The sequence below is a fragment of the Nocardioides pacificus genome (genome assembly GCF_054775955.1).
Window position 1 is genome coordinate 1,383,212 of record NZ_BAAHCI010000005.1, and the last position, 56,495, is coordinate 1,439,706.

Sequence of the window (56,495 nt, forward strand, 5' to 3'; positions counted from 1 at the left end):
CCGCGCCCGTCGATGTCCTTACCGTAGACCGCCGACAGGGGCAGGTTCAAACATCTGTTCGAAGGGCGTGTCGGCGCGCCCCTCTTGATTCGTTCGAACACATGCTCTAACTTCGAGCATGTGTTCGATCGAACGTCTGATCGAGTGACTCCCCAGGTCCGGAGGGACTGTCGGTGGTCACTTGTAGACACAGGTCGACACGGCAGCACCGTCGGGCAACCCGTCCGATACGACCGCCGTCTTCCCCTGGAGGTCCCCATGAGCAGCATCGCCGTCCACACCGTTCGACAGCTTCCCGTTCCCCGGCAGTCCGTTCGTCGGCAGTCCGTTCGCCAGCGACCCGCGCCTCAGATGCGGCTGACTCGCCGTGGTCGCGCGGTCGTGGTGGGAGGGGCGGTCTCGCTGATGCTTGCGGTCGGCGTGGTGTTGGGCGATGGCTCCGTGGCGACCGAGAAGGCCGGCGCGGCGCCCGAGACCCGCGTGGTGGCGGTCGCTCCGGGGGACACCCTGTGGGGCATCGCGAGCGAGATTGCGGCCCCGGGCGACACGCGCGACGTGGTCGACGAGATCCAGCGTCTCAACGCCCTCGACTCGGCTGCGGTCATGGCGGGCCAGCGCCTGCGGGTCCCCGTGCTCGACTGATAGAGCCTCGACCGACCGTGCCCACCCAGGGTCGTCCGTCAGCGGGCGGCGCGCCGACCGCCGGTCGGACGAGGACGCTCGTCAGGCGGGCGGGTGATGCCAAGCTCGCGCAGGACGCGGCTCCCGAGCAGCAGCGCGGTGAACAGGCAGACGATGGCGCCGAACGAGGCGAGGATCAGGAAGCCCCAGGCGCCTGCGTCCCCGCCGCGTGCCGTGCTCCCGAAGTCGATCGCCGCGCTGACGAGATAGCCCCAGGCGATGATCGTGAGGGTGATGCCCAGGGCCAGCAGCATCAGCAGTCCACGCTTCTTGCGCGGCTCGGCTGCGGCCCGACGGGCGCCCGCCCGCTTGCCCTTCGTCCCCGTGCTCACGCTCACCATTCTCCTCGTATGTCCCGCGGTGAGCCTATCCGTCGCGTCGAACGAGCGGGCGACGAGTGGTCGGGCGGTCTACTCCATCACGATGTTGTAGCTCACCAGGCCGTCAGCCTCGTCGTCGATCGCCTGGATGACGGCGGTGTCCGCTCCCTTGACCAGGACGTGCGCCGATGCGCCGGCCGTGCTGTTGTCCTTCCAGCCCTTGTCGACGAGCTTGGCGACGGCCTCGTCGACGGCAGCCTCCACCTCCGAGTCGGGGGACACCAAGATGTTGAAGCTCGTGCCGGTGTCGGTCTCCTCGCTGGCTGTGGAGACGAGCTCGCCGGCGATCACAGGGGCGTCGGCCTCCGGGTAGCCGTCGGGCAGAGCGTCAGGGTCCGGCACCTCGCCGGTCCCGGTGGGGGACTCGAGGACGGGGCCGGCGTCCTGATCGGGCTCGTCGTCGGAGCTGCAGCCCACGAGGCTCAGTCCGGGCAGGAGAAGCAGGGCGAGGGTCAGTGCGCCGGTGCGCGACGTACGACGGCTCATGGAGTCACCTTCGGTTCGAGTCAGCGTGAGTCACCAGTCAAGCAGGTCGGGCAATGTCGCTACCAACCCGCTGACCTGCACTTTTCCGGAGGGGGTGGCGGCCGGCCAGAACTGGTCCGTACGACACGCCGGGCGCGCTTGCCTTAACTCCGGCCCGGGCGTACGGTTCCACTACATCTAGTAGTTACACCGTTGTGGTTATCCACATCTAGTTCACAATCGACTAGGGGATAGCCCACAGGTAGCCGCTTGTTATCCACAGAAGACGCAGCGTTCTCCACAGCCACGACCGCCCCGCGAGGGTCTCTGTGGCATGCCCGGAGGACGCCGTACGACGCCCGAGAGGAGCACCGCGATGCACTGTCCCTACTGCCGGAACACCGACACCAAGGTGCTCGACTCGCGCGTCGCCGACGACGGCGGCTCGATTCGCCGTCGCCGCACCTGCTCGGCCTGCAAGAAGCGGTTCACGACCGTGGAGCAGATGCAGCTGACCGTGCTCAAGCGGTCGGGTGCCACCGAGCCGTTCACCCGGGAGAAGGCGATCTCCGGTGTCCGCAAGGCCTGCAAGGGCCGACCGGTCACCGCGGACCAGCTCGACTGCCTGGGGCAGACGGTGGAGGACACACTGCGCAGTGAAGGCTGGGCGGAGGTCCCGGCGCACGAGGTCGGGCTCGCGATCCTCGGCCCCCTGCGTCAGCTGGACGAGGTCGCCTATCTCCGCTTCGCGAGCGTCTACCGGGCCTTCGAGTCCGCGGATGACTTCGAGGCCGAGATCGCGATGCTGCGAGCCGAGCGCGAGCCGCTGGCCGACCCGAGTGTCGGTGGCGTGCGCGACCCTCAGCCGACGGGCTGACCACAGACCGCCCGGCACGTAGTGGGGAAGCTGCGTGCCGGGCGCACCACGTTGAGACAGCTAGATCCCGCACCGGAGATGACCAGGCCCGGTGCGGGCGACAATGAAGTCACCAGGCGAAACAAGGAGAGGCCCATGACGGAGACTGTCAGCGGATCCAGGCGCAAGGCCGGAGCAGCACTGAAGATCGAGCGAGTCTTCAGCACCAAGGGCGTGCACCCCTACGACGAGATCACCTGGGAGCGCCGCGACGTCGTCCAGACCAACTGGAAGACCGGCGAGGCCGTCTTCGAGCAGCGTGGCGTCGAGTTCCCTGACTTCTGGAGCGTCAACGCCTCCACGATCGTCACGACGAAGTACTTCCGCGGCGCCGTCGGCACCGACGCCCGCGAGACCGGTCTGAAGCAGCTCGTCGACCGGGTCGTGAAGACCTACACCAAGGCCGGCATCGAGCACGGCTACTTCGCCTCGGCGGCCGACGCCGAGATCTTCGAGCACGAGCTGACCTGGCTGCTCGTGCACCAGTACTTCTCGTTCAACTCTCCCGTCTGGTTCAACGTCGGCACCGCCTCGCCCCAGCAGGTCAGCGCGTGCTTCATCCTGTCGGTCGACGACTCGATGGACTCGATCCTGAACTGGTACAAGGAGGAGGGCTTCATCTTCAAGGGCGGCTCCGGCGCCGGCCTCAACCTCTCCCGCATCCGCTCGTCGAAGGAGCTGCTCTCCTCCGGCGGTACCGCGAGTGGCCCGGTCTCCTTCATGCGGGGGGCCGACGCCTCCGCGGGCACCATCAAGTCCGGCGGCGCGACCCGTCGTGCGGCCAAGATGGTCGTGCTCGACGTGGACCACCCCGACATCGTGGAGTTCGTCGAGACCAAGGCGCGCGAGGAGGACAAGATCCGCGCGCTGCGCGACGCCGGGTTCGACATGGACCTGGGTGGCAAGGACATCACCTCGGTGCAGTACCAGAACGCCAACAACTCGGTGCGCGTCAGCGACGAGTTCATGCGTGCGGTCGAGGACGGCACGGAGTTCGGTCTGCGCGCCCGCGGCACCGGCGAGGTCATCGAGACCGTCGACGCCCGCGAGCTCTTCGGCAAGATCTCGAAGGCCGCCTGGGAGTGCGCCGACCCGGGTCTGCAGTACGACGACACGATCAACGACTGGCACACCAACCCCGAGACCGGCCGGATCACCGCGTCCAACCCGTGCTCGGAGTACATGTCGCTCGACAACTCCTCGTGCAACCTCGCCTCGCTCAACCTGCTGAAGTTCCTCAAGGACGACGACACCTTCGACGGTGAGCTGTTCGGCAAGGCCGTCGAGCTGATCATCACGGCGATGGACATCTCGATCTGCTTCGCGGACTTCCCGACCGAGTCGATCGGCGCGACCACCCGCGACTACCGCCAGCTCGGCATCGGCTACGCCAACCTCGGCGCGCTGCTGATGGCGATGGGTCTGGGCTACGACTCCGACGGTGGCCGTGCGATGGCCGCCGCGATCACGTCGCTGATGACCGGCACGTCCTACAAGCGCTCGGCCGAGCTCGCCGCGATCGTCGGTCCCTACACCGGCTACGCACGCAACGCCGACGCCCACAAGCGCGTGATGCGCAAGCATCAGGCGGCCAACGACACCCTGCGTCCGCTGCACCTCGCCGACGAGCAGGTCCACCGGCTCGCGACGAAGGCCTGGGACGCCGTCGTCAAGACCGGCGAGAAGAACGGCTTCCGCAACGCGCAGGCCTCGGTGCTCGCGCCGACCGGCACCATCGGCTTCATGATGGACTGCGACACCACCGGCATCGAGCCCGACTTCTCCCTGGTGAAGTTCAAGAAGCTCGTCGGCGGCGGCTCGATGCAGATCGTCAACCAGACGGTCCCGCGGGCGCTTCGCAAGATGGGCTACCAGCCCGAGCAGGTCGAGGCGATCGTCGCCTACATCGCCGAGCACGGCCACGTCATCGACGCGCCGAGCCTGAAGACCGAGCACTACGAGGTCTTCGACTGCGCGATGGGCGCGCGTGCCCTCAAGCCGATGGGCCACGTCCGGATGATGGCGGCCTGCCAGCCGTTCCTCTCCGGTGCCATCTCCAAGACGGTCAACCTGCCCGAGTCGGCCACCGTCGAGGAGGTCGAGGACATCTACCTGCAGTCTTGGAAGCTGGGGCTGAAGGCGACCGCGATCTACCGCGACAACGCCAAGGTCGGCCAGCCGCTCTCCGGCGGCAAGGGTGACAACAAGGGCGAGGACTCCAACAAGTCCACGACCGTCGAGACCAAGGTCGTGGAGAAGGTCGTCTACGCCCCGACCCGCAAGCGCCTGCCCAAGTCGCGCGCCTCGCGCACGACGTCGTTCACCGTCGGTGGCGCCGAGGGCTACATGACCTCGGGTGCCCACGACGACGGCGAGCTCGGCGAGGTCTTCCTCAAGCTCGGCAAGCAGGGCTCGACCCTGGCCGGCGTGATGGACGCCTTCTCGATCGCGGTGAGCATCGGCCTGCAGTACGGCGTGCCGCTGGAGACCTACGTCTCCAAGTTCACCAACCTGCGCTTCGAGCCCGCCGGCCTGACCGACGACCCGGACGTGCGGATGGCGCAGTCGATCATGGACTACATCTTCCGTCGCCTGGCGCTGGACTACATGACGTTCGACGACCGCTCCGCACTCGGCATCTACTCCGCCGACGAGCGTCAGCGTCACCTCGAGACCGGCTCCTACGAGCCGCTCGTCGAGACCGGGTCCGCTTCCGAGCTCGTGGACAGCCATGTCGACGCCCCGGCCGCGACCCCGGTCGAGACCAAGGACACCCACGGCGCCGAGCAGCGCGAGATCCCCGCGCAGCCGGCCAAGGAGGCTCACACCTCCGCCGAGCTGATGGAGAAGCTCACCGGCACCGCCATCGACAGCCCGCTGTGCTTCACCTGCGGGACCAAGATGCGTCCCGCCGGCTCGTGCTACGTGTGCGAGGGCTGCGGCAGCACCAGCGGCTGCAGCTGATCTGAGCCAGATGAGGGGCCGGTCACCGCACAGGTGACCGGCCCCTTCTCTGTGGTGGTGCCCGACGCCGCCGCCGGAAGGCGCCGGCCCCCGCGGAACTACATGCCATTTTGGGTATCTCGTGCGCGCACCACCTCACGCGCCTACACGAGGCGTCCGAACATCACTGCGTGCACCTCGATCTCACCGCTCATCCATCTGCACGGGCGACCACAAAGGCGCGCGCCCGGTATGTCCGGCGCGCCTGGGCCGCCGACTTCGAGGTCGGCGAGCGTGTCCGGCACTGGAGCGACGCGCCGCTGAGCCTGGGGTTGCGCGCACTCGCCCACTGGTCCTCGACCATCTGCGTCAGCACGAGCGAGCGAGTCGTGGCCCTCACCTTCGATGACGGGCCGGACTCCCGGCGCACCCCCGGCGTGCTGGATGCCCTGGCCAGGCACGGCGTGCCCGCCACCTTCTTCCTGCTGAGCTCGGCGGCGCAGCGGCATCCCGAGCTGGTGGTGCGCGCCGTCATCGAGGGGCACGAGGTGGCGCTGCACGGCGTGGACCACGACCGAGTCGTAGCGATGCCTCCAGGCGAGCTGGTCGATCGACTCCGCGACGGGCGAGCGCAGCTGCAGCGACTCAGCGGACAACCGGTCCGGCTGTACCGGCCGACCTATGGGGCCCTCGCCCGCGGCCAGGTCCCCGCGGTCAGGGCTGCGGGGCTGGAGCCGATCATTTGGTCGTCCTGGGTGAGGGACTGGGAGCCCGCCACCCCCGTCGAGGTGGCCGGCCGGGCACGCCGGGCCACGCACCCCGGCGCGATCCTCCTCCTGCACGACACCTTGGCGGACGTCGAGCCGGAGGCCATGTCGCGACAGCGTTTCGACAGCGCGACGACCGTGGAGCTGCTCCTGGAGCAGCTCACCCGGCAGGGATGGCGCTTCAGCACCGTCACCGACCTGCTCGCCAGCGCGCCGCCGGTGCGCTGCGCCTGGTTCGAGCGCCGGGCCACGCTGGCGGCGGACTCATGATGGTCTCGGTGGTCATCCCGACCCTCCAAGCCGGCGCGTTGCTGGAGGAGCAGCTGATCGCGCTGTCCGAGCAGACCTGGTCCGGGCCCCTGGAGGTCGTGGTCTGCGACAACGGCTCAACCGACGGAAGCACTGACCGCGTCGAGTCTCACCCGCGCACCCGTCTCCTCGATGCCAGTGCTCGGCGCGGTGCCGCGGCCGCCCGCAACCTCGGGGTTGCGCACGCCAGGGGAGACGTCGTGCTGTTCTGTGACGCCGACGACCTCGTCGCGCCGGACTGGGTCGCCACCATGGTCGCGGCACTCGCCGAGCACCCTGTCGTGGTGGGCCGCGCGGAGCTGCACCGCCTGAACAGCGCTCGGGTACGCGCCACGCGCTCGCTTCCCGAGGGGTTGCAGGCAGGCGGCGACCTTCCGGCGTACGCCGGTGCGGGGAACCTGGGCATCCGCCGGGAGGTGTTCCTGGCCGTCGGCGGCTTCGACGAGAGCCTGGCGCACCTCGAGGACGTCGACTTCAGCTGGCGGGTGCAGCACACCGGCCACGCCCTGTACTACGAGCCCGCCGCCGTCGTCCACGTGCGGCTGCGCGCCACCTTCGCCACTCAGTTTCGGCAGGGGCGCGACTATGGGCGGGCGTGGGCGTTGCTGGAGCGTCGCTGGAGACCACGGGTGAGCGTGAGCCATCCGCCTGCTGACGAGACGGTCACGGCTGCACAGCATCCGGCGAGCCGGTGGCGCTCCGCGCTGGTCGCCCTCGAGCGGGTCATGCGTCACCCGGTCGGTGGTGTCGGCCATGCCACCTGGACGCTCGGGTGGCACCTCGGCCACCGTGACGCCTCGGTCTTAGGGGCCGACAGTGCTGTCGCCGGCTGGTTGACCGGCGACAGCATCGACTTCCCTCCCGTGGGCTCGCCCGAGTGGCGCTAGCTAGCTCGGCGGGGCCTGGCCGCACCGTGCCGTGAACAATAGGTACTCCCACTCCATGACCCCGTCGCCGAGGTCGTGACGCTGCGCCAGCTCCACCAGCTCCCGGTCGAGCGTCTCCACCTTCGCCGGCTCGTCGGCGATCGCCCGGTAGACGGCGATGGTGGGGCCGTAGCAGGCCTTGAAGAAGTCGCGGAACTCCTCCGCGCCGTCGAAGCAGTCCACCCGGAGCGTCTCGGTGCGGGCGCTCACGTCACTCACCCGATCTCGGAGGAGCGAGCGGACGTGCGCCTCGTCGCCCCAGAGCGGGGGCGGCTGGGCTCCGGGTGGTGGCGGGGGGGCGTAGGGCTTCATGGTCGCGAACATCTGCCCGATGAAGCCGGCGGGCGTCCAGCTGATCAGCCCGATCGTGCCGGCTGGTCGGCACACGCGGATGAGCTCGTCCGCGGTCGTCTGGTGGAAGGGCGCGAACATCGCGCCCACGCACGACATGACGACGTCGAACGCGCCGTCGCCGAAGGGCAGCGCCTCGGCGTCGGCCTCGCGCCAGTCCAGCCGCAGACCCAGTGTCTCGGCGTGGCGGCGGCCCGCATCAAGCAGCTCGGGCGTCAGGTCGGACGCGACGACCTCGGCGCCCGCCCGGGCAGCCGGGACGGCGGCGTTGCCGGAACCGGCGGCCACGTCCAGGACGCGCTGGCCGGCGGTGACGCCGCACGCCTCGACGAGCCGTGGGCCCAGTGCGGGGATCACGTCGGCGGCGACGGACGGATAGTCGCCGAGCGCCCACATCGCGCGGTGCTTGGCCTTGACATCGGGTGATGCGGTGCTTGTGGCTGATGGGGTGGTCTGGCTGGTCATGCTTCCCTCCCAGGGTCGGTCCTCCCTCGAGGGTGATCGCGCCAGGCCGGCTCATCCAGTGCCGGATCTGTACCGCGGGGAGTTCACGATTCGCAGTGGCGCGACGGGCGCCTCGCGCGCTCTACTGGAAGATCCGCAACGCAGGAGGAGCCATGTCGTCCTACGGCCAGTTCTGCCCGGTGGCGAAGGCCATGGAGCTGCTCGACGAACGTTGGACGCTGCTCGTCGTACGCGAGTTGCTCGCCGGCAGCACCCACTTCAACGACCTCCGCCGGGGCAACCCCAAGATGTCACCGGCGCTGTTGTCCAAACGGCTCCGCACGCTCGAGCGCGCCGGCGTCGTACGACGTGAGCTGCTGCACGGCCGCAGCAGCTATCTGCTGACGCCGGCCGGAGAGGAGCTGCGCCCGGTCGTCGAGGGGCTGGGTGCCTGGGGCGTGCGCTGGATCGGCCGGCTCGGGGATGAGGACCTCGACCCGCACCTGCTGATGTGGGACATCCGCCGCACGATGTCGCTCGAGGCGTGGCCCCGTGGCCGCACGGTCATCACCTTCACCTTCGATGACGTGGCGTCCTCGGCCTCCCGGTGGTGGCTGTGCGTCAGCGGTGACGACGCCGACGTCTGCGACGCCGACCCGGGCTTCGAGACGAGTGCGCGCATCACCACCTCGTTGCGCACGCTCACCGAGATCTGGCGCGGGGATCGGTCGTGGGACCGGGCGCTGCGCGCGGGCGAGGTCGAGGTCGCCGGGCCGCGCGCGCGGGAGGTGCCTCGCTGGGTGGGGCAGGCCAGGCTGGCTGCTGTGCCTCGACCCAGCTAGCGGACAACCCCGGCTGTGGTGCTCAGCCGCCGTGGTTCTCGGCGACGTCCCAGTAGAACGACGTCATGTCGGACGGCCTGGTGCTTGCGGTGTCGGCGCGATCCCACTGGATGGTCGCGTAGTTGAACTGCGTCTGGTCGAACAGGGTCGGGGAGCCCAGGACCAGCTCGGTGACTATGACCCTCTTGAGCACTGTCGTCGACCTGCACGCGGACGGCCTTTCGCAGCCTGCGAGCTCAACCCTGGAGAACTGCTTGCCCGTGGTCACAGCCTGAAGCAGGGCCAGGGTGGCCGGACCGGTGCGGGTCTCGGCCACGATGTCGGAGAAGTTCGCCTTGCCTGCGTCACCGCCACCTCCCCCGTGGGTGGTGCCCGACTGAGTGGAGCTCTGTCGCCAGCTGCGGGTGGAGATCACGCCGGCGGGTTCATCATCGGTCAGCGTGGTCGTGTAGGCGGTGTCCCCGCTCGAGGTGGCCACGGGCCAACCGCTCACGTCGTTCTCGCCGTCGTTCGCCGCGATGTCCCACTCGTAGCTAGCGGCCTGCGGGGTGCCGGGGAACAACGAGACCTTCTCCTCGGCGAAGTTCAGCGAGAGGGTCACGCTCGCCTGCGTCGGGTCCTGCTTCACGGCGATGCCGGTGACGAGCACCTCGGTCATCTGCAGCTCGAGGCTGCACTGCCTGGTGGTCTCGCCGGGCCTGCACATCTCCACGAAGGCCTCGGGCAGGTGTGATCCCTTCGCAAGGTTCGTCATCTGGCGCACCACCTGACGGCTCATCGGCATCGTCACCGTGACGTCTCCGAAGAGGACCTTGCCCGCTCCGCCGCCGCCGCCCATGTGGGTGGTGCCGGACTGGCTGATCCTCTGGGTGAAACCGGTGATGGCGATGGAGTCCCTGGCGGCCCGGTCGAACCGCATCCGGTAGGTGAGGTTGTGCGGGTTCGGGTCGGTGACGGCCTCGCCGCCCGCGCCGCCCGCAGGTCCCGGAGGGCCAGCCGGCCCCTGCGTGCCGGGTGCTCCGTCCTTGCCGTCCTTGCCCGGCGGCCCGGCCGGTCCCTCGGCTCCCGTCTCGCCCGCCGGTCCTGCCTCGCCTGCGGGTCCCGTCTCGCCCGCGGGGCCGGTCGCCCCGGTGAGGCCCTGCGCGCCGGTGGCGCCCTTGACGTTCCAGGTCAGCCGCTTCTCGTTGCGCGCGCACGACGTGGACGGCGTGACGACGCGTACGGCGCCGGTCCTCTTGTGCGAGCACGCGGTGATCTTCGTGGTGGGCTCGCTGGTGGCATGCACCAGATAGCTGCCGGAGACGACCAGCCCCAGCGCGAGCAGGGAGCTGGTGCCGAGGACCCGGGTACGTCGCAGCATGGGGTTCGCTTCCGATAGGGACGAGCAAGAGGGAGGCGGCGCGACCCGAGGGCCTGCTGGACGGTAGCCGCCGGGTGGCCTGGGCGTGGTGGCTTTGGCAGACCTTTGTCCGAGAGCCGTCGACCTCGCAGGACTCATCCCCGCGGAGCGGGCCTTGGCGGGTCGGTGCCGGTGATCCCGTTCACCGCCGCGGCGAGAGCGTGTCGTGCGAGCGGGCTCGCGATGCGCCCCCGCGACAGCAGCAGCCTGCTCGGCAGGTCGACCACGCACATCGTGACCAGCCCGGTGGCGTCCGGGTCCGTGCGGCCCCACAGGGCACTGGACAGCGTCACGATCATCGCGCCCAGGTCGTGGCGCAGGCCGTCCAGCTCGGCCCGCGTCGCAGGGTCGAGCTCGTAGGCGAGCACCGTCGCGACGTCGACCGCCATCAGCAGGCGCGCCGCCTGCTCCTGGGTGTCGGCGTAGTCGGCGAGCGCCAGGGCCGCGGCGAGCACAGCCGGCCGGGCGCCGCCTGAGCGCAGCGCCTCGTCGACGGAGGCGCTCTGGAAGGTGAGGAAGGCGCGCGCCTCGCGTGCCCACGCCCGGGCGAGCAGTGTCTCGCGGGACCCGAACGCGTGGTAGATGGCGCCGCTGGAGACCCCGGAGCGTGCGCTCAGTGCGCGGATGGTGAGGCCCGGGGTGCCCTGCTCCACCCACAGGTCGCGCGCGTGGTCGAGCAGGTCCGCCAGATCGTGGTGGCGAGGTCGGCCCACTGCTCAGCCGTTGCCGGGGCCGTTGCCGGGGCCGTCGGGCGTGCCGTCGGAGCGCCGCAACGCCTCGACGGCACCGGCATACATGGTCGACTTGATCGTGGCGAGCGTCACCCGGTCCTTGCCGGCGAGGTGCCGCACCAGGGCGCCGGCAGCGGCCGGGAGGTCGGCCTCGGGCGCCGTCGCGTCCACGATGCCGGCGGCGAGCGCGTCCGGTCCGCCGTACCGGCGTCCGGTCGTCATCGACTCCAGCGCCGCCTGGGGCGTGAGCTTGGCCTGGATGAGAGCCGCCATCCCGGGGGTGAACGGGATGTGGATGTCGACCTCGGGGAAGCAGAGGTAGCCGCGGTCGCTACGCATCACGCGGAAGTCGTGCGCCATGGCGAGCATCGCCCCGCCCCCGAAGGCGTGTCCGTTCAGAGCTGCGACCGTGGGGACGGGCAGGGTGAGCACCGTGGCGAACAGCTCATGGATCTGGGCGACGTAGGGGCCCAGCTCGTCGGGGTGGGCTCCGAGCCACTCCAGGTCGAGGCCGTTGGAGAAGAACTTGCCGGTGCCGGTGGTCACCAGCACGGCTGGCTCCGAGGCAGCGGCCACCTCGGCGAGTCCCTCCATGACGGTGCCCAGCCAGGTGGGGGAGAAGCGGTTCTCGTCCCCGCCCAGATCCAGAGTCCAGATGACGCCGTCGTTGGTCAGAGTGGGCATGGGCTCGTCACTTCCACGTGGTCCCACTGGGTGAGGGACGGGAGGCGCAGATTAACAGAACGGGCGATCTGTAACTCCGGCCTCCCGCCCACTCGTGGTCAGCCGGCGCAGCAGGCGACCTCGGGCGCGACGGTCGCGCTCATGCCCTCGAGCTCCGCACCGGCGTCGGCGATCACGACGTAGTTCTCCCAGCGCTGCCCGTCCGGGCCCATCACCCAGTGCTTGCTCTGTCGGGCGTAGCAGCACTCGACGTCGCCCTCGACGTCCAGCGAGAGTCCGGCCGCCTCCAGGCGGTCTGCCTCGGCGACCACCTCCTCCATCGACTCGCGCTCCACGCCCACGTGGTTGAGCGTGCCTGTGGCCTCAGGGTTCTCGAACAGCACCAGCTTCAGGGGCGGGTTCGCGATGGCGAAGTTGGCGTAGCCGGGGCGGCGCTTGGCAGGGGCGGTGTCGAACATCGTGGAGTAGAACTCCACCGCTGCGTCGATGTCGGCGACGTTGAGGGCGAGCTGGATGCGGGACATGATTCCTCCTAGTATCGATGGATATCGATGACCCTACATCGACGTTCATCGATGTCAAGGGGCTAGGGTGGAGTCATGAGCCTCCCCGACGCTGTGCCGCGCGACGTCGACGTCGTGGTGGTCGGAGGGGGTCAGTCAGGGCTGGCGACCGGCTTCTACCTGCGTCGCGCCGGCCTGGTGCCGGGGCGGCAGTTCGTGATCCTCGACGCCGCGAAGCAGCCCGGCGGCGCCTGGCCGCGGATGTGGGAGGGGCTGCGGCTGTTCTCGCCCGCGTCGTTCTCCTCGCTGCCGGGCTGGATGATGCCGCCCTGGAACGACGCGGAGCGCGGCTATCCGCCGCGCGGTCACGTGGTCGACTACCTCACCCGCTACGAGCAGCGCTACGACCTGCCCGTGCTGCGCCCGCACCGGGTCGGCGCGGTGACGCGCGCGGACGACGACCCCGGCGGACGGCTGCTCGTGGACGCCGGCGACCTCGTCCTCGCTGCCCGGGCGGTGATCTCGGCGACCGGCACCTGGGACCGGCCGTTCTGGCCGCGCTATCCGGGCATGGAGGCCTTCGGCGGGCGCCAGCTCCATGCGGCCGACTACCGTGCCCCGGGCGAGCTCGCCGGCCAGCGGGTCGTCGTGGTGGGCGGCGGCAACTCCGCGGCCCAGATCCTCGCCGAGGTCTCCACCGTGGCGGACACCACCTGGGTGACGACCCGGCCACCGCGCTTCCTCGCCGACGACGTGGACGGACGCGTCCTGTTCGCCACCGCGCGGGCCCGGATCCAGGCTCTCGCGGAGGGACGCGAGCACGCCGGTGTCGGTGGGCTCGGTGACATTGTGATGGTCGACAGCGTCAAGGACGCCCGCGACCGCGGCGCGCTCGTGGCCCGGCCGATGTTCGCCTCGCTCACCGCGACCGGGGTGGCGTGGGTCGACGGCACCGAGCAGGCGGCGGACACGGTGATCTGGTGCACCGGCTTCCGTCCCGCGCTGCGTCATCTCCGCCCGCTGGGGCTGCGCACCGTGGACGGCCACGTCGCCGTCGGGGGAGACGCAGGCGCCCAGGCGCTCGCAGAGTCTCGCCTGTTCCTCGTGGGGTACGGCGACTGGACCGGGCCGGCGTCCGCGACGCTGGCCGGCGTCGGCCCGTCGGCGAAGGCCACGGCGGAGGCGGTCGCTGCTGGTCTGGTGTGACGCTCGCCTCTTGGGCGCCGCTGAGATGCCGACATCGACGTCTGAACCGGGTCCGGACCTTTCACTGGAAGGGTCATGCACCACCCTCAGCACACCCGCACTCGCCGCGCCGCGCTCGCCGTACTGGGCACGGCGCTGGCCACCGCCCTGAGCACCGCCCTGCCCCTGGTCCCCGGGGCCGTCCCGGCGGCACAGGCCGCGGGAGAGGTGCCCCGGATCATGCTCGTCGGCGACTCCCAGACGATCGGCACCGCGGGCGACTTCACGTGGCGCTATCGCCTCGATCGGCATCTGCGATCGGTGGGGCAGCAGTTCGACTTCGTCGGCCCGCGCGAGGACATGGTCGACCACGTGACCGGGGTGCTCTCAGGAAGCACCGACTATGCCGACCCCGCCTTCGACCGCGACCACTTCGCCGCGTGGGGCAAGATGCTCCACACCATGCGCGACGACGTGGTCGGAGCTGCGCAGACCTACACCCCGGACGTCTACGTGGTCCTCGGCGGCACCAACGACCTGCTGTGGGGCGTCAACACCCCGGAGGGCACGGCCGAGGTCCTGGGGGACCTCGTCACTCGGGCCCGCACCGTGACGCCGGACGCGGCCTTCGTCCTCACGGAGCCGCCGCGCGGAGACCGGCCGGAAGAGGCCCGCTTCGCGACTCTGCTTCCGGCACTCGCGGCGCGGCTGAGCACCGAGGCCTCACCGGTCGTGGTGGCGCACGCGCAGGCCGGGTACACCGACGCGGACACCTGGGACGGCGGGCACCCCCACGCCGGAGGCGAGGTGAAGATCGCGGCTGCGGTCGCGGACGCGCTCGCTCTCGTCGGCATCGGGACGGACTATCCGCGGCCGCTCCCCGTGGTCCCGCTCGGGCCGACGAGGCCGGCAGTGGTCCGGGCCAGCCTGTCGGGAACCACGGCGCTGCTGACGGTCGACAGCGCTCCCGGGACGACCGCCGAGCATGTCTGGCACCGTGACGTGAGCGTGCGTGGACCGTGGGCGCTGAGTCCGAACCCCGTGTCCGGGTCGACCTGGTCGGCCAGCGGATTGCGGCTCGGACACACCTATGCGTTCCGGACGCAGGCGGCCAAGGGGCGCCTGACGGCGACGAGCTTCTCCGCCCCCGTGCACGTGGCCCTGGCTCCCCGACGTGCGGCCAGCTCCCGCGCTGTGCTCCGCCGGCGCGGGCTGGCCGTCGTGCGGTGGACCTCGGCGCCCGGGGCCGCGTCGTACGTCGTGCAGCGGCGGCTGGGTGGCGGCCCCTGGCGCACGGTCTCGCGCAGTGCCGGCACCGTGGCACGGATCAGCGGAAACCGACCGGCCGCGAGGTATGCCTTCCGGGTGCTGCCCATCGGGGTCAACGGCGTGCGAGGCCCGGCGACGGTGGTGAGCCCGCGCCGTCTGTGAGTCGCCCGTCTGTGAGTTGCCCCGTCTCTCTGAATCGCACCGTCACCGGCGACGTACACCGACCCGCTGCTGGATCTCCTCGATGATCTGCTCGGGCGGGACGGTGAACGCCGTGATCGGGATGACCAGGTCCGCGCCGGTGCCCTTGCGGTCCACGAGGACGCCGGCCGGTCCACGCTCCTGGATGCCGGCGCCGTGGATCTTCGTCCAGGCGATGGTCTCGTCGGTGTGATAGCCGCGATAGGTCAGCGCCTCGGGACCGAGCGTGAGGCGCCACCGGTGCAGCCGTCCCGTGAGGAGCCGGACGAGGTCGGGCAGGGAGGCCAGCGCGCCGACGACCGTGACCAGGGTGAAGCCCGGTGACTCGATCGCGTCGAAGTCCGTCACCGCCACCCACACCCACAGGCCGGCGACCCCGAGCAGGGCGGCCCACGCACCCACGAGAGCCCAGGCGATGAGCGCAGGCGACTCGATCACGACGGTGCCGTCGTGGCGCGGACGCAGGTCCTGACGGCGGACGGGGCCCACCAGGGACCGGGCCGCCGCGATCAGCGTCAGTCCCGTGGCCACGGCGAGCAGGGAGATCGACCACCCCATCGGGCCGTCGGCCAGAGCACCGCCCACCCCGAATCCGAGTGTCGCGAGGGTCAGCACCGACAGCACGCAGGCCGTCCACCAGCGGGGGACCAGCCGACGTCGACTCACTCTCGAGTCCTCCCGGGGGCTCACCACGGGGTTACCGCGTCCCAGGTGTCGCCGACCACGTCGCTCGCCTTGTCCCACGTGTCGGTGGCGAAGTCCTTCACGTCGTCCACGCGGTCGCCACCCCAGTCGGTGATGTCGTCCCAGTTGTCGTAGATCTTGCCGACCCCCCAGGCCGCACCGGCGGCCAGTGCACCGGCGCCGACCACCGTCAGCCACGCGGGAGCGGTGACGACCCCGGCGGCGACGAGGGCGGCCGCCCCCACTCCCACCGCGATGCTGGTCCCGGTGGTCAGCGCGGCGCGCGTCCAGTCGCCGGTCTCGATCCCGTCCTTGATGCCGAACCCGATGTCGATCCCGATGCCCACCGGGCCGCCGAGGAACCGCCCGAAGCGTCCCAGACGCCGAGCCTTGGTCGCGAGGTCGTCGACGTGAGCCCTGCCCGCGGGTGTGTCGGCCTGGCCGCGCACGCCAGGCTTGCGTGCCGCGCGGCTGCGGCGCCGGAACTCACGACGCTCGGCGGCGTACTGGCTCGCCTTCTTCATCAGTGCGAGGCCGGTCAGTCCGGCGCCGACGCCGGCGGCGAAGTTGGGGATGACCGCCTCGAGCTCGGTGAGGACCTTGTCGACGGTGTCCTTCTCCTGGGCGTCCTTGAGGTCCGCGCTCAGGTGGGTCTCGATCCAGTCCGCGAAGTCGGTGGACGCCGTCGTGGCCTCCTCGACCAGGGTGTTGTAGAGCGTGATCTTGTCGACGGCCGTCTGCCGGGCCGCCTCCTCGGGGGAGTCCTTCACCACCGGGCCCGCGGGCACGGCCGGCGGCGCCTGGATGACGGTGCCGGCGACGGTGAGACCGCCGTTCTCAGCGCGGGTGCGAAGGCCCGTCATCGTGCGCTTCATCTGCCGCAGCCGGGCGGCGTAGTCCTCGATCGCCGTGGCTGCCCTGCCGATGCGCTGCACGTGCTGATCGGTGGCGCGTACGACGGGACGGGTGAAGGCCTGGTAGCCGTCGGCTGCCGAGCCCTCCCAGCCGCCCCGGGCCACTGTGCGAGCCGCGGACTGACGATCGCCCGCGACGTCGGTGTTCTTCTTGAGCGTGTCGCGCAGCCAGTCCGCGGCGGCGTTGACGGCCGCGACGTCGCCCTCGACCTTGGTCTCGATCACCGCAGGTTGCCGTTCATCTCGGCGAACTGGGCGGCGATCTCCTGCTCGGTGAGCCCGACGTCGTCGGCGCAGTCGCGCACCTGGCTCGCCACCGCCTGGCTGATCACGGCGATCTCGCCGGCCGTGGTGCTGACCGCCTCGAGGATCTGCAGCACATAGGCGGTGCCGGCCCCGGCGTCGAGGCCCGACGGCGCAGTGGCGGCGGAGTCGTCGATGGCCTCTGCGGCGGCCTCGTGCTTGGAGGCGATTCGATGAGCCTCCCCGGCGTCCAGACGCAGGGTCATGCCCGGCCTCCTGCCGCACCCGTCCCCGGCGCACCCGATGCAGGCCCACCCGACACAGGCCCCGCCTGGCGCATCTGGGCGCGCATCTCCTCGGGGATCGGCACGTCCAACAGCTTCACGTCGAACGGCTTGACCGCATGCAGCTCGCCGAGCTTGCGGGTCTCGAACAGCAGCCAAGGCTGCTCGTCCCCGCAGCAGTCGATGAAGCGGTCGAGTGCGGTGTAGCCCAACAGCGCCACCCGCCCGTCGGCCAGCTTGATCATCCGGAAGTCAGCGACCTCGCCGCTCTCGTCCATGGTCACGGGCAGGTAGACGACCGGGGGAGCGGGCACGCCCCCGACGCCCGCCTGGGCGCCGTCGCTGATCGAGGTCTCGCTCATGACCGGCGAGGCTACCCAGGGTGGGTGGAGGTCAATCCTGTGCGAGAAGTGGTGACTGAAGTGCGGTGGTGAGGCGTCGGAACAGCGGCAGGGGGGTTGGATCGGGCTCAGGACCGAACGGGGGAGGACCCGGTGGGCAAGTTCCAGCCCTACTCGCGGCGTGAGCTGCGACGCCTGCGGGCGAGCTGGCTGCGTCGCAATGCGAGACTGATCGCGGTCGTCATGGGCGGCTGGAGCGTGATGCTTGTCCTGGTCACCCTCGTGCTCGGTACGACGCTGACCGGCGCGTTCAAATGGTATGTCCTGGGCGCCCTCCATGCCGGTCTTGTGGCGATCGCCTGGCACGCTCTCAACTCCTCCTTCCTCGCTCTCGACCGCGAGGCTCTGTGGCACGTGCGCGGCGCCTGGGGTGAGGAGAACACACGAAGCGAGCTGCAACGCGCGCGGAGGCGGCGGTTGATCTGGGGCTGGGTGGACAGCATCAACCTCCGCGCCGGAGACCTGGACCATGTCGTCGTGACTCGGCGTGGGGGACTGGTCGCCGTGGACTCGAAGTGGCGCAACACCGTCACCGCCGACGAGACCGCCGCGATGGCCCGCTCCGCGAAGAAGGTGCAGATCCGGGCTGAGGGGGTGGCTCGCAGCGTGCTGCAGGGCGAGCCCCGGAGTCGGCACCGGGCGCGGAAGAACGCCCTCACGGTCACCCCTGTCGTCGTCCTGTGGGGTGCGGCCCAGCGGACCCTCCCTGCGGGCGGCGCCACGGTCGACGGCGTGCGTTTCGTGGCGGGGCGCCAGCTCGTCCCGTGGCTGCGGAGCCTGGACGGTGAAGCAGTGCAGAAGGACGCCGCGGGAGACGTTCTCGAGCGCCTCAAGGGCTATCGGGCCTCCGCGTGGCAAGACGCGTGAGTCTCGCCCCGGTGCTCAGTCGCCCGCCGACCCCTCGCGCCGCTCGTGCAGCCGCTGCTGCGCCTCGGAGAGGAACGCCAGACACGGCGCCTCGGCGTCCGGGTGCTTCTCGGTGAGGTGGAAGGTCCAGCGGTCCATCGCCGCCATGAACCCGTTGTCCTCCCCGGGACGGTAGGCCGACCACTTCCGCTCGTCCTTGGCGACGCACTGGGTGCAGGTGATCTTGTAGACGAACTGCTCCTGCGCGCCTAGCTCGATCCGCACCCTCGCCAGGGGGCCGGCCTGCTCGGCGGCCTTCCGCTCACGAGCAGATCGGCTCGCCACCATGTCGCACCTCTTGAGTCTGTGTTCGATTGAGTCCGGGCCCGGCTGACCTTGTGGGCCCGGCTGACCTTGTGACCGGGGAAGTCGCGATCCTACTCCGGTACGACGGGCACGGACGCGGGCGGGAACCACCCTCGCCGCACGCGCGTCGTACCGGCATGTCCCGAGTCCTGATCGCCCTCGCGATCCCGCTGTCGCTGGTCCTGGCTGCGTGTGGCGAGGCCACGGCGCCGGGCGATCCAGGCGCCCCGGGGGAGTGGCAGACCCAACGTCTGTCCGCCGAGGTCGGAGCCGACCAGGCGCCCCTGCTGGGGACCTCCGGCGACGACGCGCTCGTGCTCACCGTCGCCGAGGACGGCACGCTGCTGTCCCACCTCTCGACCGGCGGAGCGCGGTTCGAGGCCGGGGAGCCGCTGTCGACGGACGCCGGGTGGCTCCAGCTCGGTGACGTGGTCGCGCTGCCCGACGGCGACTGGCTGGCGCTCGGCTCGGGCGGCGAGACGGAGACCGACGGCGACACCGAGCTGCTCCACGACCCGCTCGCCTTCCGCAGCGCCGACGGACTGGTCTGGGAGCAGGTCGAGGTGACCGGCTTCGACCAGCACGTGGACATCAACGACGTCGAGGTGGCCGGCGAGACCGTCGTCGTGGCGGGCGCCTACCGGACGGCTGAGGACCCGAGCAGCGGGGGCTTCGAGGCGCACGTGTGGACCAGCGCCGACGGCGCCTCGTTCACCCAGGTGGACCTGCCGGACGTCACGGCGCCACGGGGCTATCGCAACGAGTCCCACGTCGCACATCTCGCCGTCGCAGGTGACCGGCTGCTGGTCGGCGGGCGCCTCGACGACTCCGCCGCCCTGTGGACCTCCACCGACGACGGCGGGACCTGGCAGCGGGTCGCCGACCCGGTGCTGGACGACACCTACGACCTGAGCGGGCTGGTGGCGGTGGGAGACGTCGTCGTCGCGTCCGTCGCCGAAGGCTCGGTGACCGCCCTGCGCTCCAGCGATGCCGGCGCCACCTGGGAGCCGGTCGAGGCGCTCCCCACGGCGAGCGAGGAGGTGGGCTGGGCGCCGGCCTGGGCCGATCAGGAGCGCTTCTGGACGCTCACCGGCATCGACGACATGAGCTGGAGCCGCCCCGAGGTCTGCTACGCGGACCTCGACCAGTGTGGCCGGAGCCCCGGTCCGCGCCCGGTCACGAGCACCGACGGCGCGGCCTGGTCGGGCGTGGAGCTGCCCGGGGAGCCCGAGACGATCACCGGTACGGCGAACGGGCGCGTGCTCGCGTTGACCGTGGACGGGGAGGGCGTCGCCGTGCACACCCTCGAGCCCGGCGTCTCTCCTCCGGCGGCTCCCGAGGAGACCGAGCCGAGGACCGTCGACCTGGTGACCCTGGAGGAGGGTGAGCGGGGCGAGGTCGGCGTGCGCTACCACGCCCCGATGTATGTCCACTGCGGCATGGACTGGTTCTGGTTCGGCGACGGCACCTGGCGGCGTACCGACGACGGCCCGGACGTGGAGACCGGCGCCGGCGACGATCCTCCCGAGGGATGGGCGGTGGTGGGCCAGGTCCTCTACGGCCACGCGACGCTCACCGACGCCGATCACCTGGACTACTCCTTCGGCGACCAGGTCGTGGCTACCTACCGCCGAGCCGAGGGCGCCCCCGGCTGCGACTGACCTCGCCGAGCATCTGCACAGAACCTTCACGAGTCGTCCCCGAAACCCGACCGGCTCGACTCCTAGGCTCGCAGCATGCCAGGAACCGCACCCCCCTCCGCTCCCACGATGCCCCGGATCCTCGTGGTCGAGGACGAGCCGGTCATCAACCAGGCCGTCACCGACCGGCTGCGCGGCTCGGGGTACGACGTCGTGCAGGCGTGGGACGGGCCGGGAGCGGTCGCGACGTTCACCGACACCCCTCCCGGCCGAGGGGTCGACCTCGTCGTCCTCGACGTGATGCTGCCTGGCTTCGACGGCCACGAGGTCTGCCGGCGCGTCCAGGCGCTGCGCCCGGTGCCGGTGTTGATGCTGACCGCTCGTGACGACGAGGCCGACATCCTCGTGGGGCTCGGCGTCGGCGCCGACGACTACCTCACCAAGCCCTTCCGGATGCGCGAGCTCGTGGCCCGGGTGGCGGCCCTGCTGCGGCGCGTCGAGCGGGCGGCCGAGCTCGCCACCGCCCACGCCACGCGGGCGGCCACCGACCTCGGGGACCTGCGGATCGACGCCGCCGCCCGCCGGGTGTCGGTCGCGGGCGCCGAGGTGCACCTGACGCCGACGGAGTTCGACCTGCTGCTCTGCCTGGCCGCCAGCCCCGGCACCGTCCTCACCCGCGAGAGCCTGTACGCCGAGGTGTGGGGCTGGCAGGGGGCGTCCGGGACCCGCACCGTGGACAGCCACGTGAAGGCCCTGCGCGCCAAGATCGGCCCCGAGCGGGTTCGGACGGTGCACGGTGTCGGCTATGCGCTCGAGCCACACGCGGCGGGAGCCCCGTCGTGAGCAGCCCGCTGCTCGACCAGGTCACCTCCGTGAAGGTCAAGCTCGGTCTGCTCGTCGCCGTCAGCGTCACCGTCGCCTCGGTCATCGCGGCGACCGGCGCCGCCGGCGGGCTGCCCGTCTGGCTCAGCGTCCCGGTCACGGTGGCGCTCGCGCTCGGTGTCACCCAGCTGCTCGCCGTCGGGATGACCTCCCCGCTGCGGGAGATGACGCTGGCCGCACGCCGGATGGCGCGCGGCGACTACTCCACCCGGGTCACCGCCACCTCGAGCGACGAGGTCGGCGAGCTGGCCCGCGCCTTCAACCGGATGGCCGAGGACCTCTCAGCGGTCGACCGTCAGCGCCGGGAGCTGGTCGCCAACGTCAGCCACGAGCTGCGGACGCCGCTCGCCGCCCTCTGCGCCGTGCTCGAGAACCTCGTCGACGGCGTCGCGGAGCCCGACCCTGCCACCCTGCGCACGGCGCTCGACCAGGCCGAGCGCCTCTCCGCGCTGGCCGCGGACCTGCTCGACCTCGCTCGCGTCGACGCCGGCGAGGCGCCGCTGGCGACCACCCGGGTGCCCCTCGCCGAGCTGCTGGAGCGCGGCGTCGCCGAGGCGCGGGTGGTCGGGCGCGGTGTGCGCTACGCCGTACGCGTCTCGCCTCCCGAGCTGGCCGCCAGCGCCGACCCGGCCCGGCTGCACCAGCTGGTCGCGAACCTCCTCGACAACGCCTCGCGGCACAGCCCCGCCGGCGGAGTGGTCCGGATCAGCGCCGAGGGTACGGCGACCGGCTGGCGCCTCGAGGTGGCCGACGAGGGACCGGGCATCCCGGCCGCGGACCGTGAGCGCGTCTTCGAGCGGTTCGGCACCCTCGCCAGCGCTGACGGGGGAGGAGGCACGGGCCTCGGCCTGGCCATCGCCCGCTGGGTCAGCGACCTGCACGGCGGCTCCATCCACGTCGTCGACCCCGAGCACGGCACCGGCGCCCGGGTGCGCGTGGATCTGCCGCGGGAGCCCACCCCACGAGTCCAGGAGGCACCCATGCCGTCGACCACGGCCCCCACCACACCCACCCCCGCTCGGCCGGGCACGCCGGCCGCCCCTGCCGCGCCCGAGCCGGCGCTGGACGCGATCTTCGGCTCGTTCTGGCCGGAGAGCGGCCGGCCCGCCCACCTGCGCGCGGTGCTCGCGAGCCTCGCGGTCGGCGTGCTCGCCGGCCTGGTGCTGCCCGACCGGGACCTCGGTCTCGCGCTCTTCCTGGTCCTGCTGGCCGCGGGCGGCGTGACGCTGGCGCTGAGCGTCAACCGGCGCTCGCCGTTCACGCTGACCTGCGCCGGTCTCTGCGTCCTGCTCGCCGGGACCGTCGTCGTCCGCGACGCGGACTGGATCGTGGTGCTCTGCCTGCTGGCCGGTGCCGCGCTGTGCATGGCCGGGCTTGCCAACGGCCGCACCCTCCCGGGCTTCGTGCTCGCCGGCATCGCCTGGCCGCTCGCCGGGCTGCGCGGACTGCCGTGGCTCGGTCGCTCCCTGCTGGTCGTGCGGGGGATGGGCAGCAGCGCCGCTGCTTTGCGCACGATCGTGTGGTCGGTGCTGGGGGTGCTGGTCTTCGGCCTGCTGTTCGCCTCCGCCGACGCCGTCTTCGCCGGCTGGGTGGGAGCGCTGGTCCCCGACCTGCGGGTCGACACCTTCGTCGCCCGGGTGTTCACGACCGTCGCGGTCGGCGGCGTGGTGCTGGCCGCGGCGTACCTCGCCCTCAACCCGCCCCGCGTCGACCTCCCCGAGCGCCCCCTGCGCCCGGTCGCCCAGCGCTACGAGTGGCTGACCCCGGTCCTGCTGGTCGACGCGGTGTTCGTGCTCTTCCTCCTCGCCCAGGCCACCGTCGTCTTCGGCGGGCACGACTACCTCGAGCGCAGCACCGGGCTCACCTACGCGGAGTACGTCCACCAGGGCTTCGGTCAGCTCACGGTGGCCACCGCCCTCACGCTGGTCGTGGTCTGGGTGGCCGCTCGCAAGGCGCCGCGCGCGACGCCGGCCGACCTGGCCTGGCTGCGCGGCTCGCTGGGGCTGCTCTGTGCGCTGACCCTCGTCGTCGTCGCGTCCGCGCTCTACCGGATGCACGTCTATCAGGAGGCCTACGGCTTCACCCGGCTGCGGCTGCTCGTCGACGTCTTCGAGGGATGGCTCGGCCTGCTCGTGCTCGGCGTGATGGTGGCCGGGGTGCGGCTGCGGGCCGCCTGGCTGCCGCGCGCCGCCCTGCTCAGCGGCGCGGGTCTGCTGCTCGCGCTCGCCGCGATCAACCCGGACGCGTGGATCGCCGAGCACAACCTCGAGCGGTACGACGCGACCGGCAAGGTCGACTGGGACTACCTGAGCGGTCTCTCCTCCGACGCGACCCCCGTCCTCGCCGATCTCCCGGACGAGCTGGCCGGCTGCGTGCTCGCGGGTCACGAGCCGAGCGGCGACGACTGGCTGGAGTGGAACCTCGGCCGGCACCGCGCCGATCCGCTTCTGGGTGACCTCGCGGGTGGTGCGCGCGGCGGCTGCGGCCCGACGTACGACTAATCCACGTCCGCCAGCCACTCGTGGCACAGCCACCAGGCGTCCACCGCGGCGAAGGTGTCGAGCGGGTCCAGCCCGGTCACCTGAGTGAAGCGCTGCACCCGGTTGCGCACGGTGTTGGCGTGGACGAAGAGCTCGCGGGCCGCGCGGGCCGTGTCGCGGTCGCACTCCAGCCACCGGAGCACCGCTCGCGCGACCGGTACGACGTGCTCGCCGAGGCCGGCGCGGGCATCGCGATGGCGGGCGACGAGCCCGGTGGCGAGGTCGCGCCGGGAGAGCACGGCCGCGACGGTGGCGACGTCGCTGACGTGCACCAGCCCGCGTCGCCCGACGGCCTCGGCGGCCGCGACGGCGGCGACCGCGAACCGGTGGGCCGCCCCCGCCTCCTCCGCACCGACCGGCCCCGCGAGCCCGACGACGGTGGCGAGCCCGACCACGGTGGCGTGCTCCTTCCCGGCGAGGGGCCGTCGCGCGGGCCGCCCCGCGGTGACGGCCACGACCGCGTCGCCCACTGGGGCCACGCAGGCGGGGGAGTGCTCGCGCGCCAGCCGCTCGAGCGCCGCGGTGGCGTCCTCGTCGCTGCCGCGAGCCGCCATCACCCAGAGGGCCGACCCGCCGGGAAGCCCGACCTCGGCCGCCGCCAGCACGGCGGCCGACCCACCCTCGAGCAGGCGCCGGATCACCTCGGCGTCGCGGACCCGACGCGCGCCACCCTCGCCACGCGGGTCGCGTGCTCGGCGCTCCTGGGCGTCGCGCGCCGTCCGGTGGGCGCGGATCAGCCGGCTGCGCACCGCCTCGGCCCAGTCGTCGTACAGCTCGCGGGCGTCCAGGAGGCGTGCCGCGTCCAGGCCCTGGACCGCGGCGAGCTCGCGGGCGCGCGCCCAGATCGCCCGCTCCGCGACGTGGATCGCGCCCAGCACGCCCTCGATCGGGATGCCCTGGTCGGCCCGCGTCACCGCGAGCTCCTCGACGAAGGCGAGCTCGGCCTCGGTGGGGCCGCGGCGGCCGGCGAGCGCCCGGGTGGCCGCGGTCAGGAGGGCCCGGGTGTGGCCGGCGATGTCGGAGGTCGGCAGCGACGAGACCTCCTGCACCACCGTCCGCACGCCGGCCACCACCGACGCCATCAGGTCGTCCTCGGCGAGGACCTGCTCGATCAGGTCGACGACGCCGGCCCAGTCGGGGGAGGGGGAGGTCTGCATGGGGCGCATCCTGGCAGGTGGCTTGTGGTGCGCCACAACTGCTGGCCCGCGAGCGGTGGCCTGCGCCATGTTCCGGGCGGCGCCTACGCCCTACCGTTGTGCGGCCGGACAAGCTGTCAACAAACAGGTTGTCAGCAAACAGAGACCAACCCACGAGGAGAACAGATGAGCTCGCCCGCTCGCGTGGCCGTGATCGGCGCCGGTGCCGCCGGCCTGGCCGCCACCAAGGCCCTGCTCGACGTCGGAGCCGACGTCGTGGCCTACGAGAAGGGCGATCGCCCCGGCGGGCTCTGGGTGCGCGACAACAGCAGCGGACTCTCGCCGGCCTACGCCTCGCTGCACCTCAACACCAGCAAGGGCCGCACCGAGTTCGCCGACTTCCCCATGCCCGCGGAGTGGACCGACTACCCGTCCGCCGACCTCGTCGCGGGCTACCTCGCGGACTACGCGCAGACCTTCGGGCTGCTGGACCACGTCCGCTTCCACAGCACGGTGACGTCGGTCGACCGCGTGGACGACGGCTGGCTGGTCGGAGTCGAGGGCGAGGCACCCGAGCCTTTCGACGCGGTCGTCGTCGCCAACGGCCACAACTGGGACCCGCGCTGGCCCTCACCGGACTACCCGGGCACGTTCGCCGGCGCCCAGATGCACGCCCACGACTACCGCGACGCCGACGTGTTCCGCGACAAGCGGGTGCTGGTGGTGGGCATGGGCAACTCCGCGATGGACATCGCCGTCGACGCGTCGTACGTCGGGGGCGGACCGGTCCTGCTGTCCGCGCGCCACGGCGTGCACATCGTCCCGAAGTACCTCTTCGGCCGCCCCGCCGACGCCACCGGCGCCGCGCTGGCCGCCCTGCCGTGGCGGGTGCGCCAGGTCGTCGCCGAGACGATGCTGCGTCTGGCCGTCGGCACCCCGCAGAGCTATGGCCTCCCGGCTCCCGCCGGCGGGCTCTTCCAGAACCACCCCACGATCAGCGACACGATCCTGCACCGGCTCACCCACGGCGAGGTCGAGGCCCGCCCCGGCATCGAGCACCTCGACGGGGACCGGGTCGTCTTCACCGACGGGCGCAGCGACGAGGTCGACGTGATCGTGTGGGCCACCGGCTACCGCGTCACGATCCCGTTCCTGTCCACTCGCTGGCTCGGGGACGACCCCGAGGCGATGCTGCTGCACGAGCGGGTCTTCCACCTCGACGATCCCACCCTGGGGTTCGTGGGGCTGATGCAGTCGACCGGTGCCGCGCTCCCGGTCGTCGAGGCGCAGGCCAGGCTCTTCGCCGCCCACATCGGCGGTGACTACGCCCTGCCCGAGCACGCGGCTCGCCGGCGCGGCGCCGAGCGGGCGCTCGCCGCCGCCCGCAGCCGCTGGGGCGACAAGCGCCCGGCGATGCGCATCGACTTCGATCAGTACGTCGCGCAGGTCCCGCGCGAGATCGACGCCGGACGGGCCCGTCTCGCCGACGGTCTGCCAGGATTCGCCGGCCCAGCCACCCCCTCCGCCATCCCCTCCCTCCCCACGAACGAGCAGGTAGACGCATGAGCCGCCGCGACGCCACCGGACTGCGCGTCCTCGTCACCGGTGCCTCGGGCACCTTCGGCCGCGCGATCAGCGCCGAGCTGACGGCGCTCGGAGCCACGGTCGTCGGCCTCGACGTCGCGCCCCGCGCCGACGACCCGGTGCCGGTGCTGGCCTGCGACCTCACCGACGACGACGCCGTCCCCGTGGCGGTCGCCGAGGTGATCGCGCAGCTCGGCGGGCTCGACATCCTGATCAACAACGCCGGCATCGGCGGCCCCGCCCCGGCCGAGCTGGCCCCCGGCGCCGAGGTGCGCCGCCAGCTCGACATCAACCTGCTCGGCACCTGGCGGGTCACCGCCGCCTGCGTCGAGGCGCTGGTGGCCTCGCGAGGGCGGGTGGTGATGCTGACGTCGCGGATGGCCGTGATGCAGCTGCCCCTCGCCGCGGCGTACGGCGCGTCGAAGCGCGCGCTGGTGGCCTATGCCGACGCGCTGCGTCTCGAGCTCGGGACCCACGTCGGCGTCACCTGCGTCTATCCGTCTGCGGTGCGCAGCCCGATCCACGACTCGACGGCGTCGGCTGGGCTGTCGCTGGAGGGGATGAGCTCCTACGAGCCCCTCGAGGGCGTCGTGGACGCCGTGCTGGAGGCCGCGCTCTCGCGCCGTGCGCACCGCGACCTGCCGACCACCCGGCGCGGCGCTGTGGAGTTCTTCCTCGCCCGGCACCTGCCTGCGCTCACCGACCGCATCGTCGCCCGCACCTTCGCGAAGCGGGTCGCCTCGGGTGCCTTCGCGGGCGCCGAGCTCGCCGCCCGCGCGGTCGCCCGGCACAGGGCCCAGGAGAGGGGCCGAGGGTGAGCGTCACCCGCGAGGAGGTCGTCCAAGACGAGGGCTGGGGCAATCGCGCCCGCACCTCGCACCTGCTCGCCTACGGGTCCGGGTCGCTGGGGATGGGCGTGTGGGTCACCGTCCCCGGGCTGCTGCTCCTCTACTTCCTGACCAACACGCTCGGCGTCTCGCCGCTGATCGCCGGGCTCACGCTGCTGGTGCCCAAGATCATCGACGCGGTCGTCCACCCCGTGCTCGGGACGTGGTCGGACCGGGGCGCCCGCTTGGTCGGGCACCGGCGCCAGATGCTGGGCGTGGGGCTCTTCCTCGCCTTCGCGATGGCCGCGATGTTCACGGTCCCGGACGGGATCCAGGGTGGCTGGGCGGCGCTGTGGGTCGGCGGGTTCTACATCGTCGGCAACCTGCTCTTCGCCTGCTTCCAGGTGCCCTACCTGACCACGCCGTCCGACCTGCGCGTCGGCTACCACGAGCGGACCCGGATCTTCATGGTCCGGATGCTGCTGCTCACCGTCGGCCTGCTGGCCGCCGGAGTGCTGGCTCCGGCGCTCGTCGAGGACGGCGAGCGCGGCAGCTATGCCCGGATGGCGCTGCTGCTCGGCGGGGTGATGGTCGTCAGTGGATTCGTGGCCATCCGGGGAGTTCGTCGGCTCACCGAGACCTGTGGCTTCCGGATGCCCGACGAGCGGGCACACTCCACGCGTGCTGACCTCGCCCTCGCCTGGAGAGACCGGGACTTCCGGCTGCTCGTGCTGTCCTATCTCTTCACCGGCACCACGACCCACCTCGTCCTCGCGGCCGTGCCCTTCTATGCGGAGTACGTCCTCGACGACGGCGGTCTCACCGCGGTCCTCATGGGCGCCTTCCTCGGGCCGGCGGTCGTCGCCGGACCGGTCTGGATGGCGGCTTCGCGGGTGCTCGGCAAGCAGCGTGGCCTGCTCCTCGCCCAGGTGCTCTTCATCGTCGGCAGCGTCCTGCTGCTCTTCGGAGACGGCCTCGGCGTGCCCGCGACCGTCGCGATCGTCGTACTGCTCGGCATCTCGTTCGCCGGGCTGCAGCTGCTCGCCTTCTCGATGGTCCCCGACGCCGTCGCCGCGGCGGAGGAGCGCGGCTCGTCGCGCGCCGGTGCCTACACCGGCGTGTGGACCGCGACCGAGGCGGTCGGCACGGCGATCGGGCCCTACGTCTACTCCGCCGTCCTGGCGATCGGCGGCTTCGTGTCGGCGGTCGACGGCGACAGCGTCGCGCAGACCGACGGCGCCCTCGACGCCCTGCTCATCGGGTTCACCCTCGTGCCGGCGGTCCTGATGGCGGTCGCCGTGCTCTTCCAGCGGCTCTGCCGCCTGGACCACTCCGCGCCGCTGCGGTGAGCGAGGAGCTCCTCCTGGGCATCGCGCTGCTCGGGGTGCTCACCGGCGCGCTCGCCCAGGCGGCCACCGGCATGGGCTTCTCGCTCGTCGCTGCCCCGGTGCTCGTGCTCGCTCTCGGTCCCCGTGAGGGCGTCGTCGCCACGCTCGGCCTCGCCACGCTGGCGTCGCTGGTGCCGCTGGTGCGGGAAGTGCGCCACGTCCAGCCCGGAGCAGTGGCACGGCTGCTGGTGCCGACCCTGCTGTGCACTCCGCTCGTGGCATGGGCGATCCGGGGCGCCGACACGCGCTGGCTGGCCGTGGCCGGTGGGGTCGGCGTCATCGTGGCCGTGCTGCTGCTGGCGAGCGGACTGCGCTCGGTGTGGTTCCGCACCTCGCAGGCAGTCGTCCTCACCGGCGCGCTCAGCGCGCTGCTGAACGTAGTGGGCGGGGTCGGTGGGCCGCCCGTGGGCCTCTATGCGGCGAACGCCGACTGGGAGCCCCGCACGCTGCGGGCGAACCTGCACGGCTTCTTCGTCGTGCAGAACGCCGTGACCGCGTTGGTCCTGGGAGTGCGCCTGCCCAGCCTCCCGGAGCTGGCCGTGCTCGGTGTCGGCACGGCGGCGGGCCTGTGGCTCGCCGGGCGGATGGCGCCGGCCGCGGCGCGGGCGGGGGTGCTGGGGGTGTCACTGATCGGTGGCGTGGGGCTGCTGGCCGGCGCGGCGATGTCGGGCTGAAAGGGGTTATCCACAGCTGCACATCCGGGTCTGGTCTCGATGCCGTGAGAGGTCTTGGCTGGAGGCATGTCGAGATCACGTCGCGCCCGCCAGTCACCCCGCCAGTCGTCCCGCCCACGCCCCGAGCCGCGCATGCCGCTCGCGCCTGGTGATCCACTGGTCCGCCTCTTCCGCGCGATGGTCGCGGCCGACCGCGCCGAGGTGGCGGGCGACGCCGCCTTCGCCCTGCAGATCGTCCGCGCCCACCCGCTGGGCCCGGACGGGAGGGCGTTCTGGCGTCCGTGGCGGGTGCTCGCGCTCGAGCAGCTCGTCGAGCTGGGGCCGGCCCGACCTTGGTGGGTGACCTCCCGCTGGATGGCGGCGCAGGCCCTGCAGCACGTGGACGTCTCGACCCGTGAGCGCTGCAACAAGGCGCTCGATGTGGCGGTCGACCTGCTGGGCGGTACGGCCGGGCTCCCCGGCGTCGACCAGACCGACCGGAACTGCCAGGTGATGGACCACGACTGGGTCTACCGCCAGGTGCACCTCTTCGAGCTGGGCGGTCTCGCCGACTTCGTGCACCGTGTCGCCTCCCGTGAGCTGATCCGCGAGGCCGAGGACATGAAGGGATGGCTGCAGGCCCCGATGGGCGGCTATCGGCTGGTGGGGACGCAGCAGGGGAGCGTCACCTGGGAGGACCTCGCCGGCGACGACGTCGTCACGACGCTCGACACCGGTGCGGCAGCGCTGGTGCTTCCGGGGGAGACGGTGCTCGGCCGATTGGTGCCGGCCGGTGCCGACAGGATCTTCGAGAGCGTCCCGCTGCGCGTGGCCCCTGAGCTCGCGGCCGCTGTCGCTGCGTCTCCGGCCGGCTGGCTGACGCTGATGCGGCAGACGGACGAGAGGCCGGACACCTACCTGACTCCGGGGACAGGGCTCGCCTCCGACCTGCGGGTCGACGTCCTGGACGCGATGGGAGGCGGGCTCGGCGTGGTGCTGGAGACACTCGACCGCCTGGCCTGCGGGGACGACGCGACACCTCCTGGCGAGGTCGACCTCTGGACCGGCTGCGCCGCGGCGCTCGTCAGACCCGGCACGCTGAGCGCGCTCACCCGGCGGCTGGGCCCGCAGGACGTCCCGCTCGTCGAGCGGCTGGGCGAGCGGCTCCCGGAGCCGGCCGCCTCGTTGTGCGATCTGCTGCTGGGACGGCTCGCGGCAGCGGCGTGAACAGCGGGCTTCTCGGGGGCGAGGAGTGGCGCCATAATGGCGCCATGCCCAGTGTCCAGATCAAGGATGTGCCGGATGAGACGCACGCCGTGCTTCGACGGCGCGCGGCGGCAGCGCATCAGTCGCTTCAGGAATACCTGCGAGCTCGCCTCATCGCGGAGGCCGCTCAGCCGACGCTCGACGAGGTGCTCGATCGAGCAAGCGCACGATCGGGTGGGTCGGCTCCCTTGGCGGAGTCGGTGACGGCGCTCCGGGCCGAACGTGCTCGTCGTTGACGCGAGCGTCCTCGTTGCGGCACTGGCTGACGACGCTCGCGACGGCGACGCAGCGAGACTCAGGCTCCGGGGCGAGCGGCTGCTCGCCCCGGAGCTGATCGACCTCGAGGTCGCCTCGGTCCTTCGTGGACGTCTCGCAGGGGGGCACCTCGAGTCCGGGCGAGCGGAGCTCGCCCTCGCGGACCTGGCCGACCTTCCCCTTCAACGAGCTCCCCACCGACCACTGCTCGGGCGCTGCTGGGAGCTGCGGGCCAATCTGTCCGTCTATGACGCGGCCTACGTAGCCCTCGCAGAGGCGCTGGGGGCAGACCTCGTGACAGCGGATGCACGTCTGGCGCGCGCGCCGGGGGTGCGGTGCCGGATCGAGGTTTTGTGCTAGGTCGCCGGGTTGTCGGCGGTCCCTGCTGGACTGGTCTGGTGCCGGATCGGCGGCACAGGCCAGCGGGGGGTCTTGATCTCATCCACAGATCCCGCACGAGGGGTTCCACAATGATGCGGCCCTGACTACAATCGCTCGTATGTTTGAACTTTTCGGCTACGACCTCGAGGCAGGCTCCGGTGGCGACACTGCCGGCGTGGCCGGGTCGAGCGTGCCGGTCGAGTCGGGTGTTGATCCGGGTGTTGATCTGGGTGCGGTGTGGGTCGAGATGCTGGCCGGCATCGATGGCGATGACCTGTCTGATGGGGCGTTGGTCGATGAGCTGGCGGCGTTGGAGCGCCTCACGGGTGCCGCGGCTGCGGCGAAGGCGCGGTTGACCGCGCAGCTGCACGCGAGGCGGCTGGTGGGGGATGCCGAGCGTGGTGTCCCGACGCAGCGGTGCGGGCGGGGTGTGGCCCACGAGGTCGCGCTGGCCCGCCGGGAGTCCCCGCACGCGGGCCGCCAGCACGTGGGTCTGGCGGTGGCGTTGGTCAAGGACATGCCCGTGACGCTGGCGGCGTTGGCGGCCGGGGAGATCAGTGAGCAGCGGGCGATGGTGATGGTCCGCGAGAGCGCCGACCTCTCCGGCGAGGACCGCGCCTGTGTGGACGCGACGCTGGGGCCGGTGCTGGGGTCGATGGGCAACCGTGAGGTGATGCTCGCGGTGCGGCGGATGGTCTGTGACCTCGATCCTGAGGGTGAGGCGGATCGGGTGGAGCGGGCCAGGGCCCGGCGTCGGGTGACCAGTCGGGGTCTGGGGCACGGGATGATGCGGATCACCGCGGACGTGCCGTCGTGGGACGGGTACGTCGCGATGCAGGCCTTGCGTGAGCACGCGGACTTCCAGCGGGTCAGCGGTGTGGACACCCGCAGCCGGGACCAGGTGATGGCCGACGAGTTCCTGGCGCGCCTGGGGGAGCCCACCACCCCTCGGGCGCGGCGCATCGAGATCCAGCTGGTGATGAGTGCCGAGATGCTGCTGGGCGCGGACCGACGCACTCCGGCGCATCTGGTGGGCTATGGCCCGATCCCGGCCCGGGTCGTGGCCGACCTGCTGGCGGACCCCGAGGGCGAGGTCACGATCCGGCGGTTGTTCGCGAACCCGGCTGACAACGCGCTGGTCGCGATGGACTCGGCCGCCGAGCTGTTCTCCGGGCGGTTGCGGCGGATGGTGTTCGCCCGCGACGGCGAGACCTGCCGTACGCCCTATTGCGACGCGCCCGTGCGTCACGCCGACCACATCACCCCACGACATCAGGGCGGGGCGACGACTCTGGAGCAGGGCCAAGGGCTGTGCGCGGCGTGCAACTACGCCAAGGAGTCACCCGGGTGGCGACATCGCACCACCAGCCGACGCTATGAGCGCCACACCGTGGAGGTCACCACCCCCACCGGACACACCCACATCTCCCAAGCCCCACCGATCCCGGTGCCGGTGCCCGCAGCACCACCACCCAGCAGCACCCTCGAGCTCCACTTCGTCTCAGTGATCTACAAGCTCGACGTCGACCTCGGCGCCTAGGTTCGGTATTCCGCCCCGTGATATCCCCACATCCGAGCTCGATCGGGCACAAGATGAGGCTATGAAGCTTCGGGGTGTCCTGCCGCTGTCCGTGTGTGCGCTGCTGCTGGCCGGGACCCCGGTCGCGGTGGCCGGCCCGGGGGACGACCCCGTCGTCCGTCCAGGCACCACCCAGCGAGCCGCCCCGGCGCAGGCCGGGGACATCGGCGTGTGGGACGTCGTGCAGACCGGTGTCGGCGAGTTCGCCGTCTCCTGGACCTCGCCGCGCCCCTTGCCGATCACCTCGTCACGCCCGCAGATCGTGCAGCGTCTTACAGACAGGGGAGAGACCGACCTGGGCGCGACCGTCGTCGCCGAGAACGGCCGGACGGTGACCGTGACGGTGGCCGCCGACCGCGCGCCCGACACCTCGACCCTCGACGTCGTGCTGTCGGGGCGCACGCTGGACGGGACGAGCAGTGCGCCGCAGGAACCCGACCTCAGGGAGGTCGCACCGACCGCCCCGGAGCCGGCTCCGCTGCTCGACATCGACCCCGGTGTGCCGGGTGACCTGGCGGTGACCACGTCCGACTACACGCTCGACAGCTTCGCCTACCCGGGCATGAAGGGCGCCTTGGAGATGGTCGGACACGTGGTGCGGCCAGCGGACGGCCAGGGCGTCCAGGACGCGCCGCTCGTGCTGTTCCTGCACGGCCGGCACAACCCCTGCTACTCACCGAAGAACCCTGATCGCTACAGCAGCGCGTGGCCCTGCGACAACCGGACCCGACCGGTCCCCAGTCAGCTGGGCTACGACTACATCCAACGGGTGCTGGCGAGCCAGGGCTATGCGACGGTCTCGGTGGCGGCCAACGGGATCAACGCCCAGGACGGCGTGAAGATGGACGGCGGCGCCGCCGCCAGGGCCGAGCTGGTGCGCCGCCACCTCGATCAGTGGGCGACGTGGGCGGCCGACGACACCATGGACGTCGACCCGCGCAACGTGATCCTGGTCGGCCACAGCCGTGGAGGCGAGGGCGTCAACCGGGCCAGTCAGGACATCGCGCTCACGGCGCCCTACCGCGTCACCGGCCAGGTGCTCCTGGCGCCGACCAACTTCGCGCGTCAGACCGCGGCCTACGTCCCGACCGTGACCGTGCTGCCCTACTGCGACGGTGACGTCATCGACCTGCAGGGCCAGATCTTCACCGACATCGCCCGTGACCTGACCTCCGACGACACGTCGTTGCGCAGCACCGCCCTGGTGATGGGCGCCAACCACAACTTCTTCAACACCGAGTGGACCCCCCGGATCTCTGCGGCCCCCTCCTTCGACGACTGGGGCGGCCGCACGGGAGTCTGCGGCCGCACCAGCCCCACCCGCCTTCGGGCACCCGCCCAGCGCAAGGTCGGCAAGGCGTACGTCGCCGGCGCCGTCCAGCTGATGACCGGGCGCGACGCACGTGCCCTCGCCATGTTCGACGGGACCCACGCCCGGGTCGCCTCGGCGGGCGCCGCCGACGTCCGCACCCACGCGATCGGAGCCGGCCGGAGGATGGTGGCGCCGGGCGCCGACGCCACGCTCGCACCCAGCGAGGGGGCGCGGACCCAGCTCTGCAAGGGGCTGGCGGAGGGTCGTGGTGACGCCGCCTGCGGCCGGTTCTCCAACACGATCAACGCCCCGCACTGGGTGCCGGGCTACCCGCGCGGCATCCCCTGGACCCGTGCCTTCGAGATGGCCTGGACAGCGGCCGGACAGAGCGGCGGCCTGCTGCTCAGGCAGCCCCTCGACCTGAGCGATGCAGCCAGTCTGGACCTGCGCACGATCGTCGACCCGAGCCTGGGCAACGTCCGGCTCGGCGTCCGTGTCACCGACGCCGCCGGCGCCTCGGTCGTCGTGGCGCCCGAGCAGGACCGCCTCCTGGCGCTGCCGCGCGACCGCGGTGACGAGACGCTCGGCAAGCACATCGCCCAGACCGTGCGCGTCCCCGTCGCGGCCCTCACGGGCATCGACGTGGCCCAGGTGGCCCGCGTCGACCTCGTGGGCAACAGCCCGGACGGTCGGGTGTGGGTCCTCGACCTGGGTGCGGTGCCCGCCGGCCCGCTGGCGGCGGCACCGGACAAGCGGCTGGCCCAGGTCAACTTCGGCACGATCCGCCAGCAGGAGGGGGACTCCGGTGAGGCACAGGTCGTCGTGCCGTTCCGGGTCAGCGGCACGCTCACCGAGCCGGCCAGGTTCGTGGCGCTCGTGCAGGAGCAGGACAGCGAGAAGCCCCGGCGCGTGGTGGTCGACCTGGCCCCGGGAGCCACGACCGGTGGCGTCGAGCTGCGCGTGGTGCCCAACCTCATCGACGACCTCGACGTGCGCTGGACCTTCCTCCAGGCCTTCGCGCTCCGCGGTGCCATGCCCAGCCAAAGCATCGGGCGTGCGCTCATCCTCGACGACGACCCGACCCCGCGCGTGCGCGTGCGCACAGTCCCTCGCTCGGTCACCGAGGGCGGTCGGGCCATCTGGCGACTGACGCTGTCGGCGCCGACCGGGTACGACGTCTACCTCGACGCGCGCTTCGTCGCCGGGACCGGACCGGGTCCCCGCCTCAGCGTGGGGGACGTGCCACGGGGCTGGATGAAGGAGACGTTCGGCCTGCCGGACGTGCCTGCGGGCACGCCGTTGCTGGGACGTGACTTCCAGATCTACCGGTACCTCCCCGCCGGCACCCGCAACGTCGTGGTCAAGGTCCCGCTGCGACGCGACGGCGTACGCGAGCCCACGGAGCGGGTCACCCTGCGCTTCCGCTCGTCGCAGCCGCGCTTCGCCGAGGAGAGGACGGTCAGGGTGCGCGACGCCTCGAAGTAGACGTCGAGCCGTGAGCAACGTCACGGGGCCGTGAGTTGACGAACGGCCCGCAGTTGCTGGCACCATCGATGACCTGTCCGGGCCCCCGCCCGGTCAGAATCGCTCCGCACCCCGCCGGAGCCGCCTGGACCGCGCCGAGGCCCGTCACGTCGCCAGGTTGAACACGACCCAAGGAAGTGCAGAGACGGGCACGGGAGACCCAGGCAGTACGCCCCACGCGTGAGAGCGCGGGGCTCGGGGTGAAGTCGAGCAGCGCTCGACCGGGCACGGCGCCCGAATCCGACAGGACTCCTTCCGCAGGCGTTGCCGAGGATCATCTGTGAACCACGCCCTGAACGGCGCGCTGTCGCGCGCCCGCACCCTTCTCCTCACCGTCGTCGCCAGCTTCGTGCTGACCGGCGGGCTCGTCGTCGTGGGTGGTGCCGCACCCGCGGATGCCGCCGGCGCGAGCGTCCTCTCCACCGCGGACACGACCACCACGACCACCACGACCCAGGCCGAGCGCCGGGCCGAGCGCCGCGCTGAGCGACGGGCCGAGCGTCGTGCCGAGCGCCGGGCGGAGCGTCGGGCCGCACGCAAGGCCCTGGCCCGGCGTGGCGAGCGGGTCATCAAGGTGGCGCGCAACCAGTCGGGCGACCCCTACCAGTACGGCGCCACCGGCCCCAACGCCTTCGACTGCTCGGGTCTGACCCAGTTCGTCTACCGCAAGGCGACCGGCAAGAAGCTGCCGCGCACCTCCTCGGCGCAGGCCGGTCACTCCAAGCGCATCAAGCGTGCCAACGCGCGCCGCGGTGACCTGGTCTTCTTCCACGACGGTGGCGGTGTCTACCACGTTGCGATCTACGCCGGTCGCAACCAGGTCTGGCACTCGCCGAACTCCGGCTCGCGCGTGCACAAGGCCAAGATCTGGACGCGCAGCGTCTTCTTCGGCCGGATCCGCTGACCTTCGGGCCGAGGACGGGCGGCTGTGAGGGGCCGACTAAAGTGTTCGCGATGAGTGCGTCAGTCGAGGACTACTGCGATCTGTGTGACCTCCCGAGGTCACAGTGCCCCCACGGTCGCCCGCCCAAGCCGGTCGAGCCGGCCTCCGCGCCGGTCGCCAAGCCGGCCCCCCGCCGGACGGCCCGGACCACCAGCACCCGCACGCCCGGCGCCCCCGCCAAGCCGGTGCGCCGTCGCTGGACGCCGGCGGATGACCTCGAGCCCCACATCCTCGCCGTGCTGCGCGAGACCGGGGGCGAGCTGGACGCCGACGACGTGATGCGCGAGCTGGAGACCCGGCTCGAGGACCAGCTGCTCGCCGGTGACCGGGAGACGACGCCCGAGGGCGAGCTGCGGTGGCGCTACGCGGCCCGCAAGGCCCGTCAGTCGCTGGCGCGCCAGGGGCTGATGGCCACCGGGCGTCCCGGGGTCTGGCAGCTCACGCCCCAGGGGCTCCAGCAGGACTGACGGCGTCACCCGGCCGGATCGTGCCGGGCACGGTCACCTCGGCGTCGACGCCGAAGCACAGGTCGCCCGTGGCCGCGTCGCGCGGACGGTAGCTGGCCAGCGTCTTGAGCACGGCGGCGTCCTTCACGCCCGTCGCCGGCTCGTGGTCGATGACGGCGCAGCGCGGCACCCGCCCGCGGACCCGCACGACGGCATCGCCCAGCGTGATCTCGCGGCCCACCCACTCGTCCTCCTGGTGGGGCACATGGCCGTCCACCTCGACCGTGGCGCGGAATCGGGCGCTCTGCCCGGCCAGCTCGGGTCGCCCCATCCGAGAGGCGAGCTCACGCATCGACGCGGTCGACACGATCGTGACCGACGCGCCGTACACGACCTGTCCGCGCGGCGCCGCCGCCAACCGGACCGGCCTGCCCAGGTAGGACGAGAACAGGTCGGAGTGCGGGCCGTCGAGGAGCTCCAGCTCGGCCGTGCGACCCCAGTAGTCGCAGGCCAGTCGCTCGCCGGTGGGCGCGGGGACGCCGCGCGCCGCCTCGCCGCCGGGCAGGACGACGTCGAGCGAGCTTTCGCCCGACTCCACCGACACGGCCAGCAGCGAGGGGTTCTGCACGGTCCGCAGCACGCGGGCGGCGTCGACGTCGACCAGGCAGAAGGCGCGGTCGCCCACCGGGCCGCGGGCATCGAGCAGCACCTGGCCGTACGACGTGTGGCGGGTGCCCTTGATCGCGGCGAAGCCGACCTGCTGGATCTGCATGGGGCGAGCCTGCCACGAGCGGTCATCTGATGGTCGTCCTCTCGTCATCCGGGCGCGGCAGGGTGCTGGGCATGACTGAACTCGGGCTTCCTCGTCGCTCCCTCCTCCAAGCCGGTGTCGCAGCCGGCGCAGTCGCCGCCGTCTCCGGTGCGGCCCCGGCACGTGCCTCCGGGCCGGCGCTCGTCCGCCGCCGGCTGACCCTCCCCTCCGGCGTCCAGACCGGCGACGTCACCACCGGCTCCGCCGTGCTGTGGGCCCGCTCGTCGGGACGCGGCCGCCTCGTCGCCGAGATCACCAGCGGCCGGCGACGTCGTACCGTCCGGGGGCCCTGGGCCACCGACGCGAGCGACCTCACCGCCAAGATCGCCCTCGACGGGCTGCCGCCCGGACGCGAGTACGCCGTGGAGCTGGCCTTCGAGGACGCCCAAGGCCATCGGGGCGAGCGGCAGCGGGCGACGTTCGCCACGGCCGCGGTGCACCCGGCCCGCACCAGCTTCGTGTGGACCGGTGACACCTGCGGGCAGGGCTGGGGCATCAACCCCGACCTCGGCGGGCTGGTCGGCTATCGGGCGATGCACGAGACCCGCCCCGACTTCTTCATCCACGCCGGCGACACGATCTATGCCGACGGTCCCCTCGCCGAGGAGGTCGTCGAGCCCGATGGGCAGCTCTGGCGCAACCTGGTCACGCCCGAGGTCAGCAAGGTCGCCGAGACCCTGAGGGAGTTCCGCGGGCGGCACCGCTACACGATGCTCGACGACAACGTCCGGGCGATGTATGCCGAGGTGCCGCTGGTGGCGCAGTGGGACGACCACGAGACCACCAACAACTGGTGGCCCGGAGAGGTGCTGGAGGACCCGCGCTACACCCAGGAGCGGCGTGTCGACGTGCTGGCCGCCCGCGCCCGACAGGCGTGGGAGGAGAACATGCCGATCGCCTCCCCGCGGCGCGGCCAGACGCGGATCTATCGCAAGGTCGCGCGCGGGCCGCAGCTCGACGTCTTCTGCCTCGACATGCGGACCTTCAAGGACCCCAACACCCCGGGGCTGGAGCAGGAGCGCACGCACATCCTGGGTCAGGAGCAGGTCGACTGGCTGATTCGCGAGGTCAGGCGGTCGAAGGCGACGTGGAAGGTGATCTCCGCCGACATGCCGCTGGGCCTCGTCGTGCCCGACGGACCGGTCGACCAGGAGAGCCTCGCCAACCGCGACCCGGGCGCGCCGCTCGGCAAGGAGCTCGAGATCGCCGCGGTGCTGTCGGCGTTCAAGCGCCACGGCGTGCGCAACGTCGTGTGGATCACCGCCGACGTGCACTACTGCGCCGCCCACCACTACGACCCCGCGCGAGCCGGCTTCACCGACTTCGACCCGTTCTGGGAGTTCGTCGCCGGACCGATCGCGGCGGGCACCTTCGGCCCCAACGACCTGGACGCCACCTTCGGCCCGGAGGTGGTCTTCTCGAAGCACGCCGCCGCGCCCAACGAGTCCCCGCGGCACGGCAACCAGTTCTTCGGCCACGCCGAGATCGCGCGCGACGGGCGGCTCACCGTCAGCTTGCGCGACCTGGCCGGGACGGTGCTGTGGACGAAGGACCTGGAGCCGCGACGCGCGGGTGGATAATCGCTGAGGTGCACCCCCTCCTCCTCCTGCTCGACGACGCGGCGCTCGGCGTTACCTTCGGCGCCACGACGCTGCAGCGGGCGCGGGCCTATGTGCGAGAGGGCAACGTGCGCCAGGTGGACGTCGTCGAGGACGTCCCCCACGAGATCCTGATCGAGGCCGAGGTGGCCGGGAGTCGGGGGGTGGTCTACGACGTCGGAGTCATCGTGATGCGCTCGCGCGGCCGCGTCCTGGCTCACGGCGACTGCTCGTGTCCTGTCGTGGTCAACTGCAAGCACGCAGCAGCCGCCGTCATCGCGCTGCGCGGACGCCCGGCGTCCGCGCGCCACCTGCACGCCGTGCCCGGCTGGGGCGCCCAGCTCGAGGCGGTGCTCGACGAGCTGGAGAGCTCGCAGGCGGTGGCCGACAAGCCGCTCGCGCTGCAGTTCGAGCTGCGCCCCGCCCGCTCCGGACACGCACCGGGGATCCGGATGCGGCCGCTGCAGCGCGGAGCGCGCGAGCGCTGGATCAAGTCGGGCATGGGGTGGGGCGAGGTGGCGCGGGCGCGCTATCTCTCCGGCTACGACAAGAGCCAGGTGGAGGTGCTCGCCGAGCTGGCCCGCGCGGTCCAGGGCGACGCCTACTACTACCCCTCCAACGCGCAGCCCGAGCTCGCCGACTTCGGCCCCGCGCTGTGGCTGCTGCTGCGCCGCGCCCGCGAGACGGGGGTCGCCTTCGTCGGCGCCGGGACCATCGGCTCCGTCGAGCTGAGCGACGACCCGGTCCGCGTGCTGGCCGACGTCGTCGACGCCGCCGACGGGACCCGACTGCAGGTGGGCGCACGCCACGGCGAGCGGTGGTGGCCAGCCGGGAGCGTGGTGCCGGTCGGCGGCCACGGCCTCGCGCTGCTCGGCGCCGGGACCGGACTCACCGGGCGCTCCCGCGACCTGGTGCTGGCTCCGGCCGAGCGGTTCCTGCCGGACTCCGTGCGCCGGCTGCTGACGAACGTGGACGCGGTCGTCGTGCCGCCTGCGGAGCGCGACCGGCTGACCTCCGACTACCTGCCCCGCCTGGGCCACCACCTCGACGTGGTCTCCTCCGACGGCTCGGTGGCCGTCCCCGAGGACCACCCGCCGGTGCTCACCCTCACCGTCACCTGGGAGGGGGCCTTCCGGGTCGGTCTCGCGTGGGGCTGGCGCTATCAGCTGGGCGACGAGCGCCACGACTTCGCCCTCGACAGCGACGACGGGCTGCGCGTCGTACGACGGGTGCGCGCGGAGCGCGAGCACCTCGATCGCCTCCGGGCGGCCTGGAAGGGCTGGGACGTGGGCGCGGAGGAGCTGCTGGCCGGTCCCGAGGGCGACCCGACCCCACGCCGTGAGCTGGCCGACGTGGAGGTGCTGACGTTCCTCGACGCGGTGCTGCCGGCGCTGCGGTCCGACCCGCTCGTGGAGGTCCTCGAGGAGGGGACCGAGCCGGAGCACCGCGAGGCCGACGGCGACCTCGACATCCGCTTCGACCTGGTCGCCGGCGAGGGGGCCGGCGAGGGGGCCGGGCCGACCGACTGGCTCGACCTGTCGGTGGCGATCACCATCGACGGCGAGACCGTCCCGCTCGCGGACGTGCTGGCCGCGCTCACCTTGGGCCAGGAGCGGATCTTCCTGCCCAGCGGGACGCACCTGGCGGCCGACCACCCCGAGCTGACCCGACTGGGCGAGCTGGTGCGGGCCGCGAGCGAGCTGGTCGAGCAGGACGGCGACGGGGTCCGCGTGGGACGCCACGACCTCGGGTTGTGGGGCGAGCTTGCCGAGCTCGGGATCGTCGACGCCCAGGCGGCCCAGTGGGTGGCCTCGGCGCAGGCGCTGCGCGACCTGGCCGGCCTGCCGGAGATCGAGCCCAAGGGCATCGTCAGCGACCTGCGCGGCTACCAGCTGGAGGGGTTCCGCTGGCTGGCCTTCCTGTGGCAGTCCGGCCTGGGCGGGATCCTGGCCGACGACATGGGGCTCGGCAAGACCCTGCAGACCCTCGCCCTGATCAGCCACGCCCGCATCGAGGGAGCCGGACCGTTCCTGGTCGTGGCACCTACCAGCGTCGTCTCCGGCTGGGCGCACGAGGCGGCCCGGCACGCCCCCGGGCTCGACGTCCGCACCGTCGCGTCGTCGGCGCGCAAGCGGGGCACGGGCCTGGCCGACACCGTCGCCGGAGCCGACGTCGTGGTCACCTCCTACACGCTGCTGCGCCTCGAGGCCGAGGAGTACGCCGCGCTGCCGTGGGGCGGTCTGGTGCTCGACGAGGCCCACCAAGTGAAGAACCACCAGGGGAAGACCTACCAGGCCGTGCGGCGCCTGGACGTCCCCTTCCGGCTGGCGCTGACGGGCACTCCCTTCGAGAATCGGCTGATGGAGCTGTGGTCGCTGCTGTCGATCGTGGCGCCGGGGCTCTATCCCTGGCCGAAGAAGTTCACCGAGCACGTCGTCGTGCCGGTCGAGAAGCAGGGCGACCAGGCGGCGCTCGCGCGCTTCCAGCGCCGGATCCGGCCGTTCCTGCTGCGGCGCACCAAGGAGCTCGTGGCCTCGGACCTGCCTCCCAAGCAGGAGCAGGTGCTCGAGGTGACGCTCAGCGCCAGGCACCGCAACGTCTACGAGACCCACCTGCAGCGCGAGCGCCAGGCGGTGCTCGGCCTGGTCGAGGACTTCGACCGCAACCGGGTCGCGATCTTCCGCTCGCTCACCAAGCTGCGTCAGCTCAGCCTCGACGCCGCCCTGGTCGACGAGGCCCACGAGGGACTCGGCTCAGCCAAGCTCGACGTCCTCGTGGAGCACCTCGTCGAGCTGGTCGCCGAGGGACACCGCGCACTGGTGTTCAGCCAGTTCACGACCTTCCTGCGGCGAGTGCGTGAACGGTTGAGCGTCGAGGGCATCGACACGGTCTACCTCGACGGCAGGACGCGCGACCGGGGCCAGGTGATCGCCGACTTCCAGAGCGGGCAGACCCCCGTCTTCCTGATCAGCCTGAAGGCCGGCGGTGTGGGGCTGACCCTGACCGAGGCCGACTATGTCTTCGTGCTGGACCCGTGGTGGAACCCCGCCGCCGAGGCGCAGGCCGTCGATCGGGCGCACCGCATCGGCCAGCTGAGGCCGGTGATGGTCTATCGCCTGGTGGCCACCGACACCATCGAGGAGAAGGTGATGGCGCTCAAGGAGCGCAAGGCCGCGCTGTTCAGCCAGGTGCTCGACGGCGGGGCCGCGATGACGGCGGGCATCGACGCCGACGACGTGCGCGAGCTCTTCGGGGACTGATCCGGGGCTCAGCCGGGATGCCCTCGACGGTCGCGCTGGAGGGCGGCGAGGTCGTCGACGGTGGCGCTGAGCAGGTTGTGCGCGAGGTCGGACAGGGCCCGCGACACCGCCAGCTCCTCACCGATCTCGGGCACGTCGGGATCGTGCGGGTTCAGCCGAGCCAGGCCCGACCCGCTCATCGATGTCGCACTGCCGGTGTGCAGGCGTGCCTCGGCGTGGGTGCACCCCTCGTCCTCGCCGATAAGGACTTCGACGGTCCAGGTCCTGGTGTGCATCGCTCCTCCTCGAGCCCGGTCCTTCTCGCTCAGTCAACGACCGTCCCCCGGAATGCGGCCAGGGTCTTTCGTCACGTGGCCGGTGCCCGTTTGCCCCTCGCGCCGGGCCGGAGTGGGCGAGACGTTGGCATCACGGCCGGGCGCGGGCCGTGGGTGCCGGCGTCGGCCAGGGGCCTGCGATGACCGAGTTCATGAGATCCAGCGATGCCTTCACCTGGGCGATGGAGAAGGACGCCCGACTGCGCTCCACGGTGGTCAGCATCGTGCTGCTCGATCGCTCGCCCGACTGGTCGGTGCTGGTGGAGCGTCTGGATCGGCTCACCCGGACCGTCACCACGCTGCGGCACCGGGTGGTCGAGTCGTCGACCCCGGCCCCGCCGCGCTGGGAGCCCGACCCGGACTTCGACCTCGACTATCACGTGCGACGGGTCACCGCGCCGCAGCCGGCCACCTTCGAGACCGTGCTCGACATGGCGAGGCGCGCGGAGATGGGGGACTTCGACCGGGCGCGTCCGCTGTGGGAGGTCACGCTCGTCGACGGCCTCACCGAGGGTCGGGCGGCCCTCGTCTTCAAGCTGCACCACTCGCTCACCGACGGCATCGGGGGAGTGCAGCTGGCGATGATCCTCTTCGACCTGACTGCTACGCCCACGGATCGTGGCCCGATGCCCACGCTGCCCAACCTGCTGGACCCGGCGGTGTGGGACGGGGCGGCGCTGGTCGCCCGCTACAACGCCGACCTCGCGGGCCGGGCCGCGAGGTCGATGCTCCGCTCCGCGCCGGGCCTGGTCGTCTCCAGCCTGCTCGCGCCACGTCGTACGGCCTCCGAGGCGCTGGCGGTGTCGGCGTCGGTCTATCGCACGGTCCGTCCGATCAACCACACCGGCTCACCGCTGATGACCCGGCGCAGCCTGGTGCGTCGGCTCGGGGTCCACGAGGTGCCGCGCACCGAGCTGCTCGAGGCCGCCCACCTGGTCGGGGGGACCCTCAACGACGCCTTCCTCGCGGGCGTGGCGGGTGGGCTGCGGCGCTACCACGAGCGGCACGGGGTCGAGCTCGACGCAGTGCACGTCGCGATGCCGGTGAGTCTGCGCGCCGACGGCGACCCGGTGGGCGGCAACCGGATCACGCTGATGCGCTACGACATCCCCGTCGGTGTCGTCGACCCGGTGGAGCGGATGCGGTTGATCCACGACCTGGCCGCCCAGGTGCGAGCCGAGGAGTCCCTGCCGCTCACCCAGCTGATCGCGGGAGCCCTCAACCTGCTGCCGCGCTGGTATGTCGGCGCGATCCTGCGTCACGTCGACGTCGTCGCCAGCAACGTGCCGGGCATCCCGGTGCCGGTGTATGTCGGGGGTGCCCTGGTCGTGGGGCAGCATCCCTTCGGCCCGACCATCGGTGCCGCACTCAACGTGACGTTGATGACCTACGTCGACAGCTGCGCCATCGGCATCAACGTCGACACCGGTGCGATCCCCGACTTCGACGTCTTCCACGCCTGCCTCGTCGAGGGGTTCGAGGAGGTGCTGGGGACCGTCGAGGCGACGGCAGGCGGGTGAGCCTCGCGGGCCTGGTGCGCCACGCCGTCCGGGCGCCCTCCGGTCACAACAGCCAGCCCTGGCGCTTCGAGGTGGAGGGGGAACGGCTGTTGCTGCGGCCGGACCGCCGTCGCGCCCTGCCCGTGGTCGACCCTGAGGATCGTGAGCTGACGATCAGCTGCGGGGCTGCGCTGGGACATCTGCGGGTGGCGATCGGGCATGCCGGTCACGTCGGTGACGTGCGGGTGGTGGCCGACGACGCCCTCTTCGCGAGCGTGGGATGGGGCCCGAAGGAGTCAGGCAGGGCGGGGTCGGGCGACCAGGGCCTGTTCGCCGCGATCGAGAGCCGCGTCACCGACCGCGGGCCGTACGACGCGCGGGCCGTGCCGCCGGAGGTGCTGGACCGGCTCGCGCAGGACTCGGCAGAGGAGGGCGTCGGTCTGCTGCTCATCGGTGACGCGGACCGCCCCGCCCTCACCGACCTGGTCGTCGAGGGAGATCGGCTGCAGTTCGCGGACCGCGCCTTCCGGCGCGAGCTGGCGGCGTGGATGCGGCCCAACCACAGCAGCCAGGGGCTGGGGATGCCGGGGTGGGTGCACGGGCTGGGCGCCGCGCCGGCCCTGGTGGGACCGCTGGTGATGCGGGCCGTCGACCTGGGGGAGAGCCAGGCTCGCAGGGACCTGACGCTGGCGGCGGCGGCACCGGTGCTGGCCGTGCTCACCACGGCCGGCGACTCCGTGGCCGACTGGCTGGCGACCGGTCAGGCGCTCTCGACGCTCGTGCTGCGCGCAGCCTCCTGGGGGCTCTCGGTGTCCTACCTCAACCAGCCGGTCGAGGTGAAGACGCTGCGCCCGCGACTGGCCGAGCTCGTCGACGGCGCCACTCCGCAGCTGGTGCTGCGGCTGGGGTACGGCGTGGGGCGGCCTCCGACGCCGAGGCTGCCCGTGGCGGACGTCCTCGGCGCCGGAGGCGACTAGCCCCTACGACAGCGGCTCGACCTCGTCGTGGTCACCGACACTCGCGGCCAGACGCGTGAGGTGGTGGTTGCCGTCGCCGAGCAGGTGGTCCAGGGCGGTGAGGTGGCTGGTGTAGCTGCCAACGCTGTACTCCGCCGTCATCGCGATCCCACCGTGCAGCTGGATCGCCTCCTTGCCCACGTGCCGGCCGGCCCGGCTGACCTTCAGCGCCGCCCGGGACGCCGCCGCCGCGACCTCCTCGGCAGAGCCGGCGACCAGCACCATCGAGGCCCACAGCGCGATGCTGCGCGCGAGCTCGAGGGAGACGTACATGTCGGCCGCCCGGAAGTTCAGCGCCTGGAAGGTGTTGAGCGGGACGCCGAACTGCTTGCGGCTCTTGAGGTAGTCGGTCGTCGTCGCCAGGGCGAACTCCATGGCGCCGATCGCCTCGTTGCAGGCTGCCACCCGCGCCCCGTCGAGGGCCCGGGCGATGACGCCGGTCCGGTCCCCGCCCTCACCGAGAGGGGTGGCGACCGCGCCGTCGAACACGATGCGCGCAGCGCGGCCCCCGTCATGGGTCGGGTAGCCCTCGCGGGCGACCCCGTCAGCGTCGCCGGCGACCAGGAAGAGCCCGGTGCCACCGTCGGTCAGCGCCGCGCTCACCACGAGCAGGTCCGCGCGGGCACCGTGCGGCACCGGCTCCTTGACACCGCTCAGCGTCCACGCCCCGCCGCTCTCCGCGGCGGTCACGGTCGTGGCCGACGCCGACCAGCGGCTGCCCGGCTCGGCGTGAGCGAAGGTCAGCACGCTCTCCCCGGCCGACAGCGCGCCCAGCACCTCGGCCCGCTGCTCGGCGCTGCCGGCCCCGGCGACGACGCCGCCGGCCAGCACGACCGACGTCAGGAACGGCTCGGGAGCCAGGCTGCGGCCGATCTCGGTGGCCACGATGCCGACCTCGATCGGGCCGGCACCCATCCCGCCGTCCTCCTCGGCGAACGGCAGGCCCAGGACGCCCATCTCTGCGAGACGGGCCCACAGGGACTCGTCGAAGCCGGGCTCCTCGGCGACCGTGCGGCGGCGCTGCTCGAAGTCGGCGTACGTCTTGCCGACCAGTCCGCGGACCGCTTCACGCAGCGCGAGCTGCTCCTCGTCGTACTCGAAATCCATGTCGTCGCCCTTCAGAGCCCGAGGATCGTCTTCGCGATGATCTGCCGCTGGATCTCGTTGGACCCGCCGTAGATCGACGCCTTGCGGAGGTTGAGGTAGACCGGTGTCGCCCGCCGGCCCCATTCGGGGAGGTCGGAGCCGTCGCCTGCGCCGGAGGCCAGCGAGGCCGGCCCGGCGATGTCGACGACGAGCTCGCTGACCTCCTGCTGCAGCTCGGTGCCGCGCAGCTTGAGCACCGACGAGGCCGGGTGCGGCTTGCCGTCGGCGGAGTCGGCGACCACGCGCAGCGCGGTGAGCTCGAGCGCGAGCAGCTCGTTCTCGAGGTCGGCGATCCGGGCCGCGAGCAGCGGGTCCTCGGCCAGCATCGGGCCGGCCCACTCCTTGGCCTGGGCCAGGACGCGCTTGCTCGCGCCCACGGGGGCGACGCCGACGCGCTCGTTGCCGAGCAGGAACTTGGCGTAGTCCCAGCCGCGGTTCTCCTCGCCGACGAGGTTCTCCGCAGGCACCCGGACGTCCTCGAACCAGACCTCGTTGACCTCGTGGCCGCCGTCGATCAGCTCGATCGGACGGACCGTGAGCCCGGGGGTCGTCATGTCGATGAGCAGGAACGAGATCCCGCGCTGCTTCTTGGCCTCGGGGTCGGTGCGGACCAGGCAGAAGATCCAGTCGCCGTACTGGCCGAGCGTGGTCCACGTCTTCTGGCCGTTCACGACGTACTCGTCCCCGTCGCGGACCGCGGTGGTGCGCAGCGAGGCGAGGTCGGAGCCGGCGTCGGGCTCGGAGAAGCCCTGCGACCACCAGATGTCGAGGTTGGCGGTCGCCGGCAGGAAGCGCTCCTTGATCTCCTGCGAGCCGAAGGCCGCGATCACGGGCCCGACCATCGAGGCGTTGAAGGGGAGCGGGGAGGGCACGGAGGCCCGCTGCATCTCCTCGTGCCAGATGTGGCGGCGAAGCGCGCTCCAGCCACGCCCACCCCACTCCGTGGGCCAGTGGGGGACGGCGAGACCGTGCGCGTTGAGGATGCGCTGGCTCTCGACGATCTGGTCCTTGGTCAGCTCGCGGCGATGCGCGACGGCGTCGCGGATCTCCTGCGGGATCTTGGTGGTGAAGAAAGTGCGCATCTCCTCGCGGAAAGCGGCGTCCTCGGCGGACAGCTCCAGCTGCATCGGCAAGCCTCCTGGGTCGTGGTGCCGGGGCCATCATGACCTGCCCCGACAACTCGCGCACCCGGTCTGGGCGGGTCGTCCAAACACCTGACGAGGGTGTCGGGCGCACCGCACGAGTCGAAGGGGCGACCGGGGCGTCGTAACCCTCGAGATTCACCTCCCGCCGACCGAGAGTTGGGGAGATGATCACCTCGGGCTGTCGTAGTGGGAGGGTGACGAGGATGAAGCTCAGGACGACCCTGCTCGCGCTCACGGGGCTGGGCCTCGCGCTCACCGGGGCGACGGTCCCCGCGGTCGGGAGCGAGACGGCATCGGCGGGGGCGCCGTCGCGGATCATCCTCACGCCCACGGCCGCTCCGGAGACCTCCCAGAGCATCAGCTGGCTGGGCGCGAGCGCGGCGGAGAGCGAGGGCGCCGTCCAGGTCAGGCCCGCGGCCGGGGGCACGGTCCGCACGGTCGCGGCGCGCTCGGCCGGGCTGTCCGGCGGCAGCTCGGTCCCGCACTTCTCGGTCACGGTCACGGGACTGACCGAGGGCACGGCCTACACCTACCGGGTCGGGCACGGCGCGACGTGGAGCTCCTGGCAGCGCTTCAGCACCGCCGACGACACCAGCGCCTCCTTCGACTACCTCTACTACGGCGACGCCCAGCTCGGCCTCGACACCACCTGGCCCCGGGTGGTGGCGATGGCTCGGGCGAAGGCCCCAGCCGCGGTCGGGTCGGTGCACGCCGGCGACCTGATCGACACCGGTGGGAACGACGCTCAGTGGGCCGCCTGGTTCGCCGGCATGGGGAGGGCGGCCGCCACGACCAACGTGATGGCCGCGCCCGGCAACCACGAGTACTCCGGCGACCGCCTGCTGCGGTCGTGGAAGGCGCACTTCGAGTACCCGCTCAACCAGCCGACCCGCAGCACGATCGGGGAGCTGGCCGCACGTGCGGACGGCGACACCGCCGTCGCGCGCCAGTACGCGGCCTATTTCGACCACTGGAGCGAGTTCGCCGCCGAGACGGTCTACTTCACCGACTACCAGGGCGTCCGGTTCATCACGCTCAACGCGACGCGCGACACGACGTTCCTGGCGCCCGAGTCGGTGCCGGCCTGTCTGAGCCTGCAGTGCCCGGCGTTCAAGGTCGCCGAGGTCTGGACGCAGTACCAGGCCGCCTGGCTCGACCACGTGCTGGCGAGCTCGCCGTCGAAGTGGAACGTCGTGACGTTCCACCAGCCGGTCTACAGCGCGTCGTCGGGACGCGACGAGCCGGTGCTGCGCAAGCACTGGTTGCCTCTCTTCGAGAAGCACGACGTCGACCTGGTGCAGATGGGCCACGACCACGTCTATGCCCGCGGGTACAAGGTCGTCGACGGGCCGGTGTACGTCGTGTCGAACGCGGGCGCGAAGCACTACGACCTGGCCCCGGCCGACGACAACGTCTGGACCCGCAACGGCGCGACCCAGGTCAAGCGCGGCCAGGACTTCTCCACCTTCCAGGTCGTCTCCGTCTCCCGCAACCGGCTCGTCTACCGGTCCTACCTCGCCGAGAAGACCTCGAGCAGCACCACGCAGCTGCCTGTCGGTGCCCTCTGGGACGAGCTCACGATCATCAAGGGCGATGACGGGAGCAAGACCGTCACCGAGGGGGCCGTGGCCAAGCAGGCGACGAGCATCCGGCTGGGCCGCGTCGTCCTCCGGCGAGGCCGCCCGGGCGTGGTGCGGGTGATCGCCTCGCAGGCCGGGTGGGCGCGTGTGGTGCTCCGTCGCGGCGAGCGCACGAGGCGTACGACGGTGCCGGTGCGAGCCGGCCGGCCGGCCGCCGCCCGCTTCGACAGAGTCACCCATCGGGGCCCTCTCCGGGCGCGGCTGGTCGTCCGATTCGTGCCGGCCGACGGCGCGTCGTACGCCGCATCATCGGCGAGCCGGAGGGTCCGGATCAGGCGCTGAGCCGCCGGTCCCAGGACACAGCAGGGCCCCAGCGCGGTGCCGGAGGACACGTCTAGTCCACGGCGGGGACACATCGCTGCCTCTGGCCGTTTCGGGGCCTGATTCGTCCGTACGGTCACCGAGTCGCGGAACTCTTTCGTGACAACGATTCGTGGGGGCAACAAGTGAACAGAATGCTGAAGATGGCGCTTGCCATAGCGCTGGCCGTGATCGGATCGGTGACCTTCGCAGGTCCCGCCGCGGCCCACCACCTCGATGTCGAGGCGTCCGTCGTGTGTGGGGACACACCGGACACCTGGGACGTCACCTGGACCGTGCGCAACTGGCAGGATCCCGATCCCGCCAACACCGCCACCGTGACCGCGTCCTCGCGTCCGGTCGTCGCCGTGGGCGGCACCTTCGCCCCCGGCCAGGCACGCACCTTCACCGAGACGGTGAGCGCGACCACTCCGCTGACCCTCCAGGTGAGCTTCCGCTGGGCCAACGGCAACGCGGGCTCCGCGACCGGATCGGCCGCCGGCTTCCCGGACTGCGCCCCGGTGCTGGTCGACGTGACCGCGGCGGCGCCGAGCGTCACCCCGGCCACCTGCACGACCGACGGCACCCTCGTCGTCCCGGCCGACACCGCCGAGGTCAGCTACACCCAGACGCCTGACGGCTCCGGGCCCGGCACCTACGTGGTGACCGCGACCGCCGGCCCCGGCCACCAGCTGGTCGGCACCGCGACCTGGACCCTCACCGTCCCCGACCGCAGCTCGGTGCTCGACTGTCTCGTGGACGTCCGCCCGGTCGCCCCGAAGGTCAAGGCAGTCGGTGACTGTGACACGACCGGCTCGGTGACGATGGCGGTCACCGAGGGCGTGCGCTACGTCCTGACCCGCGGCAACGGCAGGACCGGCGCCTACGAGGTCACCGCCTCCGCGCTGCCGGGCTACGCCCTCGTGGCCGGTGCCCGGACCGTCTTCTCCGGTGACCTCGGCGAGCGCGTCGCCTGCGAGACCGGCACCGACGGGGACCCGGCCACGCCGGACACCGCTGTTCCGCCGAAGACCCAGCCGCCGAAGACCCAGCCGCCGAAGACCCAGCCGCCCGTGAAGCAGAACCCGCCGGTGACCACCACGGGAAACCCCGTCACGGGCTTCCCCACCACGGGCACTCCGACGACCACCGTGAGCGCCCCGCCCGTGCTGCCCGCGACGGGCGCGGACGAGAACCTGATGGCCCTCTCGGCCACCGGCCTCGGTCTGCTCCTGGCCGGCGGCACCATGCTTCTGGTGAGCCGCCGCAGGGTCCCCTGCCGAGGGCTCGCCGGCTAACCCCAGCGAGCAGCGACGACGCCGGCGACCACGAGCAGGAAGCCGGCGAGCTCGAGCAGGCCGATGCGTCCTGGACGCATCGGCCTGCGGCGCGCTACCACGAAGGCCCGGACCGCCAGTGGGACGAAGGCCGGCACCAGCCACAGCCCCTCGGGCAGACCCCAGAGGAGCGCCAGCCCCAGGACGGCCGGCACGGAGGCGACCGCGAAGACGCGAGAGGCCCGGGCGAAGCGCGGGTCACGCCGCTCGCGGATCAGCGACTTCACGTGCAGCGTCGAGCCCAGCAGGAGCAAGGCGCAGAGAGCCGCCACCACCGCGAGCCGGGTGGTGGCGGCTTCGTCGATGGGAGGCAGCCAGGTCCGCTCCCCGACGGCGAGCGCGCGTACGACGAGCACCATCAGCGTGCACTCCGCGATCAGCACCAGGTCGTTGCCGAGCGCGCGCTCGCGGTTGCGACGGGCGTAGTGCAGGTTGATCGCGAAGCCGACCAGATAGAGCGCGCCCACCCACATCAGCCACGGCCGGACCACCAGGAGGGCCAGGGCCGGGGGAGCGGTGACGGCGAGCCAGAGGACGAACGGGCGACGGAAGCGCTGGGAGCGTCGCGCGCGGACCAGACCGGAGGCCGCCCACGACATCGGATAGGCAGCCACCCAGGCCAGGGCGAGCAGCAGGATCAGCGGGGTCCAGGGAGAGACGAGTGCGCCCAGCACCAGCGGCAGGATCAGGAAGGCCCAGGCGCCGTGCTGCTCGGGGAACAGGCTGCCGACGCTCCGGGGGCCACGAGTGGCGCTCGTCACGGCGGTTCCCGTTCCGGAAGTGCTCATCCGGCCCATTCAAGAGCCTCGAACAGGGCCGCAGTAGGGACCATGGTCCCGTCCGTCCCGGGTCAGGATGCCCGGTCATGGGGCTGCGAGGCCTAACCTGAGGTCATGCTGAACTTCTCCGACGTCACCCGCGAGCACGTCGAACGCGCCATGGACGAGTACGACCAGCGGGGGGAGGACGGGTTCCTGTCCCGCCACGGCTTCGGCAAGCCGCGCGAGTACGTCCTGTGGCACAACGCGAAGGCCTACGACGCGAAGGCGATCATCGGGGTGGCCTTCGGCTTCGCCACCGGCACGCCGGCCAAGGCCGCGCAGTTCCCCGACGGGCGCGAGGGCGCGGCGACGGTGCTCCAGGAGCTCGGCTACGAGGTGTTCTCGACCAGCGCCTCCTCCAAGGACCTGCCCGAGCCGACGGCCGGCCCCTGGCGCGACGCCCCCGACATCGGCATCGACGTCGCCCGCAAGGAGTGGGCCGACGCAGCGCGCGCCGTCCTCATCGAGACGGCCGGACGCTACGGCGCCGTCGTCACCTACAAGCAGCTGGGCGGCCTGGTGCGCGAGCGCACCGGCATCCGCACCGGGCAGCTGATGCACTACTGGATCGGCGAAGTGCTGACCCGGGTCGCGCGCGACTGCGCGGAGCGCGAGGAGCCGATCCTGTCGTCGCTGTGCGTGAACGCGTCGGGCAGCGTGGGCAACGGCTATGCCCTGGCCGTCTCGGAGATCCACGGTGACGCGCCGGACGACCACGACGACCACGCCGCCGAGGAGCGTCTCGCCTGCCACCACCACTTCGGTGCGGACATCCCCGACGACGGTGGCTCCGCGACGCTGACCCCGCAGGTCATCACGCTTCGCGACCGGCTGCGCAAGCAGCGCCTCGCGGAGAAGGCCGTGCCGCTGTGCCCCAACTGCCACATGGCGCTGCCGGCCACCGGCGAGTGCGACTACTGCGCCTGAGCGTCGCGAGCAGCTGACGTCGTACGGCGGTCGTCGGGCAGCCGGCGGGTCAGCCCACGGGCATCGAGGTGCTCGAGCAGTGGGAGCACCACCCGTCGGCTCGTGGCCAGCCTGACCCTCGCCTCGCTCGTCGTGAACGGCTGAGGGAGCTCCTCGAGGCAGCGCACCGCGAGCTCCGTCGCGTCCGGGAGCAGCACGATCCCCGGCGCCAGCCGGAGGACGAGGCCGGCCTTGGCCGCGGCGGCGACGCGCTTGGCGTCCAGCCCCAGCGCCGCCAGCCGGTCCGCCGTCGGAGCGGCGAAGGGAGCCGCAGCCAGCTCGGCCTCGAGCGCGGCCACGGCACGCACCAGCTCGGGGGGCAGCCCGCTGCCTCCGGGCGAGCGCACCCGGCCGCCGCTCACGCGCAGCGGCGGGCGCACCACGGCCTTGACCAGCTCCGGCGTGGGCAACCCGACCCGCTCGGTCAGTGCGGTCAGCGCGACCCCGGGGTCCAAGGGATGCGCGGCGTCGTGCTCGCGGACCGCCGCCTCGACGTCCGCGGCGGCGCGCTCGGCTCGCTCGGAGCTGATCAGCCAGGTCCCGGCCCGCTGCAGGGAGCGGTCCTCGGCCGCCACCCCGATCCGGCGGAGGACGTCGACGTCGACCACGCCTCGCCGGGCCACCTCCGAGGCGAGGTCCGGCTCGCCGGTCAGGCTCTCGAGGAGGGCCGCCCGGTCGGCGGCCGCACCCCGGCGACGCAGGGCCGGGGGCATGGGGTCGAGGACCTGGAGCCCCCAGACGCGCCTGCTGCCCGGGTCGCGCAGCAGCGCCCGGTCGCCCACCCGCAGCGGCAGCGGCTCGTCCAGCGTGATCCGGAGGTGCCGTGTGCCCAGAGGCCGACACCGGGCCGCCACGGCGGCCGCCCCGATGTGGAGCATCGGCTGGGCGGGAACGTCGTCGTTGCCTTCCGCGAGGCGTACGTCGAGCAGCGTCGTCTCCCGCCAGGCGCCGGGCGTCACGAGGACCGACCCTCGCTCCACCGAGCCGGCGTCGTCCCCGGTGAGGTTGAGGGCGACCCGCGCGACGCCGGTGGCACTGGACACGGGCTCGCCGAGCGACTGCACGCCGCGCACCCGCACCACCCGGCCGGCGTGGGCCAGCTCGTCGCCGCGGTGGATCGTGCCCTCGGGGAGGGTGCCGGTCACGACCGTCCCCGCGCCCTTGATGCTGAAGCGCCGGTCGACCCACAGGCGCACGTCCGCGTCCGGCCTGCTCGCGGGGAGTTCGTCGAGCATCTCGGCGAGGGCCGTGCGCAGCTCGTCGAGGCCCGCCCCCGTGTGCGCGCTCAGCGCTACGACGCGGGCTCCCGCGAGCGTCGTACCGGCGAGCTCCGCCGCCGCCCGCGCCTGCATGGGGGCCGGGTCGGCGAGGTCGCTGCGGGTGATCGCGACGACCCCGTGGCGCACACCGAGGGCGTCGAGGGCCGCGAGGTGCTCGGCGGCCTGCGGCATCCACGGGTCGTCGGCCGCGACGACGAGCAGCGCCGCGGGGACGGGGCCGATCCCGGACAGCATCGTGGAGATGAACCGCTCGTGCCCCGGCACGTCGACGAAGGCGACGTCCCCCACTCCGGGCAGTGAGGTCCAGCAGTAGCCGAGCTGGATCGACAGTCCTCGCGCGCGCTCCTCCTCGAGCCGGTCCGGGTCGGTGCCGGTGAGGGCCTTGACCAGCGTCGACTTGCCGTGGTCGACGTGGCCGGCGGTTGCGATGACGTGCACGGGCTCAGCGTGTCAGAGCAGGGCAAGACCGAGACTGTGCCGTGGCCCCGGATCCACCATCTGCGGGAGGCCTCAGTCGCGCGCCCGGAAGACCGCCTCGACGAGGACGGCGTCGTCGGCGGGAGCGACGGCGATCAGGTCGAGCAGCAGCCGGCCTCTCTCCACCCGGCCCACCACCGGGAGGTCGCCGAGGCGCAGCGGGCCGGCGAGGTCGGCGTCCAGCGCCACGGCGGCGCTGGGGAGGTCGACCTCCGGGGCGCCGCCCCCGCCGACCGCGGCGAACGACTCGACGGCGTGGGCGTCGACCTCGGGGGCGAGGGCGGCGGCGATGCGGCGCGCACGGGAGAGCAGTGCTTCGGGAGTGGTGGCGAGGGCCTGCGCGACCGGGGACGGCGGCCCGGTCAGGGTGGCCTCGAGCGCGGCGAGCGTCAGCTTGTCCACGCGGAGTGCCCGCGCGAACGGGTGGCGGCGCAGCCGCTCGACCAGCTCGGCGTCACCGAGCATCAGCCCGCACTGGGGCCCGCCGAGCAGCTTGTCGCCCGAGGCCGTCACGAGGGTGGCCCCGTCGCGCAGCGCTGTCGCGGCGTTGGGCTCGTCCGGCAGGCGGGGGTGGGGGGCGAGCAGTCCCGAGCCGATGTCGGCGACGACCGGCACGCCGAGCCCGGCCAGCTCGCGGACCCCGACCGAGGAGGTGAAGCCGGTGACCAGGAAGTTGCTGGGATGCACCTTGAGCACGAACGCCGTGTCGTCGTCGATCGCGTCGGCATAGTCGGCGAGTCGCACCCGGTTCGTGGTGCCGACCTCGTGGAGCACGCCGCCGACCGACTCGATCAGCTCCGGGATCCGGAAGCCGTCGCCGATCTCCACGAGCTCGCCGCGCGAGACCACGATCGTGCGGCCGGCGGCGAGCGCGAGCGTGACCAGCGCGAGGGCCGCGGCCCCGTTGTTGACGACGTGCACGCCGCCCGCCGCCGGCACCGCCTCGGCCAGGGCCGCCAGCGCCGAGCGACCGCGGCGACCCCGGCGCCCGGTCGCGAGGTCGAGCTCGACGTCGGTCGCCCCCGCAGCCACTCCCAGGGCGTCGACGGCCGCGCTCGACAGCGGGGCGCGGCCCAGGTTGGTGTGCACCACGATGCCGGTCGCGTTGACGACGCGCCGCAGCTCGGTCGCCACCGGCGGCAGCGACTCCACGGCGTACGACGCGACGTCGTCGGGGTCGACCTCGCCGGCCCGACACGCCTCGAGCGCCGCGACCACGGTCTGCTTGACCAGGCGCTCGCCGAGTCGGCCCGTGGCCTCGCGCAGACGGGGGTCGGCCAGGACGTGGTCGGTGCGGGGCGTGTCCCGTCGCGGGTCGTGCACGGGATCACCCTAGGGCCACGCGAGTGCCGTGCGGGAGGTGCGATGCGGGACGACCGACTCTGTCCGGATCCGCCGCGGCCTGCCAGCGTGGGACACCGGAGGTGAGTGCCATGAACTCCTTGGACCACTGGGAGCCCGCCGCGCACGTCGCGGTCGGCGTCGGCTTCGGCGCCGCGGCCGTCGGCAACGTGGTCGGTTTCCTGCCGCGCGCCTCGGAGCTGCTGCCGTGGTTCGCGGAGACCGCCTGGCTGCCGCCGTACCCCTGGGTGCTGGAGCGCCTGCTCCCCGTCGCGCCCGCGGTCGTGGCCGCGGCCGCCGCGCTGGAGGCCTCGATCGCCGCTCTGCTGCTGTCCCGACGTCGGGTCCCTCTCGCGTTGGGGCTGTCGACCGCCTGGCTGCTGGGGCTGATCCCCGCCGTCGGCTGGCCCTACTGGAGCGTCAACCTCGTGGCCGGCCTCGCCGTGGGAGTGCT

At 72.3% G+C, this 56,495-nt stretch carries 50 protein-coding genes; 30 read left to right on the forward strand and 20 right to left on the reverse strand.

Annotated features, from left to right (window positions below):
* Positions 1–351: 351 nt before the first annotated feature.
* Positions 352–642, forward strand: a complete 291-nt coding sequence (locus ACYU7L_RS09270) for a LysM peptidoglycan-binding domain-containing protein (protein ID WP_460795349.1) — start codon at positions 352–354, stop codon at positions 640–642.
* A 38-nt stretch (positions 643–680) separates the two neighbouring features.
* On the opposite strand, the gene ACYU7L_RS09275 is transcribed toward ACYU7L_RS09270, so the two are convergent.
* Both ACYU7L_RS09275 and ACYU7L_RS09280 read right to left on the reverse strand, forming a co-directional pair.
* Positions 681–1,013 (reverse strand): hypothetical protein, encoded by a 333-nt coding sequence (locus ACYU7L_RS09275; RefSeq protein ID WP_460795351.1) that lies wholly within the window; start codon positions 1,011–1,013, stop codon positions 681–683.
* Positions 1,014–1,091: 78 nt separating this feature from the next.
* Complete coding sequence (locus tag ACYU7L_RS09280; RefSeq protein WP_460795353.1) at positions 1,092–1,547, reverse strand: hypothetical protein; 456 nt, start codon at positions 1,545–1,547, stop codon at positions 1,092–1,094.
* Positions 1,548–1,902: 355 nt separating this feature from the next.
* Here ACYU7L_RS09280 and nrdR point away from each other — a divergent pair, with 355 nt between their 5' ends.
* The 4 genes from nrdR (at position 1,903) to ACYU7L_RS09300 (ending at position 7,348) form a co-directional block, all read left to right on the forward strand.
* Positions 1,903–2,403 (forward strand): transcriptional regulator NrdR, encoded by a 501-nt coding sequence (nrdR, locus tag ACYU7L_RS09285; protein WP_460796644.1) that lies wholly within the window; start codon positions 1,903–1,905, stop codon positions 2,401–2,403.
* 135 nt (positions 2,404–2,538) lie between these two features.
* Positions 2,539–5,406 carry a vitamin B12-dependent ribonucleotide reductase gene (locus tag ACYU7L_RS09290; protein ID WP_460795355.1) on the forward strand — a complete coding sequence of 956 codons (2,868 nt, stop codon included), beginning with the start codon at positions 2,539–2,541 and terminating at the stop codon, positions 5,404–5,406.
* Positions 5,407–5,576: 170 nt separating this feature from the next.
* Positions 5,577–6,422 carry a polysaccharide deacetylase family protein gene (locus ACYU7L_RS09295; protein ID WP_460795357.1) on the forward strand — a complete coding sequence of 282 codons (846 nt, stop codon included), beginning with the start codon at positions 5,577–5,579 and terminating at the stop codon, positions 6,420–6,422.
* Between the two features lie 8 nt (positions 6,423–6,430).
* Complete coding sequence (locus tag ACYU7L_RS09300; protein ID WP_460795359.1) at positions 6,431–7,348, forward strand: glycosyltransferase family 2 protein; 918 nt, start codon at positions 6,431–6,433, stop codon at positions 7,346–7,348.
* Here ACYU7L_RS09300 and ACYU7L_RS09305 read toward each other — a convergent pair whose 3' ends face one another.
* Positions 7,349–8,203 (reverse strand): class I SAM-dependent methyltransferase, encoded by an 855-nt coding sequence (locus ACYU7L_RS09305; RefSeq protein ID WP_460795361.1) that lies wholly within the window; start codon positions 8,201–8,203, stop codon positions 7,349–7,351. It abuts the gene before it with no gap.
* Between the two features lie 152 nt (positions 8,204–8,355).
* On the opposite strand from ACYU7L_RS09305, the gene ACYU7L_RS09310 reads away from it, so the two are divergent.
* Positions 8,356–9,024, forward strand: a complete 669-nt coding sequence (locus ACYU7L_RS09310; protein ID WP_460795364.1) for a winged helix-turn-helix transcriptional regulator — start codon at positions 8,356–8,358, stop codon at positions 9,022–9,024.
* A 22-nt stretch (positions 9,025–9,046) separates the two neighbouring features.
* Here the strand turns inward: ACYU7L_RS09310 and ACYU7L_RS09315 are convergent, their stop codons facing one another.
* The 4 genes from ACYU7L_RS09315 to ACYU7L_RS09330 form a co-directional block, all read right to left on the reverse strand.
* A complete protein-coding gene (locus ACYU7L_RS09315) occupies positions 9,047–10,384 on the reverse strand; it encodes a type VI secretion system tube protein Hcp (protein WP_460795366.1) in 1,338 nt (445 codons plus the stop codon).
* A gap of 134 nt (positions 10,385–10,518) precedes the next feature.
* A complete protein-coding gene (locus ACYU7L_RS09320; RefSeq protein WP_460795369.1) occupies positions 10,519–11,136 on the reverse strand; it encodes a TetR/AcrR family transcriptional regulator in 618 nt (205 codons plus the stop codon).
* Between the two features lie 3 nt (positions 11,137–11,139).
* Positions 11,140–11,838, reverse strand: a complete 699-nt coding sequence (locus ACYU7L_RS09325) for an enoyl-CoA hydratase-related protein (RefSeq protein WP_460795371.1) — start codon at positions 11,836–11,838, stop codon at positions 11,140–11,142.
* 98 nt (positions 11,839–11,936) lie between these two features.
* The gene (locus tag ACYU7L_RS09330; RefSeq protein WP_460795374.1) at positions 11,937–12,362 is read right to left on the reverse strand and encodes an ArsI/CadI family heavy metal resistance metalloenzyme; all 426 of its coding nucleotides are present in this window, start codon (positions 12,360–12,362) and stop codon (positions 11,937–11,939) included.
* A 75-nt stretch (positions 12,363–12,437) separates the two neighbouring features.
* Between ACYU7L_RS09330 and ACYU7L_RS09335 the strand changes: the two genes are divergently transcribed.
* Positions 12,438–13,547 carry an ArsO family NAD(P)H-dependent flavin-containing monooxygenase gene (locus tag ACYU7L_RS09335; protein ID WP_460795376.1) on the forward strand — a complete coding sequence of 370 codons (1,110 nt, stop codon included), beginning with the start codon at positions 12,438–12,440 and terminating at the stop codon, positions 13,545–13,547.
* Between the two features lie 75 nt (positions 13,548–13,622).
* Positions 13,623–14,957, forward strand: a complete 1,335-nt coding sequence (locus ACYU7L_RS09340) for a GDSL-type esterase/lipase family protein (protein WP_460795379.1) — start codon at positions 13,623–13,625, stop codon at positions 14,955–14,957.
* A gap of 42 nt (positions 14,958–14,999) precedes the next feature.
* Here the strand turns inward: ACYU7L_RS09340 and ACYU7L_RS09345 are convergent, their stop codons facing one another.
* Genes ACYU7L_RS09345 through ACYU7L_RS09360 form a run of 4 tightly spaced genes read right to left on the reverse strand, consistent with a single transcriptional unit; the run spans position 15,000 to position 17,483 of the window.
* Entirely contained in the window at positions 15,000–15,662 is a 663-nt protein-coding gene (locus tag ACYU7L_RS09345) for a hypothetical protein (RefSeq protein WP_460795381.1), read from the reverse strand.
* Between the two features lie 20 nt (positions 15,663–15,682).
* On the reverse strand, positions 15,683–16,819 hold the full coding sequence (locus tag ACYU7L_RS09350) for a hypothetical protein (protein ID WP_460795385.1): 1,137 nt from the start codon (positions 16,817–16,819) through the stop codon (positions 15,683–15,685).
* Entirely contained in the window at positions 16,816–17,103 is a 288-nt protein-coding gene (locus ACYU7L_RS09355; RefSeq protein ID WP_460795387.1) for a hypothetical protein, read from the reverse strand. The genes ACYU7L_RS09350 and ACYU7L_RS09355 overlap by 4 nt, the downstream gene beginning before the upstream one ends.
* Complete coding sequence (locus ACYU7L_RS09360) at positions 17,100–17,483, reverse strand: SAV_915 family protein (protein WP_460795389.1); 384 nt, start codon at positions 17,481–17,483, stop codon at positions 17,100–17,102. Before ACYU7L_RS09360 ends, ACYU7L_RS09355 begins: the two co-directional genes overlap by 4 nt.
* 132 nt (positions 17,484–17,615) lie before the next feature.
* Here ACYU7L_RS09360 and ACYU7L_RS09365 point away from each other — a divergent pair, with 132 nt between their 5' ends.
* Positions 17,616–18,389 (forward strand): hypothetical protein, encoded by a 774-nt coding sequence (locus ACYU7L_RS09365; protein WP_460795391.1) that lies wholly within the window; start codon positions 17,616–17,618, stop codon positions 18,387–18,389.
* 15 nt (positions 18,390–18,404) lie between these two features.
* On the opposite strand, the gene ACYU7L_RS09370 is transcribed toward ACYU7L_RS09365, so the two are convergent.
* On the reverse strand, positions 18,405–18,716 hold the full coding sequence (locus tag ACYU7L_RS09370) for a hypothetical protein (protein WP_460795394.1): 312 nt from the start codon (positions 18,714–18,716) through the stop codon (positions 18,405–18,407).
* A gap of 155 nt (positions 18,717–18,871) precedes the next feature.
* Here ACYU7L_RS09370 and ACYU7L_RS09375 point away from each other — a divergent pair, with 155 nt between their 5' ends.
* From ACYU7L_RS09375 to ACYU7L_RS09385, 3 genes are all read left to right on the forward strand, one after another.
* On the forward strand, positions 18,872–20,395 hold the full coding sequence (locus ACYU7L_RS09375) for a WD40/YVTN/BNR-like repeat-containing protein (protein ID WP_460795396.1): 1,524 nt from the start codon (positions 18,872–18,874) through the stop codon (positions 20,393–20,395).
* A gap of 75 nt (positions 20,396–20,470) precedes the next feature.
* A complete protein-coding gene (locus ACYU7L_RS09380) occupies positions 20,471–21,217 on the forward strand; it encodes a response regulator transcription factor (RefSeq protein ID WP_460795398.1) in 747 nt (248 codons plus the stop codon).
* Positions 21,214–23,757, forward strand: coding sequence for a DUF4153 domain-containing protein (locus ACYU7L_RS09385; RefSeq protein WP_460795400.1), 2,544 nt, complete (start codon positions 21,214–21,216; stop codon positions 23,755–23,757). The genes ACYU7L_RS09380 and ACYU7L_RS09385 overlap by 4 nt, the downstream gene beginning before the upstream one ends.
* On the opposite strand, the gene ACYU7L_RS09390 is transcribed toward ACYU7L_RS09385, so the two are convergent.
* Positions 23,754–24,953, reverse strand: coding sequence for a PucR family transcriptional regulator (locus ACYU7L_RS09390; RefSeq protein ID WP_460795402.1), 1,200 nt, complete (start codon positions 24,951–24,953; stop codon positions 23,754–23,756). The genes ACYU7L_RS09385 and ACYU7L_RS09390 overlap by 4 nt on opposite strands.
* Positions 24,954–25,118: 165 nt before the next feature.
* On the opposite strand from ACYU7L_RS09390, the gene ACYU7L_RS09395 reads away from it, so the two are divergent.
* From ACYU7L_RS09395 to ACYU7L_RS09445, 11 genes are all read left to right on the forward strand, one after another.
* Positions 25,119–26,498 carry a flavin-containing monooxygenase gene (locus tag ACYU7L_RS09395; protein ID WP_460795404.1) on the forward strand — a complete coding sequence of 460 codons (1,380 nt, stop codon included), beginning with the start codon at positions 25,119–25,121 and terminating at the stop codon, positions 26,496–26,498.
* Positions 26,495–27,334 (forward strand): SDR family NAD(P)-dependent oxidoreductase, encoded by an 840-nt coding sequence (locus tag ACYU7L_RS09400; protein ID WP_460795406.1) that lies wholly within the window; start codon positions 26,495–26,497, stop codon positions 27,332–27,334. Before ACYU7L_RS09395 ends, ACYU7L_RS09400 begins: the two co-directional genes overlap by 4 nt.
* Positions 27,331–28,692 (forward strand): MFS transporter, encoded by a 1,362-nt coding sequence (locus ACYU7L_RS09405; RefSeq protein WP_460795408.1) that lies wholly within the window; start codon positions 27,331–27,333, stop codon positions 28,690–28,692. The genes ACYU7L_RS09400 and ACYU7L_RS09405 overlap by 4 nt, the downstream gene beginning before the upstream one ends.
* A complete protein-coding gene (locus ACYU7L_RS09410; protein ID WP_460795410.1) occupies positions 28,689–29,405 on the forward strand; it encodes a TSUP family transporter in 717 nt (238 codons plus the stop codon). Before ACYU7L_RS09405 ends, ACYU7L_RS09410 begins: the two co-directional genes overlap by 4 nt.
* A 132-nt stretch (positions 29,406–29,537) precedes the next feature.
* Positions 29,538–30,611: a hypothetical protein gene (locus ACYU7L_RS09415; RefSeq protein ID WP_460795412.1), complete on the forward strand. Its 1,074-nt coding sequence runs from the start codon at positions 29,538–29,540 to the stop codon at positions 30,609–30,611.
* Between the two features lie 44 nt (positions 30,612–30,655).
* A complete protein-coding gene (locus tag ACYU7L_RS09420) occupies positions 30,656–30,886 on the forward strand; it encodes a FitA-like ribbon-helix-helix domain-containing protein (RefSeq protein ID WP_460795414.1) in 231 nt (76 codons plus the stop codon).
* Positions 30,873–31,265: a type II toxin-antitoxin system VapC family toxin gene (locus tag ACYU7L_RS09425; RefSeq protein WP_460795417.1), complete on the forward strand. Its 393-nt coding sequence runs from the start codon at positions 30,873–30,875 to the stop codon at positions 31,263–31,265. Before ACYU7L_RS09420 ends, ACYU7L_RS09425 begins: the two co-directional genes overlap by 14 nt.
* Before the next feature lie 139 nt (positions 31,266–31,404).
* The gene (locus ACYU7L_RS09430; RefSeq protein ID WP_460795419.1) at positions 31,405–32,826 is read left to right on the forward strand and encodes an HNH endonuclease; all 1,422 of its coding nucleotides are present in this window, start codon (positions 31,405–31,407) and stop codon (positions 32,824–32,826) included.
* Positions 32,827–32,887: 61 nt separating this feature from the next.
* The gene (locus tag ACYU7L_RS09435) at positions 32,888–35,662 is read left to right on the forward strand and encodes an alpha/beta hydrolase (RefSeq protein WP_460795421.1); all 2,775 of its coding nucleotides are present in this window, start codon (positions 32,888–32,890) and stop codon (positions 35,660–35,662) included.
* A 319-nt stretch (positions 35,663–35,981) separates the two neighbouring features.
* Positions 35,982–36,605, forward strand: a complete 624-nt coding sequence (locus ACYU7L_RS09440) for a C40 family peptidase (protein ID WP_460795423.1) — start codon at positions 35,982–35,984, stop codon at positions 36,603–36,605.
* Between the two features lie 50 nt (positions 36,606–36,655).
* On the forward strand, positions 36,656–37,111 hold the full coding sequence (locus ACYU7L_RS09445; protein ID WP_460795425.1) for a winged helix-turn-helix domain-containing protein: 456 nt from the start codon (positions 36,656–36,658) through the stop codon (positions 37,109–37,111).
* On the opposite strand, the gene ACYU7L_RS09450 is transcribed toward ACYU7L_RS09445, so the two are convergent.
* Positions 37,083–37,862, reverse strand: coding sequence for an MOSC domain-containing protein (locus ACYU7L_RS09450; protein WP_460795428.1), 780 nt, complete (start codon positions 37,860–37,862; stop codon positions 37,083–37,085). The genes ACYU7L_RS09445 and ACYU7L_RS09450 overlap by 29 nt on opposite strands.
* Before the next feature lie 71 nt (positions 37,863–37,933).
* Here ACYU7L_RS09450 and ACYU7L_RS09455 point away from each other — a divergent pair, with 71 nt between their 5' ends.
* Together ACYU7L_RS09455 and ACYU7L_RS09460 are read left to right on the forward strand one after the other, a co-directional pair.
* Positions 37,934–39,481 (forward strand): alkaline phosphatase D family protein, encoded by a 1,548-nt coding sequence (locus ACYU7L_RS09455; RefSeq protein WP_460795430.1) that lies wholly within the window; start codon positions 37,934–37,936, stop codon positions 39,479–39,481.
* Between the two features lie 8 nt (positions 39,482–39,489).
* Complete coding sequence (locus ACYU7L_RS09460) at positions 39,490–42,759, forward strand: DEAD/DEAH box helicase (RefSeq protein WP_460795432.1); 3,270 nt, start codon at positions 39,490–39,492, stop codon at positions 42,757–42,759.
* Positions 42,760–42,767: 8 nt separating this feature from the next.
* Here the strand turns inward: ACYU7L_RS09460 and ACYU7L_RS09465 are convergent, their stop codons facing one another.
* Positions 42,768–43,034, reverse strand: coding sequence for a DUF1876 domain-containing protein (locus tag ACYU7L_RS09465; protein WP_460795434.1), 267 nt, complete (start codon positions 43,032–43,034; stop codon positions 42,768–42,770).
* Between the two features lie 179 nt (positions 43,035–43,213).
* On the opposite strand from ACYU7L_RS09465, the gene ACYU7L_RS09470 reads away from it, so the two are divergent.
* Positions 43,214–44,593 carry a wax ester/triacylglycerol synthase domain-containing protein gene (locus tag ACYU7L_RS09470; protein WP_460795437.1) on the forward strand — a complete coding sequence of 460 codons (1,380 nt, stop codon included), beginning with the start codon at positions 43,214–43,216 and terminating at the stop codon, positions 44,591–44,593.
* Complete coding sequence (locus tag ACYU7L_RS09475; RefSeq protein WP_460795439.1) at positions 44,590–45,549, forward strand: Acg family FMN-binding oxidoreductase; 960 nt, start codon at positions 44,590–44,592, stop codon at positions 45,547–45,549. Before ACYU7L_RS09470 ends, ACYU7L_RS09475 begins: the two co-directional genes overlap by 4 nt.
* Before the next feature lie 3 nt (positions 45,550–45,552).
* Here ACYU7L_RS09475 and ACYU7L_RS09480 read toward each other — a convergent pair whose 3' ends face one another.
* Positions 45,553–46,695, reverse strand: coding sequence for an acyl-CoA dehydrogenase family protein (locus ACYU7L_RS09480; protein ID WP_460795441.1), 1,143 nt, complete (start codon positions 46,693–46,695; stop codon positions 45,553–45,555).
* Between the two features lie 11 nt (positions 46,696–46,706).
* Positions 46,707–47,861 carry an acyl-CoA dehydrogenase family protein gene (locus ACYU7L_RS09485; RefSeq protein ID WP_460795443.1) on the reverse strand — a complete coding sequence of 385 codons (1,155 nt, stop codon included), beginning with the start codon at positions 47,859–47,861 and terminating at the stop codon, positions 46,707–46,709.
* Positions 47,862–48,082: 221 nt separating this feature from the next.
* Between ACYU7L_RS09485 and ACYU7L_RS09490 the strand changes: the two genes are divergently transcribed.
* Both ACYU7L_RS09490 and ACYU7L_RS09495 read left to right on the forward strand, forming a co-directional pair.
* Positions 48,083–49,801, forward strand: coding sequence for a purple acid phosphatase family protein (locus ACYU7L_RS09490; protein ID WP_460795445.1), 1,719 nt, complete (start codon positions 48,083–48,085; stop codon positions 49,799–49,801).
* A gap of 182 nt (positions 49,802–49,983) precedes the next feature.
* The gene (locus ACYU7L_RS09495; RefSeq protein WP_460795447.1) at positions 49,984–51,117 is read left to right on the forward strand and encodes an LPXTG cell wall anchor domain-containing protein; all 1,134 of its coding nucleotides are present in this window, start codon (positions 49,984–49,986) and stop codon (positions 51,115–51,117) included.
* On the opposite strand, the gene ACYU7L_RS09500 is transcribed toward ACYU7L_RS09495, so the two are convergent.
* Entirely contained in the window at positions 51,114–51,944 is an 831-nt protein-coding gene (locus tag ACYU7L_RS09500) for a YwiC-like family protein (RefSeq protein ID WP_460795450.1), read from the reverse strand. The genes ACYU7L_RS09495 and ACYU7L_RS09500 overlap by 4 nt on opposite strands.
* 105 nt (positions 51,945–52,049) lie before the next feature.
* Between ACYU7L_RS09500 and ACYU7L_RS09505 the strand changes: the two genes are divergently transcribed.
* Positions 52,050–52,904: a hypothetical protein gene (locus tag ACYU7L_RS09505; protein WP_460795452.1), complete on the forward strand. Its 855-nt coding sequence runs from the start codon at positions 52,050–52,052 to the stop codon at positions 52,902–52,904.
* Here the strand turns inward: ACYU7L_RS09505 and selB are convergent.
* Complete coding sequence (gene selB / locus ACYU7L_RS09510) at positions 52,892–54,661, reverse strand: selenocysteine-specific translation elongation factor (RefSeq protein ID WP_460795455.1); 1,770 nt, start codon at positions 54,659–54,661, stop codon at positions 52,892–52,894. The genes ACYU7L_RS09505 and selB overlap by 13 nt on opposite strands.
* 72 nt (positions 54,662–54,733) lie before the next feature.
* Complete coding sequence (selA, locus tag ACYU7L_RS09515) at positions 54,734–56,023, reverse strand: L-seryl-tRNA(Sec) selenium transferase (protein WP_460795457.1); 1,290 nt, start codon at positions 56,021–56,023, stop codon at positions 54,734–54,736.
* Positions 56,024–56,495: the final 472 nt, after the last annotated feature.

Bases quoted from the DNA above. Each gene is read 5' to 3' on its own strand.
- ACYU7L_RS09435 (WP_460795421.1), top strand. From the start codon at position 32,888: ATGAAGCTTCGGGGTGTCCTGCCGCTGTCCGTGTGTGCGCTGCTGCTG.
- ACYU7L_RS09395 (WP_460795404.1), top strand. From the start codon at position 25,119: ATGAGCTCGCCCGCTCGCGTGGCCGTGATCGGCGCCGGTGCCGCCGGC.
- ACYU7L_RS09400 (WP_460795406.1), top strand. From the start codon at position 26,495: ATGAGCCGCCGCGACGCCACCGGACTGCGCGTCCTCGTCACCGGTGCC.
- ACYU7L_RS09455 (WP_460795430.1), top strand. From the start codon at position 37,934: ATGACTGAACTCGGGCTTCCTCGTCGCTCCCTCCTCCAAGCCGGTGTC.
- ACYU7L_RS09500 (WP_460795450.1), bottom strand. From the start codon at position 51,944: ATGAGCACTTCCGGAACGGGAACCGCCGTGACGAGCGCCACTCGTGGC.
- ACYU7L_RS09330 (WP_460795374.1), bottom strand. From the start codon at position 12,362: ATGTCCCGCATCCAGCTCGCCCTCAACGTCGCCGACATCGACGCAGCG.
- ACYU7L_RS09420 (WP_460795414.1), top strand. From the start codon at position 30,656: ATGCCCAGTGTCCAGATCAAGGATGTGCCGGATGAGACGCACGCCGTG.
- ACYU7L_RS09430 (WP_460795419.1), top strand. From the start codon at position 31,405: ATGTTTGAACTTTTCGGCTACGACCTCGAGGCAGGCTCCGGTGGCGAC.
- ACYU7L_RS09450 (WP_460795428.1), bottom strand. From the start codon at position 37,862: ATGCAGATCCAGCAGGTCGGCTTCGCCGCGATCAAGGGCACCCGCCAC.
- ACYU7L_RS09340 (WP_460795379.1), top strand. From the start codon at position 13,623: ATGCACCACCCTCAGCACACCCGCACTCGCCGCGCCGCGCTCGCCGTA.
- ACYU7L_RS09445 (WP_460795425.1), top strand. From the start codon at position 36,656: ATGAGTGCGTCAGTCGAGGACTACTGCGATCTGTGTGACCTCCCGAGG.
- ACYU7L_RS09390 (WP_460795402.1), bottom strand. From the start codon at position 24,953: ATGCAGACCTCCCCCTCCCCCGACTGGGCCGGCGTCGTCGACCTGATC.
- ACYU7L_RS09495 (WP_460795447.1), top strand. From the start codon at position 49,984: ATGGCGCTTGCCATAGCGCTGGCCGTGATCGGATCGGTGACCTTCGCA.
- ACYU7L_RS09335 (WP_460795376.1), top strand. From the start codon at position 12,438: ATGAGCCTCCCCGACGCTGTGCCGCGCGACGTCGACGTCGTGGTGGTC.
- ACYU7L_RS09470 (WP_460795437.1), top strand. From the start codon at position 43,214: ATGACCGAGTTCATGAGATCCAGCGATGCCTTCACCTGGGCGATGGAG.
- ACYU7L_RS09415 (WP_460795412.1), top strand. From the start codon at position 29,538: ATGCCGCTCGCGCCTGGTGATCCACTGGTCCGCCTCTTCCGCGCGATG.
- ACYU7L_RS09465 (WP_460795434.1), bottom strand. From the start codon at position 43,034: ATGCACACCAGGACCTGGACCGTCGAAGTCCTTATCGGCGAGGACGAG.
- ACYU7L_RS09305 (WP_460795361.1), bottom strand. From the start codon at position 8,203: ATGACCAGCCAGACCACCCCATCAGCCACAAGCACCGCATCACCCGAT.
- ACYU7L_RS09315 (WP_460795366.1), bottom strand. From the start codon at position 10,384: ATGCTGCGACGTACCCGGGTCCTCGGCACCAGCTCCCTGCTCGCGCTG.
- ACYU7L_RS09380 (WP_460795398.1), top strand. From the start codon at position 20,471: ATGCCAGGAACCGCACCCCCCTCCGCTCCCACGATGCCCCGGATCCTC.
- ACYU7L_RS09325 (WP_460795371.1), bottom strand. From the start codon at position 11,838: ATGCCCACTCTGACCAACGACGGCGTCATCTGGACTCTGGATCTGGGC.
- ACYU7L_RS09270 (WP_460795349.1), top strand. From the start codon at position 352: ATGCGGCTGACTCGCCGTGGTCGCGCGGTCGTGGTGGGAGGGGCGGTC.
- ACYU7L_RS09310 (WP_460795364.1), top strand. From the start codon at position 8,356: ATGTCGTCCTACGGCCAGTTCTGCCCGGTGGCGAAGGCCATGGAGCTG.
- ACYU7L_RS09485 (WP_460795443.1), bottom strand. From the start codon at position 47,861: ATGCAGCTGGAGCTGTCCGCCGAGGACGCCGCTTTCCGCGAGGAGATG.
- ACYU7L_RS09280 (WP_460795353.1), bottom strand. From the start codon at position 1,547: ATGAGCCGTCGTACGTCGCGCACCGGCGCACTGACCCTCGCCCTGCTT.
- ACYU7L_RS09370 (WP_460795394.1), bottom strand. From the start codon at position 18,716: ATGGTGGCGAGCCGATCTGCTCGTGAGCGGAAGGCCGCCGAGCAGGCC.
- ACYU7L_RS09480 (WP_460795441.1), bottom strand. From the start codon at position 46,695: ATGGATTTCGAGTACGACGAGGAGCAGCTCGCGCTGCGTGAAGCGGTC.
- ACYU7L_RS09375 (WP_460795396.1), top strand. From the start codon at position 18,872: ATGTCCCGAGTCCTGATCGCCCTCGCGATCCCGCTGTCGCTGGTCCTG.
- ACYU7L_RS09355 (WP_460795387.1), bottom strand. From the start codon at position 17,103: ATGACCCTGCGTCTGGACGCCGGGGAGGCTCATCGAATCGCCTCCAAG.
- ACYU7L_RS09490 (WP_460795445.1), top strand. From the start codon at position 48,083: ATGAAGCTCAGGACGACCCTGCTCGCGCTCACGGGGCTGGGCCTCGCG.
- ACYU7L_RS09505 (WP_460795452.1), top strand. From the start codon at position 52,050: ATGCTGAACTTCTCCGACGTCACCCGCGAGCACGTCGAACGCGCCATG.
- ACYU7L_RS09290 (WP_460795355.1), top strand. From the start codon at position 2,539: ATGACGGAGACTGTCAGCGGATCCAGGCGCAAGGCCGGAGCAGCACTG.
- nrdR (WP_460796644.1), top strand. From the start codon at position 1,903: ATGCACTGTCCCTACTGCCGGAACACCGACACCAAGGTGCTCGACTCG.
- ACYU7L_RS09360 (WP_460795389.1), bottom strand. From the start codon at position 17,483: ATGAGCGAGACCTCGATCAGCGACGGCGCCCAGGCGGGCGTCGGGGGC.